Genomic DNA, 57,671 nt, shown 5'->3' on the forward strand with positions numbered 1-57,671 from the left:
GTCCGACGGACGTGAGGGGTTCGATGAGCCGGAAGCTGCGGGAACGCTCATGCGGCGTCGCCCTCCTTTGCGATGGTGCCTGCGCCGACGGTGTCCTTACGCGGAGAGGCCGTGTTCACCGGCCCCCAGTCCCACGGCGGATCGGGTATCTCCGCGCGGAGCACGGGCGCGACCTCGGACTGGAAACGCTCCAGCGACGTACGGTGCTCGGCCTCGCCGAGCCCGCTCGCGTCCGCGTGCAGATGCAGCACGGTGTGCCCGAACTCCTCGTGATAGCGGTGCACTTTCTCGATCACCTGCTGCGGGCTGCCGATCAGCGCCGAACTGCGCTCCACGAAGTCCTCCAGCGTCCCGAAGACCACCGGCAGGCCCACCTCCTTCTGGAACGCCAGATTGCTCTCGAAGATCGGCCGGTAGACCTCCAGCGCCTCCTGCGAGGTGCGGGCCACGTACAGCCCCGCGGAACCCGCGCCCACCGCGATGTCCGCCGGATCGTGCCCGTAGTGCTCCCAGCGCTCCCGGTAGTAGCGGATCAACTCGGCATACGGCTCGATGGGGTTGGTGACATTCGCCGAGAACAGCGGATCGCCGTAGCGGGCGGCGAGGTCCACGGACTCCTTGCTGGTCGCGCTGCCGTGCCAGACCCGGATCGGCCGCTGGTACGGCCGCGGCCAGACCTCCGCGTCCTTCAGCTCGGGGCGGAAGCGGGTCCGCGCGGTCACCTTGTCCTGCCGCCAGATCTGCCGGAACACCTCGTAGCTCTCGGCGTTGCGGTCCCACTGGTCCTCGGGTGTGACGTGGAACAGCTCGCGCTGCGCCGTGCCGTTGCCCTTGCCGATGATCAGGTCCAGGCGGCCTTCGGAGAGATGGTCGAGCGTCGCGTAGTCCTCGTACGCCCTGACCGGGTCCAGCAGGCTCAGCGTGGTGACCGCGGTGAAGAGCCGGATGCGCCGGGTGATCGCCGCGACATGGCTGAGCACCACCGTCGGCGAGGAGGAGATGAACGGCCGCTCGTGCCGCTCTCCCACCCCGAACCCGTCGAAGCCCAACTCCTCGGCGAGCACCGCGTTGTCGAGGACTTCCCTGAAGCGCTCATGAGTGGACTTCAGGACGCCGGTGACCGGGTCGGGCCGGTGCACGATCAGCGTGATGGCGAGGAACTTCATGCCACCGACTCCCGTACGTCCGCGATGTCGCCCCCGGCGTCCGGGTGGGCCAGGCCGAGGTGGTCCCGCAGCGTGCCGCCCTCGTACTCGGTACGGAACACACCGCGTTCCTGGAGCAGCGGCACGACGGTGTCGGCGAAGACGTCGAGACCGCCGGGGGTGATGTGCGGGACGAGGATGAAACCGTCGCTCGCGTCGGCCTGCACAAAGGAGTTGATGGTCTCCGCGACCGTCGTGGGGGAGCCGACGAACGACTGGCGGTTGCCGGTCTCGATGACCAGGTCGCGGATGGACCACTTGTTGGCCGCCGCCAGCTCCCGCCACTCGCGGGCGGTCGCCAACGGGTCGCGGTACATACGGACTTGAGCCCGGCCGCGGGCGATGGTGTGCTCGCCGAGATCCGGGTCGATCTCGGGCAGCGGGCCCTCCGGGTCGTACCCGGACAGGTCGCGGTTCCAGACGAATTCCAGGTGCTTGATCGCGGTGGCACCGCTGACCTGCGCGCGGCGCACCTCGCGGGACAGCTCCTCCGCCTCGGCGTCGGTGTCGCCGAGCACGAAGGTGGCGGCGGGCAGGATCAGCAACTGGTCCGCCCTGCGACCGTGCCGGGCCAGGCGCCCCTTGACGTCCGTGTAGAACGCCCGCCCCTCCTTGAGAGTGCTGTACCGGCTGAAGATCGCGTCCGCGCTCGACGCGGCGAATTCGCGTCCCTCTTCCGAGTCCCCCGCCTGGAAGATCACCGGGCGGCCCTGCGGGCTGCGCGGGACGTTGAACTGCCCCTGGATGTCGAAGTGCTGGCCCTTGTGGACGAACGCCCCGGCCCGCGCGTCCCGCAGGAACGTCCCGGTCTCCCGGTCGGCGACGATCTCGTCGCCGTGCCAGGAGTCGAACAGCTCATTGGCGGTGGCCAGGAACTCCCGCGCCCTGGAGTACCGCTCGTCCTGCGGAAGGAAGCCGCCGCGCCGGAAGTTCTCGCCCGTGAAGGCGTCCCAGGAGGTGACGACGTTCCACGCGGCGCGGCCCGCGGACAGGTGATCGAGGCTGGCGAACTGCCGGGCCACCTCGTACGGCTCGTTGAACGTCGAGTTGATCGTGCCGGTCAGGCCGATCCGCTCGGTCACCGCGGCCAGCGCGGCGAGCACGGTGAAGGTGTCCGGGCGGCCGACGACGTCCAAGTCGTAGATATGGCCGCCCTGTTCACGCAGCCGCAGGCCCTCGGCGAGGAAGAGGAAATCGAACTTGGCCCGCTCCGCGGTGCGCGCGAAGTGGGCGAAGGAGCTGAACTCGATGTGGCTGCCCGCGGCCGGGTCGCTCCACACGGTGGTGTTGTTGACGCCGGGGAAGTGGGCCGCGAGATGGATCTGCTTCAGGGGCTTGCTCATGACGGTCGGATCCTCCGGCTCAGGCGCTGGTGGTGGCGTAACGGTTCGCGGGGCGCGCGAGCCCCAGCAGGCCGCGGAGCGTGCCGGCCTCGTACGCGCGCCGGAAGGCGCCGCGCGCCTGCAACTCGGGTACCAGGCCGCGGGTGATCGCGGGCAGGTCGTGGCCGAGCGCCGCCGGCCGCAGCCGGTAACCGGTCAGCCCGGCGTCCTGCCACTCCAGCAGCAGGTCGGCCAGTTCGGCGGGCGTCCCGGCGAAGACGGTCGCGTCGCTGGTGTACGGCTGGTCGAGCAGCGCGTCCAGCCGGTCCCTGCGGGCCTCGGCCGCCGCGCGGTCGGTGTCGAGGAAGACCACCAGATCGCCGAAGACATGGACCGGTTCGGCCTCCCGGCCCGCGGCCCGCTGCTCGGCGCGGATCTCCGCGACGATCGCCGCCGCCTGCCCCGCGTCGTGCGGGGTCACATAGCCGACGTCCGCGGCGCGCCCCACCAGCCGGTACGGCACGGTCGCGTGCGCGAGCGCGGTCACCGGCGGCTGGCCCTGCGGCGGGCGCGGTGTGATCGAGGGGCCCTTGACGCCGAAGTGGCGGCCCTGGAAGTCGATGTAATGGAGCTTGTCGCGGTCCACGAAACGGCCGGTGGCCACGTCCCGGATCTCCGCGTCGTCCTCCCAGCTATCCCACAGCCGCCGCAGCACCTCGACGTAGTCCGCGGCCTCGTCGAAGAGGTCGGTGACCAGGTCCTGGACGTGCGGCTGGTCGTACTCCTCGATGCGGAACGGCGGGAATTCGCGGCGGCCGAAGTGCGCGGCCTCGTGCTGTCGGGCGGAGATCTGGATGCGCAGCCCGGCCCGGCCGCCGCTCACGTAGTCCAGGGTGGCGATGGCCTTGGACAGGTGGAACGGCTCGGTGTGCGTGGCGATCAGGGTCGGCACCAGACCGATGTGGCTGGTCAGCGGGGCGACCCTGGCCGCGATGAGCACGGCGTCCAGCCGGCCGCGCACCTGGTCGGTGCGCTCGTCGGGGTCGCCGTACCCGGTCGACTGGAGCCCGAGGGAGTCCTCGATGGTGACGAAGTCCAGCAGGCCGCGCTCGGCCTCGGTCACGGCGTCCGCCCAGTAGGCGGCGTCGAACAGTTCGCCGGGTCGCGCGTCCGGCTCCCGCCACGCGGCCGGGTGCCAGCCCGCGCCGTCCAGGGCGACCGCGAGGTGCAGCGGCGGACGGGCGGCGGACGCCGACGGAACGGACGAAGGTGATGAAGCGGGCTCGGGGGAGGCGGAGGAGGACAGGGATGACGGGTGTGCGGACACGGCGAAGTGCCTTCCTGATCGACCGGAGGAGGACACGGCCGCCCCATGGCGGTCGCGTCGGCGGGGTCAGATCAGGCGCAACAGAGCGCGCCGGCGACGCGCTGGAGATCGATGTGCTGGCGCCCGTACAGATGCACGACGGGTCCGCGCGGGACGAGGGTGCGCACGTCGGCGCGGTCGAAGTCCGCTCGCACTGTCGTCACCCCCGTCCGGGCGGTACGGCCGGGGGCCGTACCGGAGTCGCGCTTGCGGGTCCGGTCGGGACCCGCCTGGTTGTCACCTGGAGCACCCCGCCGCGAGGGAGGGTTGCCGGTCAGCCAGCCAGGGCTTGTCGCTGACACTCATCACCTGAATTCGACGCTATCTCGCGGATACCGTCCCGCGCAATGGCGTCCGTCACCGGTGTCCGTCACCGGCGTTCATTCGCCCGCGCCGCCGGTGCCTTCCGCGTCGCCGTCGCCGCCCGGCACCCGTACGCCCCGGAAGTGCGTGGTGCGGCGCAGCGCGAAGCCGATCGACTCGTAGAGCCGGATGGCGTTGACGTTGCTGCCCGCCGCGTGCAGGAACGGGCGGTCGCCCCGGCCGCGGATCCCGGCCGCCGTGTGCCGCACCAGCCGGGACGCCAGGCCCTGGCCGCGGAACGCGTCGTCGGTGCACACGGCGCTGATCTCGGTCCAGCCGTCGAGCCGCAGCCGCTCACCGGCCATGGCCACGAGCTTTCCGTCGCGGCGGATGCCGTAGTAGGCGCCCAGCTCGATGGTGCGCTGCCTGAACGGACCCGGCTTGGTCCGCTCGACCAGGTCCAGCATCTCCGGTACGTCCGCAGGGCCGAGCGGGCGCGCCTCCGGATCGGCCTCGTCCAGCAGCGCGTCGGTCCCGACGAGCTGCACGCCCTCGGCTCCCCACTCGCTGCGCCACCCCTCGGGCGTGGCCGGGACGCCGGCCAGCGCGAAGGTCGCGCCGGGACCCATGAGGGCGGCGAGGTCCGCCCACGCGGCCGGATCGGCGGGGTCGGCGAGCGCCACGAAGGGCGAGACGTCCTCCGGGTAGCGCGCGGCGGACCCGACGATCTGCGCGAGATGGCGGTGCGCCCCGGTCAGCGCGGCCCAGGCGGGGTTGTCCAGAGGGTGCGGCGACGCGGGAAAGACCTGGTCGCCGGCGGGTCCGGGGTTCTGGGGCTGCTGCTGCGGGTGCTGAAGGCTGGTCGACATGGTCGCCGTGACTCTCCGTTCTGCTGTCGTACGGCGCGTCGCCGTCACTGCGCTGTCGCCGGGCGGTACGGACGGCCGATCGCGAACCGTCCTGACCCCGGACGGCCATCCACGAGGTCGGCGGCGATTTCGCCGACCACTGATGCGAACTTGAATCCGTGCCCGGAAAATCCCGCGAGGACGGTGAAAGGTCCCACACGGTCGATCACGAAGTCATGATCGGGGGTCGTGGTGTACAAGCAGGTCACCGGGGTGGGCCGGGTGTGATCGACACCGGGCAGCCACCGGGCGGCGTACTCCTGGAGCCTGCCGAGGACCACGGGATCGGGCGTGCGGTCCCGGTCGTCCGGGTCCACGACCGGGCCGATCCCGTGGAATCCGGCCTTCACCCCGTCGGCGCTGCCGAGGCCGTACACGCCCGCGGCCTCGTCGATACCGGCCCCGCCGTGGTGGATGAAGGCGGGCCAGTCCGGCGCGTCGGGGGCGGGGAAGTGCACCGGCTGCTCCTGGGTGACGCGCAGCGGCGGCGGGCCCTCGGTGACCTGGCCGAGCGTGCGGGCCGCCCAGCCGCCGACGGCCACGACCACGGCGTCCGCGGCGATCACCTCGTCGCGCGCGGTGACCACCTCGGCGCCCGAGCCGCGCCGCCGCAGCGCGCCGACCTTGACGCCGTGCCGTACGGTCGCGCCCTTGGCCCGCGCGGCCTGCTGGAAGGCGGCCACCGCGTCGTCGGCGTGCAGCCGCCCGGCCTCGGGGTGGAACAGCGCGGTGGTGTCCGCGACGAGCCCCGGCCAGCGCTCGGCGGCGGCCCGCGCGGTCAGCTCCTGGCTGGGCCGCCCGGCCCCGCGCAGCGCGTCCCGCAGCGCCGCGACGGCTTGCGCGGGCCCGTGGTCGACGGCCCCGGTCAGGGTCAGTACGGTGCTGTCCGTCTCGTCCTGGAGCCGCCGCCACAGCGGAAGCGCCCGTACGGCGAGGCCGACGTAGAACGGATCGGCGTACGCGAGCCGGAAGATCCGGGAGCTGCCGTGCGAGCTGCCCCGGTCGTGGCCGGGCGCGAACTGTTCGAGCAGCGTGACCTCGGCGCCGCGCGAGGCGAGGTGCCAGGCCGCGGACGAGCCCATGGCCCCGCCTCCGACGACGACGACTTTCCTGCGTGTCATGGCGGTCGACTTCCTTTCGGTCGGTGCGGGGCCGTGCCGCGGCCGGTACGGGGTCAGGAGTTGGTCAGCGGCAGCCCCGGCGGGTTGACCAGCGAGGCGGGCACCGCTTCGTTGGCCAGATTCCACGCGGCGAGCCACTGCGCGTACTGACCATTCTTGATCAGGTGGTTGATCGCGTCGGCGAGGGGCTTGGCCAGGCCGCTGTCCTTCTTCGCCGTGGCGCAGATCAGCCCTTGCAGGGACGCCCCGGCGCCGGAGAACTTGCCCGCGCTGCGGGTGGCGTTCGGCGAGCCCGCGGTCTGCGTGCCGTGGTAGGCGATGCTCGGGTTGGGCGCGAAGTAGGCGTCGATCCGGCCGGAGTTGAGCGCCAGATAGGTGCTGTTGGAGTCCTGGAAGTACTTGATCGTGAGCTTCTTGCCGTCGGCCTTCAGCTCGCTCTGCCACTTCAGCAGGATCTTCTCCTGGTTGGTGCCCGCCCCGACCGCGACGGTCTTGCCCGCCAGGCTGCGGTAGGTGCCGTCGAAGTTCCAGGTGTCGCTCTTCTTCACCTCGAAGCCGAGGTTGTCCTGCCGGTAGCTGGCGAAGTCGTACTTCTCCTTGCGCTGCTCGGTGTCGGTGATGTTGGAGAAGCCGACATCGGTCTTGCCGCTGTCGATGCCGACGAAGAGGTTGTCCCAGGTGGCGTTGGACAGCACGGGCTTGAGGCCGAAGACGGCGGCGATCAGCCGGCCGAGGTCGGGCTCGGAGCCGGTGATGGTCTTCTGGTCCGCGCCGACGTAGCCGATCGGCGGCGAGCCGGCGGGCAGGAAGCCCAGGCCGATGACGAGTTGCTTGCTGTCGAGCACGGACTTGGGCAGCTCGGCGCGGATGGCGGCGACCTCCGGGACGGTGAGCGTGATCTCCTTGGCGGCGCCGTTGGACTGCGCGCCGACCACGACGGTGCCCTTGGCGTCCGCGGCGGCCGGTGCCGCGGCGTCCGAGCCGCTGTCGCTGCCGCAGGCGGCGAGGCCGAAGGTGAGGGCGGCGACGGCGATGCCCGCGGCGACGCGTCTGGTGGCGGTGGTACGGATGTCGGGCATGGTGAACCTCGCTGATGGTGAGCGGATGTGCGGGGGGTGACGTATCGGGCGCCCGCGGGCAGGCGGCCGTCGCTGTGGAAGGCGCCTGTGTCCGCGCCTTGGCCCGCGGCGTAAGGGGGTTCGGAGGAGGGTTCAGAGGACCTTGCTGAGGAATTCGCGGGTCCTGGGGTGCCGGGGGTTGTCCAACACCTGGTCGGGCGGGCCCTGTTCGACGATCCGGCCGCCGTCCAGGAAGACGACGGTGTCGGCGACCTCGCGGGCGAAGCCGATCTCGTGCGTGACGACGATCAGCGTCGTACCGCTGGTGGCGAGATCCCGTATGACGGCCAGTACCTCGCCGACGAGTTCGGGGTCGAGCGCCGAGGTCGGCTCGTCGAAGAGGATGACGCCGGGTTCGAGGGCCAGCGCGCGGGCGATGGCCACCCGCTGCTGCTGGCCGCCGGAGAGCTGCCGGGGATAGGCGTCGACCTTGTCGGCGAGCCCGACCCGGCCGAGCAGCGCGCGGGCCAGTTCCTCCGCCTCGGCCCTGGTCTTCTGCCGGGCCGCGACCGGCGCTGCGGCCACGTTGTCCAGCACGCTGAGGTGCGGGAAGAGGTTGAAGCCCTGGAAGACGAAGCCGATCCGGCGGCGCTGGGCGAGGATCGCCCGCTCGCTGATCTCCTTGAGCCGGCCGCGGTGGTGCCGTACGCCGATCGGCTCGCCGTTGAGGCTGACGTAGCCGATGTCCAGCTTCTCCAGGTGGTTGATCGCCCGCAGCAGCGTCGACTTGCCGGAGCCCGACGGGCCGAGGATCACCGTCACCTGTCCGGGCTGCACGGTCAGATCGACACCGGAGAGCACCTGGTGCGTGCCGTACCACTTGTGCGCGTCGTGGACGGTCACGGCGGCGGGGCGCGCGGTCACCGCGGTGACCAACGTGTCGGCGGGGACGCGGTCGGCGCTCATGCGATCGATCCGATCTCGGCGCGCGCCCGCAGATCGCGCACTGCCGTACGCAGCCGTTGCAACGGCGTCGGCGGTACGGTCCGCAGCGCGCCGCGGGAGAAGTACCGCTCGACGTAGAACTGGACCACCGAGACGACGCTGGTCAGGATCACATACCAGACGGTCGCCACCAGCAGCAGCGGGACGACGTCGCCCGGATACGTACTGCCCATGCTCTCCACCTTGCCGAAGAGGTCGAGCAGGGAGACGTAGAAGACCAGCGAGGTGCTCTTGATCAGCCCGATCAACTGGTTGACGTACGAGGGCACGATCGCCCGCAGCGCCTGCGGGAAGACGATCCGGGTGAACTGGTAGCCGCGCGGCAGGCCGAGCGCGGCGGCGGCCTCGTGCTGTCCCTGGTCCACCGAGAGCACTCCGGCGCGCACCACTTCGGCGGCGTAAGCGGCCTCGTTGAGGCTGATGCCGACCACGGCCACCACCATGTCGGTGGCCAGCCGCGACTCGTCGAAGTGCACGAAGCCGGGACCGAAGGGCACGCCCAGACTCAATGTGGCGTACAGCGAGGAGAAGTTGAACAGGAACAGGAGGATGACGATCAGCGGCACCGAGCGGAACAGCCAGATGTAGATCCAGCTCACCGAGCGCAGCACCGGGCTCCTGGACAGTCGGCACAGGGCGAGCAGGATGCCGCCGAGCAGTCCGAACAGGGCGCTCCAGGCGGCGACTTGGAGCGTGACCAGCAGCCCGTCCAGGATCACCGGCCGCAGGAACCAGTAGCGGAAGCGGTCCCACTGGAAGAAGGGGTTGGTGACCAGGCCGTGCGTGATCTGCGCGACGAGCACCAGGGCGACGGCGGTCAGCGCCCAGCGCCAGGGGTGCCGCAGCGGGACGACGCGCTGCGCCGACCGGCCGACGCGTCTGTCGTCGGCGGGCGGGGTGCGCGGCGGCGGTGGAGCAGGGGTGGTGACGGTGTCGGTCGTGTCTTCCGGCACGGCGGTGTCGGTCGCGCCCGCGGGCACGGCGGGGCGTGGTGGCTCGCTCATCGGGGAACTCCAGCGCGAAGGGAGACGTCGGCAGCCGCCCCATGAGAAGGGGCGGTGGAGTGCGCGGGGGCCCGATGTGACAACGCGTCAGAAGCGTGCGGCGGGCCCGGGATTCAGCGTCGACACAGAGCGCTGCTGACACGCAGCAGGTCGATGTGCCGGTTGCGGTACGCGTCGTCCCGGAGATGACGGCGCCAGGCGGCGGCCGTCCTCGTAGCTGCGTACACCCTGGTCACCTCCCCTTGTGCCGGCCCGTAGGGGCCTCGCGTCGTGAGTCCGGGCCGGACAGCGGTCCGGCCTGGGCGTAAGTCAGCCAGGTGGCGCGTGCCACGTCAATGAACGCGTTGTGAATTCCGCCAGGTGGGACGCGCGATCCGCCGACCGCCACGCACGGATCCCCGCGTCCCCCCGGCGGTCGGCCGGGACGGGACACGGGGATCGGCGGGGAGGGGGTCTTCCGCGGGACCGGAGGGGGACGCGGTCTTCTACGCGATCAGCGGGGACGGACCGGGGCTCGTGGGATCAGCGCGCGGGCACGCCGGTCATTCGGCGGTCAGCCAGACGCAGGTGTCGGAGGGCAGCAGGCCGTCCTCCAGCGGGCCGCTGGCCAGCAGCACCCGGAGCCCGGCGGGGAGCGCGACCGGCTCGGCGGACAGGTTGACCAGGCACTGGAAGCCGCCGTCCCGGCGGAAGGCCACCGTGCCGGGACCCGCGTCCACCCACTCCAGCGTCTCCGGCAGCCACCGGAGGTACTCCCCGCGCAGCGCGAGACCGGCCCGGTACAGGGCGAGCACGGAGTGCGGATCGCCCTGCTGGGCCGCGACGGACCGCCCCGACCATTCGGCGGGCTGCGGCAGCCACGGACCGGCGCTCGCGCCGTCCGGCGAGAAGCCCAGCGAGCCCGGCTCCGCCGACCACGGCAGCGGCACCCGGCAGCCGTCCCGGCCGCGGTCGCGGCCCCCGGAGCGGGCATACGTCGGGTCCTGGATCAGGTGGTCGGGTATGTCTTCGACCTCGGCGAGGCCCAGCTCGTCGCCCTGGTAGACGTACACACCGCCCGGCAGGGCCAGCGTGAGCAGCGCCGCGGCGCGGGCCCTGCGGCGTCCGAGGACGGTGTCGCTCGGCGAGCCGAGCCGCTTGTCGCCCATGTCGAAGGACGTGTCCTCACGGCCGTACCGCGTCACGTGCCGGATCGTGTCGTGGTTGGACAGCACCCAGGTGGGCGGCGCGCCCACCAGCCGGTGCGAGGCGAGCGTGGCGTCGACGACCTCGCGCAGCCCGGCCGCGTCCCAAGCGCAGCACAGGAACTCGAAGTTGAAGGCGGAGTGCAGCTCGTCGGGGCGCAGATAGCGGGCGAACTGCTCGGGCGTGGGCAGCCACACCTCGCCGACGAACACCCGCTCGCCGGGCGCCCCGCCGGGCCGGGGGCTGCGCGCGTAGCCGTCCGCGATCTTCCGCCAGTCGCGGTAGATCTCGTGCACCGCGTCGCAGTCCTGGTAGGGAAGGTCGGTGACGTCCGGGTCCCGGCCGACGTCGGGCAGCCCCGGCTTCTTGGCCAGGCCGTGCGCCACGTCGATCCGGAAGCCGTCCACGCCGCGCTCCAGCCAGAACCGCAGGATGCTCTCGAACTCCGCCCGCACCTGCGGGTGTTCCCAGTTCAGATCGGGCTGCTCGGGCGCGAACATGTGCAGGTACCAGGGGCCCGGCGTGCCGTCCGCCTCGGTGATCCGGGTCCAGGCGGCGCCGCCGAAGTACGACTGCCAGTCGTTGGGCGGGAGTTCGCCGTCCGCGCCCCGGCCCGGCAGGAACCAGAAACGCTCCCGCTCGGCCGCGTCCGGACCCGCCGCCAACGCGGCCCGGAACCAGGGGTGCTGGTCGGACGCGTGGTTGGGCACCAGATCCACGATGACCCGCAGGTCCTGCTCGTGCGCCTCGACGATGAGCCGCTCCGCCTCGGCGAGCGTCCCGAACATCGGGTCGATGTCACGGTAGTCGGCGACGTCGTAGCCGCCGTCGGCCATCGGGGAGACGTACCAGGGGTTGAACCAGAGCGCGTCGACCCCGAGATCCCGCAGGTAGGGGAGGCGCTCGCGGACCCCGGCGAGGTCTCCCATGCCGTCACCGTTGCCGTCGGCGAAGCTGCGCAGATAGATCTGGTAGATCGCGGCGGGCCGCCACCAGGCGGGTGCGGTGGGGGAGGCGGGCAGTGTCACGGGAGTCTCCTTGACGGTCGTGGAGAGCCAGGGCCCGGAGGGCCGCAGGGCATGCGCGGGGGCCGGTCCGCCCCGTCAGGGGTGCGGGGCGGACCGGGGTGTGCGGGGGCGTTACCAGCCGGTGTTGCCGGAGCCCCGGTTGATGGTGAAGGTCCCGGTGGTGCTGAGCCCGCCGGAGGCCGCGCCACTGACCGTGACGCCGCCGAAGGTGCCGGAGCCCTTCGAGTCGATCTCCAGGCCGTACGCACCGGCCGTCTGGATCTTGACGTTGTTCAACGTCAGCCCGGTGACGGTCTTCTGATACGAGATCAGGACCGCGCTGTAGGTGCTGTCGGTGATGTCGAGGTCCTTGACCACGACGGGCGCCGTGATGTCGGAGCCGTCGGCGTAGATCCACAGCGCGCCGAGCTTGCTCTGCCAGTTCGGCTCGTAGCCGCCGGTGCGCAGCAGGGTGTTGCGCGCGACGGTGGTGGTGCCGCTGAACGGGACCGGCGCGGGATTGAAGTTGCGGGTGCTGACCGCGATGCCGGAGGCCCCGGTCACCGTGTCGGCGACGACGCTGTCCACGATCCGGTTGCCGTTGCCGCCGTAGATCGCGGCGGCGTTCGCCAGCAGCGGCATCTGCACGGTGTCGAAGCGGAAGGCGCAGTTGGTGACCGCGCTCGCCTCGGAGTACATCGCGAGACCGTCGTCCCCAGTGTTGCGAACGCTGGTGTTCCACACCTCGGTGTTCGCGGTGCCCTTGTGCAGATTGACGCCGTCGGCGGCGGTGTCGCGGATTCGCAGGCCGCCCACGTACAGGCCGTTGGTCGGCGCGTCGATCCACAGGCCGACCTTGGTGTGCTCGATCCACACGTCCTGGATGGTCGAGCCGTTGCCGAAGTCGCCCTCGATCGCGGCGTCGAAATTCGCGTCGTCGCGGTACGACACGTCACCGGAGATCGTCAGGTCCTGGACGGTGTTGGTGCCGCCCTGCCCGAAGAGCCCGCCCTTGCCGTTGAGGCCCTGGAGCACGGTGGCCCACTCGCCCGCGCCGCGCAGCGCGACCCCGGTCAGATTGACGTGCCCGGAGATGTTGTACGTGCCCGCGGGCAGCCACAGGCCCTTGCCCTGCGACGTGGCCGTCGCCACCGCGTTGTTGAGCGCCGAGGTGTCGTCGCTCCCGTCGTTCGGGGTGACGCCGAGCGTCGTCGCGGAGACGAAGCCGGTCGCGGGCATGGCCTGGTCCGCGGCGACCTGCTCGGTCTCCATCAGGTCCAGGGTGTACGAGGCGGCGGTGCTGCCCGCGTCCTTCTGGAGCTTGAGCACCGTCCCGGCCGGGAAGTCCCCGATCTTGAACCGTGACTCGTCGAAGAAGTGGTGCGCCGAGCCCTGCGAGGGGTCGTTGTTGTACGGGTAACCGCCGTACACCCAGGCGTACTTCGACGACAGGTCCAGATCGCGGACCTTGCTGCCGTTGGCGTAGAGGCTGAGCTGCGCCGAGGTGCCGGTGCCCGCCGCGTTGTCCGGGATCGAGTAGCGCAGCGTCATCGCGTTGGCGGGCTTGGTCAGGGTGAACTGCACATACTGGCCGGTGCTGTTGAGCACCACCGCCTTGCGTCCCGACGCCTCGGACGCCACCGTCAGATAGGTGCGGTCGGGGCCGATCGTGCTCGCGTTGGTGGTGCCGCTCTCCGCCTCGTAGGACGTGTACGGCACCGTGGCGCCGCGCGTGGCGTTGGCGACCGAGCCGGTCACCGCGACGCCGTCGATGTCGGGCGCGCCCGAGTCACCGGATTCGGTGCGCAGCGTCAGCGTGTTGAGCCCGGCCCGCAGCGGCGCGCTGACCGTGGCCGTCGACCACGCCCCGCCCGTACCCGGCAGCGCGACCTGCGCCACCTTCAGCCCGTTGGCCGTCAGCGTGATCGACGCGGCGGAACCGCTCCCGGTCCGGTACGCGACCGCCACCGGATAGCTCGCCGCGCCGGGCGCGCTGACGGCGAAGACCACCCGCGCGCCCTGCGCGCCGAAGCCCGTCAGATACCCGCTGCCGCTGAACCCCGAGGCGGTCGTGGCCACGCTCGGCCCGCCCGAGAAGTACGCGTCCTCCGCCTGGTGCGTGAGCGAACCGGCCGGGGGTGTGGTGGGCGGCGTCGTGGGAGGTGTGGTCGGCGGCGTCGTGCCCGTCGGCGTCGTCACCACGACGTTGTCCAGGTTCACGTTGCCGCTGTCGGCGGTGGTGAAGGTCAGGGCGATGGTGTTGGTGCCCGCCGTGTAGGTGACGGCCTGGTCGGTGGTGGTCCAGGTGTCCCAGTTGGCGGTGGCGGGGAGGCTGATCTGGCGGATCTTGGCGCCGTTGACGTAGAGGCTGAGTGTCATGGTGGCGGTGGTGCCGTTGGCGTAGCGGATGGTGACGCTTCCGGTGCCCGCGACGGCCGAGTTGACCGTGAAGCCGGTCGAGGCCGTGCCCTTGTTGGCGTCGGTGTAGCCGCTGACGAATCCGCTGCCCGTGTAGCCGGTGTGGTCACTGCTGACGACGGCCCCGCCGCTCAACGACGCCGACTCCGCCTCCAGTTGACCGGTCGCGGCGGGCGGTGTTGTGCTGCCGCTGGGCGTCGTCGCGGTGATGTTGTCGACGTTCACGTTGCCGCTGTCGGCGGTGGTGAAGGTGAGCGCGATCGTGTTGGTGCCCGCCGTGTAGGTGACGGCCTGGTCGGTGGTGGTCCAGGTGTCCCAGTTGGCGGTGGCGGGGAGGCTGATCTGGCGGATCTTGGCGCCGTTGACGTAGAGGCTGAGTGTCATGGTGGCGCTGGTGCCGTTGGCGTAACGGATGGTGACGCTTCCGGCGCCCGCCGAGGTGGCGGTGACCCGGAAGGCGGTGGACGCGGTGCCCTTGTTGGCGTCGGTGTAGCCGCCGACGAAACCGCTGCCCGTATAGCCGGTGTGGTCGGTGGCGACGACCGCGCCGCCGGACAGCGTCGCGGACTCCGCCTCGACGACCGTGGTCGCGGCGTGCGCCGACGGCGACGCCTGCCAGACCAGCAGTGCGATCAGCACCGCGAGCACCGCGGGCAGCACCGCCGCGAGCGTTCTGGCGCGGTGGGTTGGGGCGCTTGGAGACATGGGTGATCCTTCCCTGAGCACCGCACGACGTCGTGCGGCGGGGGTTGCCATGCGTGGGGGGTGAGCGCGGGCCCGCGCCCGGTCAGCCCTTGAGGCTGCCCGCGGTGAGGCCGTTGATGATGCTGCGCTGGAAGATGAGGAAGAGGACGAGCAGCGGAATGCTCGCCATCACCATTCCGGCCAGCAACTGGTTGGCGGGCATGTCGTCCGCCAGCCGGTTCAGGGCGACCGTGATCGGCTGCTTCGCGGGATCGGGCAGCACGAGCATCGGCCAGAGGAAGTCCTTCCAGACGCCGACCACCGCGAAGATCGACACGACCGCGAGCACCGGCCGGGACAGCGGCAGCACCAGCGACACGAGGATCCGTACCGTGCCCGCGCCGTCGATCCGGGCGGAGTCCAGCAGTTCGGTGGGGATCTGGTCGAAGAACCGCTTGAGGATGAAGATGTTGAAGGCGTTGGCGCAGGCCGGCAGCCATACGGCCATTGGCGTGTTGATGAGATTGACGTGGATCAACGGCACGTCCACGACGGTCAGATACGTCGGCACCAGCAGCGCCGACACCGGCAGCATCAGCGTGGCCAGCATCATGGCGAGCACCACATTGCCCAGCACCGGCCGCAGCTTGGACAGCGAGTACGCGGCGGCCACGTCGACCACGAGCTGACAGGCCCACGCCCCGGCCGCCAGCAGCAGCGTGTTGAGGAAGTAGTGGCCGAGCCCGACCGACGACCAGGCTTCGGAGTACGCCTCCGGATGCCAGGAGTGCGGCACCATCGTCGGCCTCGGCTGGGCCAGTTCCGACGACGACTTGAGCGCGCCCGAGGCCATCCAGTACAGCGGGAAGAGGAAGGCGGCGGTGAAGCCGAGCAGCGTCGCGCCCAGCACGAACCGGTAGAGGAATCTCCCCGTGCGGCGGTTCATCTCGGTCGGCGCGATCAGCGTGCGGACAGCGGTCTGTGCGGCCATGGTCGTTCCCCTCTCAGCCCTTGCTGCGGGTCAGCCGCAGGTACACCCCGGCGAAGATCCCCAGCACCACGAAGAGCACCGTGCTCATCGCGCTGGCCAGGCCGAAGTCGTTGTAGACGAACGCGTAGCGGTACAGCAGGAGCAGTACGGTCACGGTCGCGTCGTCGGGTCCGCCGCCGGTCAGCACGAACGGCTCGATGAACACCTGCATGGTGCCGATCACCTGGAGCAGCAGCGTGATCATCAGGATGAACCGCATCTGAGGGATCGTCACGTGCCACAGCCGCTGCCGTACCGTCGCGCCGTCCAGCTCGGCGGCCTCGTACAGCTCGCCCGGCACACCGCCGAGCGCCGCGAGGTAGATCAGCGTGGTGGTGCCCATGTTGGCCCAGGTGGAGACCAGGACCAGCGAGATCATCGACAGATTCTGCGACTCCAGCCACGACTGCGCGGGCAGGTGCGCGATCCGCAGCACGTTGTTGAACAGGCCGGGCCCCGGATCGTAGAACCAGCGCCACAGCAGCATCGTGACGATCGGCGGCAGCATCACCGGCAGATAGACCGTCATCCGCAAGTACGCCTTGCCGTGCCGCAGTTCGTTGAGCACGATCGCGGTCACGAACGGCGCCGCGAAGCCGAAGACCAGGGCCAGCAGGCTGAAATACGCGGTGTTGCGCCACGCGGTGACGAACAGCGGGTCGGCGAACAGGCGGTGGAAGTTGTCCAGGCCCACCCACCGCGCGGGTTCCGCGTAGTTGACCTGCTGGAAGCTGAGCAGCACACCGCGGACGATCGGGTACCAGGAGAACACCGCGAAGGCGGCGACGCCCGCGACCAGGAAGAGATACGCCACCAGGTTGTCGACGACGGCCCGGCGCAGCCGGTCCCGCGAGGGGCGGGACCGGCCGGACCGCCCCGCCCCGGCAGGCGCCTTCGGCGTCCGCGCGGTGGCGGCGCGGGCCGACGTCAGCGGTTCGGCTGTCACTTGACCGTGGCCAGGATGGTGTTGACCTTCTTCTCGGCGTCGCTGAGAAGCTGGTCGATGTCCGCGTCCTTCTTGGTGAGCACCGCCTGCATGACACCGTCGAGCACGGTGTAGATCTGCTGGGCGTTCGGCGGCTCGACCTTCACCGCGACCTCGCCGCTGCGGTCCACGAACGGCTGGTAGTTCTTCTGCGGCACGTTCGCGTACTTCTTGTGCGCCGCGTCGACCTTCGCCTGGCCGGCCCCGCTCCACAGGTTCGGCTGCGGCAGGCCGATCGGTATGTCGGTGCCCGCCGACTTCTTGGTGATCTCCTCCTCGCGGTCCGGGTCGAGGTACTTCCACTGGATCCAGGTGAGACCGGCCTTGATCTTCGCCGGGCTGTCCTTCGGGTTGAACATGAAGCCGTCACCGCCGCCGAGCGTCGCGGTGCCGGGCAGCGCGGCCAGCCCGTAGTCGTCGTACTTCCGCTCGAACTGCTTGACGATCGTGGGGATGTTGTCCGGGCCCGCCATGTACATCCCGAGCTTGCCCGCGCCCATCATCTTCTGCACGTCGGGGATCTCCAGGAGCTGCCTGGTGCCCATCGACCGGTCGGTCCAGCGCATGTCGTGCAGCGTCTGGAGCGCCTTGCGGCCCGCGTCGCTGTTGAACGCGGCCTTCCAGGCGCCGCCGTCCTTCACCGCGATGTCGCCGCCCTCGGAGTAGATCCACGAGGTGAGGTGCCAGCCGCCCTGGTTGTTCTTGCTGAACTCGGCGTAGCCGGTGGTGCCGTCGCCGAGCGCGCTGATCTTCTTGGCGTCGGCGCGGACCTCGTCCCACGTGGTCGGCGGCTTGTCCGGGTCGAGCCCGGCCTTGGTGAACAGCGCCCGGTTGTAGACCAGTCCGAGCGAGTAGTTGCCGGTGGGCAGGCCGTAGACCTTGCCGCCCGCGTCCTTGAAGACGCTCTGCAATTCGGGCCGCACGTCGTTCAGGGCGGGGAAGTCCTTGAGCTGCGCGGTGATGTCGGCGGCCTGGTGGCGCTGGATGAGCCCCGCGGGATCGGTGAAGTAGACGTAGTAGACGTCCTCCAACTGCCCGCCCGCGAGCTTCGCGGCGAAGGTCTTCGGGTCCATCAGACCCTCACGGGCGTCGATCCTGATCTTCGGGTGGCTCGCTTCGAAGGCTTTGATGTCGTCCTCGAAGTTCTTCCGGTCGACGGTCTGGGTGGCCGGAGGCAGCCCGTTCACGCTGATCGTGACCACGCCGTTCTTGTCCGCCCCGGAGGAGTGGGACGAGCCGCCGCCGCATGCGGTGACGCCGAGGACCAGCGAGATGGCGATGGCGGTGACGCCGAGGGCGGGGCGGGTTCTGGAGCCGTCCATGGGGATCGGACCTTCCTGGGAAACGGCAGCGGACGTACCCGTCCCGAGGGGCGAGTGCGCTTGCGTCCGCTTGCGTAACGGCGGGGTTACCAGGACGTCCGGCCGCCTGGCGTTGGCGCCGACAGTAGGATCGGGTCACGCAAGATGTCAATCAATCTGCGCAAGAAAGTAATCCGGAGGATTTGTGTCCGTAACGCAGTGTCATCGACACGCGGGCCGGCCGGGGTGTCCGGACGGGCGGCGGTACGCGTCCGCCCGGCGCCGGACGCGGGCCGGCGCGGGACCGGCAGAGGGCGCGAGCGCATACGCGGAGGGCGGGGCTCCGGGACCGTGAACCGGTCCTGGCGCCCCGCCCTCGCGCGGAGTCGGAAAGCCGTCGCCCTACGGACGACGGTGCAGGTCAGCCGCTTTTCACGACCTTGCGCATCCGGGTGGAGCCGCGCACGATCAGCTCCGGTTCGAAGAGCATCACCTCGTCGGTGACCGCGTGGCCGTCGATCTGTGTGACGAGCGACGCGATGGCCGCGGCGGCCATCGCCTGCACCGGCTGGCGCGAGGTGGTCAGCGGCGGATCGGTCGCCACCATGTACAGCGAGTCGTCGAAACCGATCACCGACAGATCGTCCGGGACTTTCATCCCGTGCCGCCGGGCCGCCCGGATCGCGCCCAGCGCGAGCGCGTCACTCGCGCACACCACCGCGGTGACCCCCTCCGCGAACAGCCGGGGCATCGCCGTCGCCCCGCCCTCCATCGAGAACATCGCGTGCGCCACCAGGGGCCGCCAGTCCGCGGGCGACAGCCCCCGCTGCTCCCAGAAAGCCGCGTAACCTGCGAGTTTGCGGGCCGAGGGGACATGCCCCACCGGTCCGAGCACCAGGCCGATCCGCTCGTGGCCCAGCCCCGTCAGATGCGTCAGCGCCTGCTCGGAGGCCGCCGCGTCGTCCACCGAGACCTGGGATATCTGCCGGTTCTCGTCCGCCGCGTTGATCAGCACGATCGGCACCTGGCGCTCGCGCAGGTCCCGCCCGTGCTCCGGGCCTGCGTCCGCGTAGCTCGCGCCGACGAAGATGATCCCCTCGATGTTCTGCTCCAGCAGCATCTGGATGTAGTGCGCCTCCGAGACGCCGTCCGCGGTCCTGGTGCACAGCACCGGGATCAGGCCCCGCTTGTTCAGCGCCCCCGCCAGCGCCTCGGTGAACGCCGGGAAGATGGGATTTTGCAGGTCAGGGACGACAAGGCCGACCAGCGGCGCCCGCGCGCTGCGCATCCGCGCGGGCCGCTCGAACCCGAAGACGTCCAGTGCGGTGAGCACGGAGTCCCGCGTCGACTGCGCCACGTCAGGGCTGCCGTTCAGCACACGGCTGACCGTCGCCTCGCTGACACCCGCGAACCTGGCCACTTGGGAGAGTCGTTTCGTCACAGAGGCAATCTACAGGATGGTGCGCAAAAACAAAGATCAGTAACGCAAGAAAATGACGCGACTTGCGCAGAGGAAGATCATGCGGGGAGGGGAGTGAGGCCGTCCGGAGGCGCGCGGGGCCGTACGGAGGCGCGGGGCCGCGCGGGCTCGCGCGGGAGGCCGGGTCCGGGCGCGCCTTGCGGACGGACGGGCGGATCAGGGGTCTACCGGGGACGGGTTCGGGTCCCGGCGGCGGATCAGCCCGCCTTCCGCCGCGAGGCGGCCGTCTTCTTCGCGGCGGCGGTCTTCTTCGTGGCCGCGGTCTTCCGCGCGCCCGCCTTCGAGGTGCCGCCCTTCGCGGCGGCCGTCTTCGACGCCGTCGACTTCGTCCCCGCCGACTTGGCGCTCGCGGACTTCGCCCCGGCCGACCGCGTACCGCTCGACCCCGTGCCGCCCGACCCCGTGCCGCCCGATCGCGTACCGCTCGACTTCGAGGTGGTCGCCTTCTTCCCGGCCGCCGTCTTCTTCGCGCCGGACCTGCGGGACGACTTCAGCTCGGTGACGCTGGCGTGCCCGCTGCGGTCGTCGCCGTCCGCCGCCTCGTCCGTAGCGGAAGCGCCGGAAGCGCCGGACGCACCGGAGGCACCCGAGGTGCCCGACCCCGCGCCCTCGCCGCGCCCGCCCTTCGCCTGTTCCACCGACGCGCGCAGCGCGGCCATCAGGTCGACCACCTTGCCCGGTCCGGCCTGTTCGGCCGCCGGAAGCTCGGAACCCTCCAGCTTCGCGGTGACCAGCGCCTCCACGGCCTGCGCGTACTCGTCGTGATAGCTCGTCAGATCCGCCTCGCCGAGCGCCGAGATGAGGGTGTCGGCGAGCTTCAGCTCCGAATCGCTGATGCTGACACTGCCCTTGGGGGCGGCCTCCGCGGGCGAGTTCAACTCGTCGGGCCAGCGCAGGGTCTGGAGCAGCAGGACGTCGTCGTGGGCGCGGATCAGCGCCAGATGCTCGGAGTTGCGCATGGCGAATTTGCCGACCGCGGCCTTGCCCGCGCGCGCCAGCGCCTCCCGCATCAGCACATACGGCTTGTTCGCGGCGGGGGAGGCGGGGGCCAGGAAGTACGGGGTGTCGAGCTGCATCGCGTCGACGGAGGCCGCGTCGAGGAAACCGCTCACCTCGATGGTCTTCGCGGTCGGCAGCGGCAGCGCCCTGAGATCGGCGTCGGTGATCTCGACCAGCTCGTCCGGCGTCTCGTACGCGCGGCCGATGTCGGCGGCGGTCAGGACCTCCTCGTCCAGCTCACAGGTCTTCTGGTACCGCACCCGGCCCTGGTCGGTGAGGTGGACCTGCCGGAAGCTGATCTTGTGGCTGGACACGGCGGAACCGAGCTTCACGGGTATGGAAACCAGCCCGAAGGCCAGATTCCCTGACCAGACACTGCGCATAGCGAGTCCTTTTTGTCAGGCTATGGGACCTTTATGATATGCCGATCACGGAAGTCGAGGGTCGTCGGATCAAGGTCAGCCACCTCGAACGGGTGCTCTGGCCGGAGACCGGCACCACCAAGGGCGAGCTGCTGCACTACTACGCGAGCGTCGCCACCGGCCTGCTGCCGTACGTCAGCGGCCGTCCCGTCAGCTTCGTCCGCACCCCGGACGGTGTGGACGGCAAGCGTTTCTTCCAGAAACGACCGCCCGCCGGTACGCCCGACTGGGTGACCGTCTCGCAGTCCGTCAGGCGCAGCGGCGAATTCATGGAGCAGGTCCAGGTCAACGACCTGCCGACGCTGATGTGGGCGGCCAATCTGGCCTGCGTCGAACTGCACACCCCGCAGTGGCGCGCCGACGAACCCGGCGTCGCCGACCGGCTGGTCCTCGACCTCGACCCCGGCGACGGCTGCACGGTCGTGGACTGCTGCCGGGTGGCACTGCTGCTCAGGGAACGGCTGGCGGAGGACGGCATCGAGATCTGGGCCAAGACCAGCGGCTCCAAGGGCCTGCACCTGCTCGCCGCGCTGCGGGACGCGACCCCGGCGACGGCGACCGCCTACGCCAAACGGGTCGCGCAGGAACTGGAGGCCCGGCACCCGGACCGGGTGATCTCCCGGATGACGAAGGCCGCGCGCTCCGGCCGGGTCTTCATCGACTGGTCGCAGAATTCGGGGAACAAGACCACCGCGGCCCCGTACACCGTCCGCGCCCGCCCGACGCCGACCGTCTCCGCGCCGCTGTCCTGGCCGGAGATCGCCGCCGCGCACACCCCGGACGACCTCACCTTCACCCTGGCCGACCTGCCCGCGCGGCTCAGCGTCGAGGGCGACCTGCTCGCGCCGCTCCTCGACCCAGCCCGCGCGGCCCCGCTGCCGCCGCACTGAACGGAGGCGGGGCCGCGCGGGGCGGTGTCACTTCTGCTGGGCGCCCGCCAGGTGCTCCGACAGCTCCTCCTCGTCCTCGTCCGAGAGCGAGGTCTTGAGCAGCGTGCCGCCATAGGCCTGCATGGCGTCGGCGAACTTGTCCTCGGTGATCTTCGAGGCCATGATCACGACCGCGGTCGTGCCCGGCGTGAGCAGCGCCTGCACCTGGCCGCGGAACTGGTCGTCGATCCCGGACTTGCCCAGCTTGCCGAGCAGCCCGCCCATCGCGGCGCCCATGAGCAGGCCCAGGCCGGGGACGAGGAAGAGGATGCCGAAGACCATGCCCCACAGCGCGCCCGACGCGGCGGACACGCCGACGATCTTGCTCGGGGTGTCGACGTGCGTCTTGCCCTCCTCGTCCACCGAGACGATGGCCAGACCGGTCAGATTGACCACGTAGTCGTTCTGGAGATTCTGCACGGCGGTGTAGGCGTCTTTGGCGACGGTCGGGTCCTCGTAACCGATCACGATGAGTTCGGACATCACGGGCCTCCTAGTGGCGTGGGGCGACAGGATGCACGATATGTCCGTTTCGGGGTTCGGGCAGGGGGAGAGGCGCCGCCGGGTACGGGGCGGCGGGTTACGGCCGGGGCGCGCCGTACCAGCGCCAGGACGTGACGCGCGGGTGGTCGGGGAGGTCGATCCGGCCGGTGGCCCACAGCAGGGTGGACCAGGGGTCCGCGGTCAGCGGGACGTGCGGGAACAGCCGGGCCAGCGCCCTCGCGCACACATCGGCGGGCGGATTCCAGGCGAGGCCGAGCCCGGCCGCCAGGTCGTAGGTGTGGACCAGGGTCTCCACGATGCCCATCGCGGCGAAGCCCTCGGGGTCGGAGACGCCGTAGCTGTGGTGGGCGCGGACCTCGGGCGACGCCGTACGCGCCATGGCCACCAGCAGCGCGCCGGTCGCCTCCAGCACCTGCAACAGGCCCTCCGGGCCCGCCTTCCGGTCCGCGTGGATGGCGTTGGGCGGGCCGCCCGGCCGGCGCGGCGACCAGGAGAAGGGCACGTCCGTGCTCAACGGGGGCTGCCTCGGGCCCAGTTGGGCCGCGTACGCGAACAGGTCGTCGGCCAGGTGCTCCACCGTCTCCCAGCAGTCCCACTCCAGCGACCCGGCCTTGCGGTCCTCCCACGCCGACGCGGGCGCCTCGCGCAGCGCGGCGACGGCGAGCTGGACGGAGCGGTCGAGGTCGTCGGCCGTGACGGGCCCGGTCGTGTGGTCAGCGGTTTCCGGCATGCCAGGCACCGTACCGCGCGGACCCGGCCGCCCCGCGAGGCATTTTCCGCGCGCCGGATACGTGTCGTGGGCGGCTCACGAGGCGCGGTCGCACCCGGCGTCGAGGCGGTGGCGCGCTGAGCACCGAGGCGCTCACGCGCAGGCGGCGTCCTTGTCCTTGCCCGCCGCGCCCCGCGCGAGCTCCAGGGAGAGCGCGAGCCCCGTACCGTCGGTGCGCGCGCCGGTCAGCCGTACGCCGTCGGGCAGTTCGGGGAGCGCCACGGTGCGCGGGCCCAGGCGCCCGGCCAGATCGCCGCCGCCGGGCAGCGACGCCAGATCGGCGACGGCGACGTCCCGGCCGAGCACGCGGACGGTGGTCGGGGTGACCGTGAGACCGTCCTTCCCGGTCGTGACCCGGGTGTGCACGGTGATCGGCAGGCGCAGACCGCCGATGCTGCCGGTGAGTACGAGCCCGCCGCCGTCGCCGCCCACGGCCAGCCCCGCGACCTTGCCGTCCCGCGCGGCCAGCCGCTTCTGCAACTCGGCGTAGGCGATGGTCGCGGTCGCCGTGCCGCCGCTGGTCGTGCCGTCGGTCGACACGTCGTGCAGGTCGACCGCCACATTCACCTCGGTGTCGCCCCTGCGCACACCGTCGGCGGCGATGTGCGCGCTGCCGAGATTCCCCGTGAGCACCCGGAGCCCGGCGAAGGCGCTGGTCAGCTCGGCGGTCACCGGCCCCGTAGGCTTCAGGCGGCAGGCCACCGCCTCGGCGATACGGCCGCGCGCGGTGTGCTCGACGGCCAGGTCGACGGCGGTCGCGGCGCCGGCGAGCAGCGCGGCCACGACGGCCGTGACGACGAGCCGCCTGCGGCGCGGCGCCGACCGCCGGCCGGCGCCGGATTCCCCGCCGGGCTCCGCGCCGGACGCGCTGGCCGCCGCCGTACGGCCGGGCGGACGTGCCGACGCGCGGTCGGGCGTGGCGGTACGACGTGCCGGGCGGGGCTTCACGATGCGCGGTGTCCGATCCGATGGTGCGGGTGCGGGTGCGGGTGCGGGTGCGGGTGCGGGGCGGGCGGCGGCCGGGCCGGACCCGTGGCCGATCCACCGTGCCGCGCCTGCCGGTCGGCGGCTCCGCCGGACTCAGCCTACGGGCCCGCCCGAATCGTCGGCGCCGCCCGCCGGGCCGTCCCGAGCGCGCCCGCGGTCATGACCCGCCCGCCGTACCCGTCCCGCGCCCCGCCGTACCCGTCCCGCGCCTCGCCGCGCCCGGGACACGCCTCATGCCTCCTCCCGGCCCGCGCTCACCCGGCGCCGCACCTGCAACAGGTAGTCCTTGCGGTTCAGCGGGTCGAGGTCGGACCGGGGCCGCTCCGGCACCGCGCCGACCACCGGCTCGTAGTGGTCGAAGGCCGACTCCAGGACGCCCTCGCCGTGCGTGAGCGTCGGCAGCGACTGCTCCAGTTCATGCACCCGCGCGGCCGGCACCACGCCTTCCAGAACGTACGAGTCGCCGTGCGGCTCGGGTGCGCGCGGTACGGCGCGGAGCCGGGACAGGACGGGCAGCAGCGCGCCGAAGGTGTCGGCGGGGACGTCGAGCCGGAAGAGGTGCATCGGCTCGTGCACCCTGGTCCCGGCCCCGCGCAGTGCGTCCATCAGCACCAGCGGCGTCAGATTGCGGAAGTCGCCCGACGTACTGGACATGCTCTTGTCGAACACGGCGTGCGCGTGGCTCTGCCGGGGCGAGTAGCCGGAGTGCGTCATCGTCACGACGCAGTCGATCACCTCCCAGCCGTGGACGCCCTGGCGCAGCGTCTCGCGCACGGTCTCCTCGACGGCCTTGAAGAACGAATAGGGCATGGAGCCGAGTTCGACCCCGAGGCGGAACGCCACCCCTGACCCCGGCGGCGCGGGCTCGACGCGCAGCCCGACCGTCGCGAGGAACGGATTGGCGTCCTTCTTGTTGAACTCGACGGCCTCGCCGGAGCCCACCACGCGCTCGACGCAGATCGTCGTGGTCTCGCGGAAGGTGACATCGACCCCGAACTCGTCGGCCAGCGTGGCCTGGACGACCTCCTTCTGCACCTCGCCGTAGAGCGAGACCGAGATCTCCTGCCGCACTCCGTCCAGCCGCAGATTGATCAGCGGGTCCTGCTCGGCGAGTTGGGCGAGCGCCCCATGCAGCGTCCCCCTGTCGGCCGCGCGGGTGGGGACGACCACCGTCTCCAGCGTCGGCGGCGAGAAGTGCCGGCCGTCCGGGGGAGCGGCGCCCGGATCGCCGACCGTGTCACCGATCCTGATGTCGGCCAGGCCCTTGAGCAGCGCGATCCGCCCGGCCGAGACGGACGCGGCGGGCACGGCGGCGCCCCGCTCGAAGACGCTGATGCCGGTGACCTTGGCCTCGCCGGCCGACGCGGCCCCGTCGGGACCGTCGGCACCGTTGTCCCTGTGCCCCTTCTCGCTGCTCACCGCGGAGTCCGGGCCGAACGGCAGCCGGTCCCGTGTGCGTACCGTCCCGGAGAACAGCCGTACGTACGCGGTCCGTTCACCGGTCGGTCCGCGCTCGATCTTGAACACCCGCCCCGAGACCGGGCCGTGGACGTCACCGGCCGCCGCGGGCAGCAGTTCGGTGAGACCGGCCGTCAGCGCGGCGACGCCCGCGCCGGTGATCGCGGAACCGAAGAAGACCGGATGCACCTGTCCGCGCGCGGTCTGCGCCGCCAACTCGGCGCGCACCCGGCCGTACGAGACCGCGGACTCGTCGGCCACGTAGTCGGCGAGGAACGCGTCGTCGTGCTCGGCGAGCAGGCCGGCCAGACCGGCGACGAAGTCCGGGTCGGCGGCGGTGAACGGGACGCTGCGCGCGCCCCGCGTGCCGGATTCCTCAACCCGGCCCATCGGGAAGGCCGTTGGCGCGAGCTTGCCCCGGACGCTCCGCAGCACCTCGTCGCAGCGGGCGCCGCGGCGGTCGGTCTTGTTGACGAAGATCAGGACGGGGATGCGCAGTCGTCGCAGCGTCCGCATCAGGACGCGGGTCTGCGCCTGCACGCCCTCGACCGCGGAGATCACCAGCACCGCGCCGTCGAGCACGCTCAGCACGCGCTCCACCTCGGCGATGAAGTCCGGGTGGCCGGGGGTGTCGATGAGATTGACGGTGACGTCGTCGACCTCGAAGGAGACGACGGCCGATTTGATGGTGATGCCGCGTCGGCGCTCCAGCGCCAGGGTGTCGGTCCGCGTGCTGCCGTCGTCGACGCTGCCGACCTCGTCGATGACTCCGGCGGCGAACAGCAGCCGCTCGGTCAGGCTGGTCTTACCGGCGTCGACGTGCGCCAGGATGCCCAGGTTCAACGTACGCAAGAAGCTTCAAGTCCTCTAGATCGGTGGGAGTTGCCGTCTGGGTGGGGACTGAAGTTCCGCGCATGATCATCTCCTGGGTACGGTCGGCCGGTCCGGTCGTACGGGGGCCGTTGGACTGTCGTCGGGAGTACAGCAGAGCCGTACGCGACGGACAACCGGTTTTGTCCGCGTACGAGGGCGTCCGTGCCTCGTCCTCCGCCGTTTCTTCACGTACTGGTGGGGCTCAGGAGTCTCGATCACACCTCCGTTGTCAGTATCATCAGCGGGACGACTTTGGATGCAATTGCATCTGGAATTGCATCCGCAGTTGCGGTCGCGGGCATGCTTGTGACTGCGAGCGATCGAGTACAACTCACAGAGGAGTGGTGCCGGATGAAGCAGTTCGACAACGGAGTGCGGGCGGACGAGATCCCGGGTGTCGAGTGGGTCAAGAGCGGGCGGAGCAATCAGAGCGGCAACTGCGTCGAGGCGGCCAAACTGCCTGATGGCGGCGTTGCGTTCCGCAACTCCCGTGACCCGCACGGTCCCGCGCTCGTCTACACGCACGACGAGATGGTCGCCTTCATCGGTGGCGCCAAGGACGGGGACTTCGACTTCCTCACCGCGTGAGGCGGTTACGCTCAGGCGCGTCCGTCTGAGTGAATGACGACAAGAACAGTTGACGGCTGAGCGCGACGGCGTGAAGTCGGGAATTCGTGACTCCGGTAGGGGCGCGACAGCGCGCCTCGCAGTGCAATACTGGCGTGCGTCCAGTTTCTACCGGGAGCCCGCATGTCCGCTCAGCCGCAACTCGTATCACCGCTGCAACTGCTGGAGCGCCGCCCGGACATGGGCGCCAAGGCGTTGGCACGTGTGCTCGGCAACTATCTGCGTGCCCTGCGCGAGGCCGCCGGGGTCAGCCCGGCACAGGCCGGAGAGCGTATCCGTGGCCACGCCTCGAAGATCAGCCGCATGGAGACGGCGCACGTCTCCCTCAAGTTAAGGGACGTCGACGATCTCCTCGCGCTCTACGGCGTCGCGGAGCAGGAACGGGCGGAGATCGCCTTCCTGGTCCAGCGCTCGGCCAAGCCCGAATGGTGGCAGCCGTACGGCGAGGTCGTTCCCGACTGGCTCCAGGGCCTGATCGGTCTGGAGCGCGACGCCCACGTGATCCGTACCTACGAGACGCAGTTCGTGCCCGGCCTGCTCCAGACACCCTCGTACGCGCAGGCGGTCGTGCGCAGCGGCCACCGGCTCGCCTCGCCCGAAGAGGTCGAGCGGCGCGTGGAGTTGCGGCTGGAACGCCAGCGCAGGATGGCGGAGCCAGGCGCTCCCGTGCTGTGGGCCCTGATCGACGAGGGCGTGCTGCACCGCCCGGTCGGCGGTCCCGCGGTGATGCGCGAGCAGTTGGAGTATCTGCTGGTGGTGCTGCGCCAGCCCGGTGTGCGGCTCCAGAGCGCCTCCTGGTCGGCGAGCGCGGCGGCGACGCCCGGCTCCGCGGTCACGTATCTGCGGTTCGCCCAGGGCTTCCTGCCCGACGTGGTCTATCTGGAGCACATGACGAGCGCGATGTACCTGGACCGGCTGGAAGAGCTGGACAAGTACCGTGCCGCGCTCGATGAGTTGAGCGCGCTGGCGGCGACGCCGGTGGAGAGCCGCGTGCTGCTGGAAGAGGCGCTGAAGCGCTACAAGTAGAGCGGCCCCCGAGAACGACGCCGGCCCGCATCCCCCTCGCCGGGGGTGCGGGCCGAAGCTCTGCCGTGGGCGTTGCTACACGCGGGCCACGCCGCCGTACTCGATCCATTCCTTGCTGGGCTGCTTGAGGCCGAGGTCGCTGTCGGGGCGCCAGGTGGAGACCTCCACCAGGCCCGGCTCGATGATCTCGTAGCCTTCGAGGAAACCGGCGAGGTCGCTGGGCTTGCGCACCTCACCCCAGTGGCCGCCGGTGGACTGGTCCATGAACTCGGTGACGAAGCGGCGGGTCTCGGGGTCGTCGCTGACGAGCTGACAGACCACCAGGAAGCTTCCCTTGGGCAGCTTTTCGGCGACGCGCCGGACGACGCCCGCGGGGTCGTCGGTGTCGCGGATGCAGTGCAGCACCGACACGAAGAGCGCGGCGACCGGCTCGTTGAGGTCTATCAGCCGCGTCAGTTCTTCGTGCTGCCAGATGCTCTCGGTGTCGCGGAAGTCCGCCTGGATCACCGAGGTGTTCTCGTTCTGCTGGAGCAGCGCGCGGCCGTGGGCGAGCACGATCGGGTCGTTGTCGACGTACACCACGCGGGCGTCGGGGTTGATGCGCTGCACGATCTCGTGCACATTGTCCTGCGTCGGCAGACCGGAGCCGTGGTCCACGAACTGCTTGATGCCGTAGTCCTCCGCGAGCCTGCGCACCACCCGGCGCAGGAACTGACGGTTGTTCAGGGCCAGGATCTTCATGCTGGGGACCTGGAGGAGTAATTGCTCCGTGGCCTCGCGGTCGGCCGGGTAGTTGTCCTTCCCGTCCAGCAAGTAGTCGTACATGCGTGCCACAGCGGGCACCGTCACATCTATCTTGTCGGAAAGCGGTGCGTCCCGGTGCTCCATCGGGCCCCTCACGGTGGTTCGTTGATCGAAAGCTGCGGTGACGACTTCCATCCTAGGGAGACGTGATCGTCCGGTCGAGAGCGCAGACCAGGAGGTTGTGCCGGACGCGCGGCCCGGCTCCGGTCCGGCCGTCCTCGGGCCCGGCCCGGTTCCGGGGCCGGCCGGTCCTAGCCCGCGGTCTCGGTGCCCTCGGCGTCCACGGTGTTCCCGGTGGGCAGCGGCGGCTCGGCCTCCATCCGCTCGACCTCCTCGTCCGTCATCAGCCGGGAGCGCAGGAGGAAGCGGACGCCCTCGGGGGCCTCAAGCGAGAAGCCGCTGCCGCGGCCGGGCACGACGTCCACGGTGAGGTGGGTGTGGCTCCAGTACGCGTACTGGCTCGCGCTCATCCAGAACGGGGTGTCCCCGGCGACCCGGCCGAGCAGGACGTCCGCGCCGCCCACCCGGAACTCACCGCGCGGGTAGCACATCGGTGAGCTGCCGTCGCAGCAGCCGCCGGACTGATGGAACATCAGGGGGCCGTGCCGCCGGGCCAGTTGGTCGACCATCGCTTCGGCGGCCGGGGTCATTTCGACGCGCCCCACGGGACGTCCGGGCGAGGCGGGGCCGGGCAAGGCCGTGTCGGACCGTGCGGTATCGGACCTGGTGGCGTCCATCACGGGGGCTCCCATCCGCCGACCGCCGGATGCGTCGGCGTTCTCGTACCAGCCTCCCGCCCGCGACGGCTTTCGTCCAGGGACGGGACCGCGCCCGGCGCCGGGCGTCAGACGGGCTGGTGGTGGGCGAGGAGCGCGTGCGGGTCCCCGGCGCCGTGGACGTGGGCGTGGGCACCGGCCGGTGCGTGGTCGATGTGGACGGTCGCGGCCCGCAGTCGCGGCACGGCGTGCAGCAGCGCGTGCTCGGCCCGCACGGCGACGGCGTGCGCCGCGACGACGCTGATGCCGGGGTCGACCACGACCGCGGCCTCGGCCCGCAGCGCGTGGCCGACCCACCGCATCCTGACCGGCCCGACCCCCTCCACCCCCGGCACCGCGCCGAGCGCCCGCTCGGCCCGGTCGACCAGCTCGGGGTCGACGGCGTCCATCAGCCGCCGGAACACCCCGCGCGCCGCGTCCCGCAGCACCGCCAGGATCGCCACGGTGATCAGCAGCCCCACGACCGGGTCCGCGAGGCGCCACCCCAGGGCCGTACCGGCGGCGCCCAGCAGGACCGCGAGGGAGGCGAACCCGTCGGTACGGGCGTGCAGGCCGTCGGCGACCAGGGCCGCGGAGCCGATGTCGCGCCCGACGCGAATCCGGTATCCGGCCACCCACTCGTTGCCCACGCATCCGGCCAGCGCCGCACCGGACACCGCCCACAGGTGGGTGACCGTACGCGGATCGAGCAGCCGGTCCACCGCCGTCCAGGCCGCGAAGGCGCTCGACGCGGCGATGGCCAGCAGGACGGCGACCCCGGCCAGATCCTCGGCCCGCCCGTAGCCGTACGTATAGCGGCGGTTGGCGGCCCGGCGCCCGAGGACGAAGGCGATGCCCAGCGGCACCGCCGTCAGCGCGTCCGCCGCATTGTGCACGGTGTCGCCCAGCAGCGCCACCGACCCGGACACCGCGACGATCAGCGCCTGGACGAGCGCGGTCGCGCCCAGCACCGCGAGCGACACCCACAGCGCCCGCATCCCGCGCGCCGACGACTCCAGCGCCGCGTCCACGCTGCCCGCCGCCTCGTGCGAATGGGGCCGCAGGAGATGTCCGAGCCGGTGCCGCAGCCGCGATCCGGGGCGCGTACGACCGCCCGTCGCGTGTGCGTGGCCGTGCGCCCGGTCAGGGCCGTGGCCGTGGTCGTCGGCATGGTCGTGGTCGTGTGGGTGACCGGCGCCGTGCCCCTCGCCGTGGGTGTGCTCAGTCCCCGCCATGTCGGACACCGTGGCACACGGAACCCCTTGCGGCCACTCCCGAAATACCACCTGTGACCAGCTGCGATGCCCTCGCAACAGCCCCGGCTGGGCGACAGGGGCCGCTCACAGGCTCAGCCGGTACGGAATCGTGCACACCACGACGTCGGTACGGGCTCTGAGCGCGGAGGCCAGCAGCAGGCCCCGCTGATTCTGGAGGATCTGGTAGCGCCGGTGGCGCGGCACCACCTCGGGGATGAGGACGGAGACGTGCTGACCCTTGGCCACCTCGCGTTCGACGTAGGAGACGATCGGCTGCACCAGCGAACGGTGCGGGCTCTCCACGATGTCCAGCCGTACGCCCGGATTCCAGCGGTCCCAACTCTCCCGCAGGGCGCGGGCCTTGTCGGGGTCGCCCTGCACGGCGACGGCGACGACGGCGGTGCCGAGGTTGAGGGCCGCCGTCAGCGCCTGCTGGGTGAGCCTGCTGACCTCGCCGACCGGCACGATCACCAGGGACACGGTGCGCCGGACCGGCGGCGGGACCTCACCGAGCCCCAACTCCTTCCCGACCTCGGTGTAGTAGCGCTGGATACGGGCGAACAGCAGCATCAGCAGCGGCACGGTGACCACCACCACCCAGGCCCCGGCGAGGAATTTGTCGGCGAGCAGGACGACGGCGGCGATCGCCGTCAGCACCGCGCCGAAGCCGTTGAGCGTCGCGCGCTGGCGCCAGCCGCGGGGACGCTCCCCGCGCCAGTGCCGAACGAGGCCGATCTGGCTGATGGTGAAGCCGATGAACACGCCGATCGCGAACAGCGGCAGCATGCGGTGGGTGTCGGCGTCCACGGCGATCAGCAGCAGCGCGGCGAGCAGCGCGAGGGCGCCCACGCCCCAGCGGTACACCGGGCGCTCCGTGCGCAGACCGAACAGGTGGGGCAGCCGGTGGTCGCGGGCCAGCAGGCTCATCAGGACCGGCAGCCCGCCGAAGCTGGTGTTGGCGGCCAGCGCCAGTGCCAGGGTGACGACGAGATTCGTCGCGTCGTACGGCCAGCCGGTCCCGAACGAGCCCGCGGTGAGCTGCGCCAGGACGGTCACGTCGCCGCGCGGCGCCACATGGTCGCGGCGGATCAGCACCGCGAGCCCGACCAGCATCAGCGCGAGCAGGCCGCCCAGCATCAGCTCGGTGCGCTGCGCCCGCCTGACCCGCGGGTCGCGGAATGCGGGCACCCCGTTGGCGATGGCCTCCACGCCGGTCAGCGAGGAGCAGCCGGCCGAGAACGCCTTCAGGAGCAGCAGCAGCCCCAACGACTCGGTGATGTGCACGGGTTGGGGAGTGCCGACGACGGCCACGGGGTGCGAGCGCACCAGGCCGAAGACGATGATCCCGAGGACGCTCGCGATGAACAGCGCCGTCGGCAGCATCAGCACCCGGGCGCTCTCGGCCACACCCCGCAGATTCACGGCCGTGAGCACGGCGAGCCCGAGCAGACACACCGGCAGCAGATGCGGCGCGAGGGAGGGGTAGGAGGAGGCGAGGCTCGCGGCGCCCGCGGCGAGGCTGACGGCGACGGTGAGCACGTAGTCGACGACGAGGCTCGCGGCGGCGAGCAGACTGATGCCCTGTCCCAGGTCCTTCTTCGCCACCGCGTACGCGCCGCCGCCGTCCGGGTGCACGGCGATGACCTGCCCGTACGAGACCACCAGCACCGCGAGCAGCCCGGCGATCACCAGCGTCACCGGCAGTGTCGCGCTGAGCGCCCCGGAACCGGCGGCGATCAGGACCAGCACGATCGCCTCGGGGCCGTACGCGACCGAGCTGAGCGCGTCCAGCGACAGTGCCGCCAGCCCTTCGATGCTGGTCAAGTGCTGCTTGTCCCCCTCGCCCGGCCGCAGGGGGACTCTCGGCCGCAGTTCGCGGCGGGCCAGACCGAAGGTCATCGGTACCTCGGGGTGCAGGGGACGACACGCGGGGACGCGCCATGCCCAGTCTGACGGACCGTCACCGGAGGACGGCTGAGGCGCGGCCGTGGACCCCCGCCCGGCCGTGGACCCCCCGCGCGGCCGTTGCACCCCGGCCGGGCGTCGCCTCCCCGGCCGGGTGTCGCTCGCTCCCGTGCGGCCCGTCAGGCGTGCGGCGGCGGGGGTCAGCGCTCCATCATGCGCATCTGGGCCTCGTTGTGGGTGTCTCCCGCGGCCGGGGGGAGGCTGCTGAGCCTGTCGAGCTGTTCCGCGCTGAGCCGGACGGCGTCGGCGGCGGAATTCTCCTCGACGCGGGTGACGCGCCGGGTGCCGGGGATGGGAGCGATGTCGTCGCCCTGGGCCAGCAGCCAGGCCAGCGCGACCTGCGCCGGGGTGGCGTCGATCTCGGCGCCGACGGCGGCGACCTCGTCGGCCAGCCGCAGATTGTGCTGGAAGTTCTCCTTCGTGAACCGGGGGTTGTCAGCCCGGAAGTCGTCGGCGTCGAACTGGTCGGTGGAGCGGATCGCGCCGGTCAGGAAGCCGCGCCCGAGGGGTGAGAAGGGCACGAAGCCGATGTTCAGCTCGCGCAGCACCGGCAGCACGCGCGCCTCGGGGTCGCGGGTGAACAGGGAGTACTCCGACTGGACGGCCGTGACCGGGTGGACGGCGTGGGCGCGGCGGATGGTCTCCGGGCCGGCCTCGGACAGGCCGATGTGCCGGATCTTGCCCTCGGCGACCAGTTCGGCGAGCGCCCCGACGGTGTCCTCGATCGGGGTGCCGGGGTCGACCCGGTGCTGGTAGTACAGGTCGATGCGGTCGGTGCCCAGCCGGGTCAGCGAGCCCTCGACGGCGGCGCGGATGTTCGCGGGAGTGCTGTCCGCGCCCTGGCGGCCGGTGTGCGAGATCAGCCCGAACTTCGTGGCCAGCACGACCTCGTCGCGGCGGCCCCTCAGCGCGCGGCCGACGAGCGTTTCGTTGGTGTAGGGGCCGTAGACCTCGGCGGTGTCGATGAACGTGACGCCCAGTTCCAGGGCGCGGTGCAGTGTACGGATCGACTCCGTGTCGTCGGTTCCCGCGCCGGTGTAGGCGTGGGACATGCCCATCGCGCCCAGGCCGATCCGGGCAACGTCCAGGTCACGCAGGGTGATGTGCTTCATCGCTTCTTCTCTCCTGGCGGACGGCGGCGATCTTGTCCTGTCCGGCCAAGCCTGCCTCTTCCCGCCCGCCGACGACAGGCCGGGACAGGCGGAGGGCCGACAGCGGGGGTGTGACAGGGCCCCTGTCCGCCGTCCGGCCATCGCGGCGGCCGGGCGTCGGAGAGGGGCCGAGGTTCGGGTCAGGGCCGTTTGAAGGCTTCGGGGCCGCCCGCGCCGCAGGGGGCCAGACGGACGCCGGTGCCGTTGTCGACCTCGCTCAGGCACAGGGCCGCGTGAGCGGAGTAGACGGTGCTGCCGCGCAGCGAGAACTTCTGCGCGACGTTGCCGCTGCAATTCGCGACCTGGACGACCGTGCCGGGGGCGGTCCCGCCCCAGGCGGCGTCCATGCACAGGTCGTTGGCGCGGATGGTCCCGTCGGGGCTGATGTGCCACCGCTGGACGAGGCTGTCGTCGCACGCCGCGAGCGCCAGCGGGGTGCCGTCCGTACCCGCGCCCGCGGTGAGGCACTTGCCGGTCGCCGCGTTCTTCAGCGGAGCCCCCGGCGGCTTCGGCGCGTTGGCCGCCGACGCCGGTCCCGAGGCCGGCGCGGACGCGGGCGGTTCGGACGCGGGCGGCGCCGAGCCCGGCGCGGCACCGGACGGCGAGGCCGCCGACGGCGACGGACCGGCCGTGGTCGGCGCGGGCGCCGTCGTGGTGTCGGAGGCGTGCGCGACCGTGGTCGAGGGCGAGGAGGAGCCGTGCAGCGCGAGCCCGAGCCCGACCCCCGCGAGGCAGAGCACGGCGACCGACGCGACGACGACCCGGCCCCGGGTGACGACGGGTTTGGTCCGCGGGCCGGGCGCGGCGGGCCTCCCGGCCGTGCGGCCGACGGGAATGTCGTCGCCTTCCCGGGGCGGGGGCAACTCCGCGTCCGGGTCGAGCCGGTGCGCGACCCGCTCGTCCAGCAGCCCGGTGTCCACGACGCCGGCCGAGTCGATGGTGAAGCGCCAGCGGGGCTGATCGGTGCGGCCGACGACGACGACCGTCCACCGGCCGTCCGGGTCGTCGGCCAGCCGCTGGAAGCGTTCGCGGTCCCGGCCGCCGGGCGAGCCGCCCAGCAGCAGCACCCCGCCCGCCTCGTCCTCCAGCGCCGCGTCGGTGTCGGCCGGGTCCTGCGGCTCGGCCGGCGCCCCCGCGCCGGGGACCGGTTTGAAGCCGACGCGGACCACGCGCACCTCGCGGGACCAGGGGCTGGCGGCAAGTTCGCGGGCCCAGTCGTGGGCCAGGGCCCGCGCCTGCCGGGCGTCGCCCTCCAGACCGATGAGCCCGCCGACCTCGCCGAGGTTGAGCAGCACGAAGCCCTTGCCGGTGTTGCCGAGCGGGACCAGCCGCGGATACGGCTCCGGCAGCGACTCCGCCACGCTCGCGCTCTGGAGCCAGCGCAACTGGGCGTGCCAGGTCCGCCCATCCTGGTCCGCGGTCCACCCGGCCGGTGGCCGCTGATCGGGCGTCCTGAGGTGGAACCAGACGGTCTCGGGCCCGACGACCACCACATGGGCCACCGGAACGGCACGGTTCTCGCGGTCGCAGGCGGTGGCCAGGACGCGGATGACCCGGTCCACGGTCCACAGACCGTGATCGGCACGCGGCGCCGAACCCGGTCGCTGCCCGGACCTTCGCGACCGGCGCAGCCGGGCGCTCCAGTCGGTGCGGCGAGGAAGGCGATCGGCGGATCGGGACGGGGGTGTCACCTGTGTCTCCTTCACTCACGTCTTCACTCGCGTCCGCCCACGCCGTCAGCACGTTCACTCACGTCGTCACAGGGACGGTCGCGCCGCGCCCGCGGTGTGCCGCGCACGCTGTGTCCTGTGAACGGTGGTAGCCCGCCACGGGGGTGTCAACGCCGGGCGCGGGGCGGCGGCGCCCCCTTGGGCCCAGGGGCCCAAGGTCGCCCGCGAGCCCTGGACCAGGCATCGGAGCCGTTCCTAGCATCGACCGCGTCCGGGCCCGGCGTGCCGCCGCGTACCGGCAAGCCCGGCAACGTCAGAAGGGACGCACGATGACGAATCTGAACATCACGTATCAGGAGATGTCGGACAGCGCGAGCAAGATGCGCAACAACAAGGCCGACATCGACCAGAAGCTCACCGAGTGCAAGAACATCGTCGACAACCTCACCGGCTCGGGGTTCGTCACCGACCAGGCGTCCGGCAGGTTCGACGAGGTGCACACCGAATTCGTCACGTCGGCCAACCAGGCCATGGAGACGCTGGACCAGTTGTCGCAGTGGCTCGACAAGGCCGTGGACGCGATGCAGGACATGGACACCCAGCTCGCCAGCTCGCTCAACCAGAAGTAGCGGGCCGCGGCCGGTCCACCGGCGCCGCCCGCACCCCGCGCCGGGCGTGCGGGCGTCCGATCCACGAGGGGGGAACCATGCCCATGATGATCACCATCGCCCGATCCCCCGACTGGTCGGCCGACGTCGCGGTGGACGCCGATCCCACCACCCCGCTCCGCGATGTCGTCAAGAATCTGCTGGACAGTCTCGACGGGTCGCGGCCCCCGGCGCTCGGTGGCCCGGCGGAGGCGGCGGTCTACCTCGCCGACCAGCCGCTCGACCTCTCGCTGCCCCTGGCCGGCAGCGGCATCCACGACGGCACCGTGCTCTGGCTCGACCGGCCCGGACCCGCGGAGACCCCGCCCGTCGGCCTGGTGACCGTCCGGGCCGTCGCGGGCGCGGGCGCGGGACGGATCTGGTTCCTCGGCGCGGGCGAGTACCGCGTCGGATCGGGCGCCGACTGCCAGGTCGACGTGGGCGGCGGGCCGCCGGTGGCCGCCGTCGTCCGGATCTCCCTCGACGCCTCGGTACGGGTGCGCGCCGTCGGGCACTCCGCGCTGCTCGACCGCGTCGCCCTGCCCGACCACGACGTGGCCTGGCCGGAGACGGTCCAACTCCTGGTCGGGGAGACCTTCCTGGAGGCGCACCCCCTGCTGCGCCCCGACGCCGTCGTCGAGCCCTCGCCCGACGGCGAGTACCTCGATTACAACCGCCCTCCCCGGCTGCTTCCCCCCGTGCAGCACACCGTGTTCCGGCTGCCGTCCCAGCCCAGGCCGCCCTCCCTGAACGCGCTTCCGTGGCTGACCGCGGCCCTGCCCGCCGTCCTCGGCAGCCTCATCGCGGTGATGTTCCACAACCCGATGTTCCTGATGATGGCGGCGATGTCGCCGGTCATGATGCTCGGGAGCTGGTTCACCGGACGGCGGCAGGGCCGGATCAGCCACCGCCGCCAAGTGGCCGAGTACGGAGCCCAGTTGGAGGCGACCGAGGCCGAGATCGCGACGGCGCTCGAACAGGAGCGCCGCGACCGCCGCGCCGCGAGCCCCGACCCCGCCGAACTGCTCGTCATCGCCACCGGCCCGCGGTCGCGGCTCTGGGAACGCCGCCGCACCGACCCCGACCACCTGCTGGTCAGGGTCGGCATCGCCGACCTGCCCACGGCCATCGCCGTCGAGCAGGGCGACGGCACGCGGCGCGGCCGGGACCTGCGCGCGGCCCCCGACGTACCGGCCGCCTTCTCCATCGCGGAGGCCGGAGTCGTCGGCGTCGTGGGACCCGAGGGCTGGCCGCGGCACATGGCGCGCTGGCTGACCGGACAGCTCGCCGTCCTCCAGAGCCCCCGCGACGTGCAGTTGTACATCCTGACCGACCCGGCGGGCGAGTCCCTGTGGGAGTGGGCCGCCTGGCTGCCGCACTCCCGGCCGCTGCTGGGCCAGCAGGCCCTGTCCCTGATGGGCGCCGACGCCGAGACCCTCGGCCGCCGGGTCGCGGAACTGAGCGAACTCATCCACGTACGCCAGCAGGCCCGGCTCAACGCCGGGGTCGGCGCCGCGTTCGCGGACCCCGACGTCGTCGTGCTGATGGACGGCGCCCGGCGGCTGCGGGCGCTGCCCGGAGTGGTGGCGATCCTCCAGGAAGGCCCTGCGGTCGGCGTCTACAGCATCTGCGTGGACGCCGACGAGCGGACACTGCCCGAGGAGTGCGCGACCGTCGTCATCGGCGGCGGCTCGCGGCCGGCCACCCTGCGCAGACAGCGCGCCGCGCAGGTCGACGGCATCGTCTCCGACGAGGTCCCGGAGAGCTGGTACGCCTCGGCCGGACGCCGACTGGCGCCGCTGCGCGACGTCAGCGAGAACCAGGGCGACGCCGCCCTGCCCGCCTCCGCGCGGCTGCTGGAGATCCTGGGCCTCGAAGAGCCGACCCCCGCGGCGATCGCCGCCCGCTGGCGTTCCTCCGGCCGTGGCACCAAGGCCGTCGTCGGCTACTCGCTCAACGGGCCGTTCGCCCTGGACCTGGTCAACCACGGCCCGCACGGACTCGTCGCGGGCACCACGGGCTCGGGCAAGTCCGAGTTCCTGCAGAGCCTGGTGGCCTCGCTGGCCGTCGCCAACCGCCCGGACGCCATGACCTTCGTCCTGGTCGACTACAAGGGCGGCGCCGCGTTCAAGGACTGCGTCGACCTGCCCCACACCGTCGGCCTGGTGACCGACCTCGACCCGCACCTCGTCGAGCGGGCCCTGACCTCGCTGAGCGCCGAACTCACCCACCGCGAGCACCAGTTGGCGGCGGCGGGCGCCAAGGACCTGGAGGACTACCTCGATTACGCGGGCCGCAGGCCGGAACTGCCCCCCATTCCCCGACTGGTCATCGTCATCGACGAGTTCGCCTCGATGGCGCGGGAACTGCCCGACTTCGTCACCGGCCTGGTCAACATCGCCCAGCGCGGGCGCTCCCTCGGCATCCACCTGATCCTGGCGACGCAGCGCCCGTCCGGCGTGGTGTCGGCGGAGATCCGCGCCAACACCAACCTGCGGGTCGCCCTGCGGGTGACCGACGCGGGGGAGAGCACCGACGTCATCGACGCCCGGGAGGCCGCGGCCATCACGACGGCCACGCCCGGACGGGCGTACGCGCGGCTCGGGCACAGCTCGCTGATCCCGTTCCAGACCGGCCGGGTCGGCGGCCGCCGTCCCATGGCCGACAGGACCGCCGCGACGGCCGCGCCCTTCCTGCGCCCGGTCTCCTGGCTCGACCTCGGCCTGCCCGCGCCCCAGCGTCCGCGCACCGTCGCCGAGACCGACGAGGTGACCGACCTGTCGGTCCTGGTGTCGGCCATCGGCCAGGCCAACGCCATGCTGGGTATCGCCGCGCAGCGCCGCCCGTGGCTGCCGCCGCTGCCGCTGTCCGCGGTGGTCGACCTGACGGCCGACCCGGTCCGCGGCTCCCGGCAGGACCCGTCCTTCTCGTGGGCCATCCAGGACCTGCCGATGCGGCAGCGCCAGGAGACGGTGACGGTGGACCTGGCCACCTTCGGCCACCTGCACATCGTCGGCGCGCCCCGCTCGGGCCGCTCCATGGCGCTGCGCACCTTCGCCGCCGCGGCGGCCAGCCAGTCCACCGTCGCCGACCTGCACCTGTACGGGCTCGACTGCGGCAACGGCGCCCTGCTGCCGCTCACCCGGCTGCCGCACTGCGGCGCGGTGGTGCAGCGCTCGGAGACCGACCGCGCCGCCCGACTGCTCAGGCGGCTGCACGCCGAGGTGCAGAACCGTCAACGACTCCTCGGCGAGGGCGGGTTCGCCGATGTGACCGAGCAGCGCGCGGCCCGGCCCGAGGCCGAACGGCTGCCGCACATCGTGCTGCTGCTCGACCGCTGGGAGGGGTTCATGGGCACCCTCAGCGAGTACGACAGCGGGTCGCTGACCAATCTGATCCAGACCCTGCACCGGGAAGGCGCGAGCGCCGGGGTGCACCTGGTCATCGCGGGCGACCACATGCTGCTGAGCGGCCGGATGAGTTCGCTGTGCGACGACAAGCTGGTGCTGCGGCTCTCCGACCGCAGCGACATGGGCCTGGCGGGGCTGAACTCGCGGAAGATCCCGGAGAATCTGCCGCCGGGCCGCGGCTACCGCGCGCCCAGCGCGATCGAGACCCAGGTCGGGCTGGTGGCGGACGACCCGGCGGGCCCCGCGCAGGCCGCCGCCGTGCACGCGCTGGCGGCCCGGCTCACCGAGCGCGAGGCGGGAGTCCCCAAATCGGCCCGCCCCAACCGGATCGCGGTGCTGCCCACCCAGCTCTCCTTCGACCAGGCGTGGGAGATGGTGGAGGAGACGCCGAAGCCCATGTGGGCGCTGGTGGGCGTCGCGGGCGACGACCTCGAACCCGTCGGCGCCGACCTGATGGGCGATCAGCCGACCTTCCTGGTCGCGGGACCGTCCAGGTCGGGGCGGAGCACCGCGCTGACCGTCATGACCGAGTCGCTGCTGCGCGGCGGCGTCGAGATCGTCATCGGCGCACCCATGAACTCACCGCTGCGGGCCTTCGAGGGCAGGACCGGGGTGCGCGGTGTCATCACCGCGGACGCCCCCACCGAGCAGCAGTTCTCCGATCTGCTGAACCCCGGTGACGGGCCCGTCGTCCTCGTGGTCGACGACGCCGAGACCTGGCGCGACCTGCCGTGCCGCGACTGGCTGAAGGCGTTCGTGAAGAAGGCGTCGGGAAGCAGGCGGGGCGTGGTCCTCGGCGGGGACGTCGCCTCGGTGGCGATGGGCTTCTCCGGCTGGCAGTCCGAGGTCAAGCGCAACCGGCGCGGCGTCCTGCTGTCGCCGCCCACCTTGAACGACGGCGACCTGGTGGGGGTGCGGCTGTCCCGTTCCCAGCTCGCCGCCAGGGTCGTACCGGGCGCCGCCCTGGTGCACCTGGGCAGCGGCAGCCTGCTGCCCGCCCAGATCCCGCTGCCGCCGGCCGCCGGCGAGCCCGCACGCGACAACTCCGCACACGACAACAGGGAGCAGTGATGGCGGACCTCGTGGTGAAGGACCTCCAGAGCCTCGCGAGCGACCTCAGCGAGCTGATCGGTCAGTTCGAGGGAGCGCTGGACTTCCAGAACGACGACAAGGGCCTGTGGGGTCAGCTCAACGCCAACCTGTCGATGGGCGACTTCGCCGACAACTGGACCGTGCACCGTGACGCGATGGTCAAGTCCATGAAGAGCCTGCGCGACAAGGTCAACAAGGTCGACGAGGCGTGGGCGCAGGCGGACCAGCAGTTGCTGGACTCGTTCGAGGACGGCTGAGCCGATGACTGGGTCCATGGCCGGGCCCACGGCTGGGTTTACGGCTGAGCGCCAGGACGGCTGACGAGCGTCACAAGGAGAACCGCATGTCCATCAGAAACCTCGACTGGTCGCCACTGGACCGGCACTCGGACCCGATCCACACCGACCTCGACGTGGTGAGCGGCGCGCAGACGCGCTACCAGCACATCGCCGACACCATCGACGACGCGATCACCAAGCTCCAGCGGATCGTCGACACCGACAGCGACAGCCTGGCGGGCCAGTACGTGGAGGGCCTGAGGTCCGAGGCGACCAGCGTCAAGGACAGTCTCACCAAGGCCGCGGTGCGCTACCACGACGTCGCCGCGGAGATCAAGAAGTACGAGCCCGACCTCGAACAGGGGCTGAACGAGACGGCCGCCGCGCGCACCGACGCCGAAGAGGCCAAGAACGACCAGACCAAGGCGCACGCCATGCCCGACCCGCAGAAGCAGTCGGACGGCACCACCACCCCCGAGGAGCAGCAGAAGGGCTCCGACAAGGACAAGGCGAACGCCGACGCGGACGGGAAGCTGGCGGCGGCCAAGACGCGGCTGACCAACGCGATGGACGCGCTGAACGTCGCGGGCAAGCGCTTCGGCGACGCGGTCAACTGCAAGAAGTACGACGACGGCCTGACCGACTCCTGGAAGGACAAGCTCGACGCCGTCATGGCCAAGATCAGCCAGATCTTCGCCATCATCGGCATGATCCTCGGAGTCCTCGCGATCCTCATCCCCGGCGTGAACGCGCTGATCATCGCCGGAGTGGTGGCAGGCGCGATCACCCTGGTCGCCAACATCGTGCTGTACGCGCACGGCAAGGGCAGCCTGGTCGACGTGATCCTCGGGGCGGTCGGTCTCGGCCTCGCGGGCATCGGCGCCATCGCCTCGCTGGCCGCCAAGGGCCTGGCCAACGCGGCCAAGACGCTCGGCCAGCTGGCCGGCCGGCCCCGCCCGGTGACGACCAACCCCCCGCAACTGCACTGGGGCCCCGGTGCGCCGATCGAGCTGACCCCGATGGGGCCCGCGGCGGGCGCGGGCACCCGCACCGGGCCGAGCGTGATCGGCGGGGTGAACACCGTGCCCGGCGACTTCGTCATGCCGATCAACCCGGCCACCGGCTGGACGAACATGTCGGACTGGTTCAACAACCCCGCCACCAATTGGCTGTTGGGCAAATTCGGGGCCATCACCCCCGAACTGGGCTTCTGGGAGTCGGCGGGACTTCAGTTCAAGGGCGCCGGCGCGATGTGGGGAAAGCTGTTCACCGATCCGCTGAACTTCGCCAAGGACTGGGCGGGTGTCATCGGCGGTCTGAGCGGCTTCCGCGACCTGTCGGCCGTCATGGCGGCCATCGGCGGCAAGATCTCCCCGCTCTGGTACGTCTGGGGCGGCCTCAACGGCGCCTTCGGCATGGGCGGTCTGATCTACACCGGCGGACGCCTGGTCGGCTGGATTCCCGCGGTCAACCCGCCCGGTGTGGCCGCCTCATGACCAGGGGAGACGACATGAGCGACGATCTGGCCGCGCCGGACGGACTGCCCTGGCACTGGGAATGGGTGCCCGACATCCGGCCGGACGACGAGGAGTACGCGGCCTGGACCGCGCACATCGTGGCGCTGTTCGCCGACTGGACGTCCGAGGGCCTGGACTCGGCGCGGCTGGCCTGGCCCGCCGAGGCGGGCGTCGAATTCCCCTTCACGTCCGACATGGTGGGGCAGGGCGCCGCCGCATGGCTGCTGCACCGGGCGGGCCAACTGCCCGCGTGGTCCCGGCTCGCCTGGGGCGCGGCGTTCGTTCAGGGCAGCGCGCGCTGGGCGCCGGTCCCGGTGGTGGTGGAATTCCGCCGCCCCCGGGAGGAGGACCCCAACTACCTGATGGAGGTCGTCGGCGCCTCCGGCCGCGACGGCGACGCCCGGCAGCCGACGATCGACTACGTGACGACCCCGATCGGCGACGGAGTGCAGGTCTTCGCCCTCGGACGGACCCCGGAGGGCGCGGCGTTCGGACGCGCCGAAGCCGCGATGCGCCTGGACGTGCCGCCGGTCGGCGGCGCCGCGAGCGTCAGCTCCGACGTCGTACTGACCACGGTCGTCTTCGAGATGGGGCTGATGGCGCTGATCAGCGCGGGCGTGGAGCAGTTGATGCAGCAGATCGCCCACGACTGCGCGCCTCCGGCCGACGGGGGCCCGGCCAGGCTCGGGTTCGCCACCACCACCGAGGGGAGCCAGCGGTGATCGACTTCGAACTCGTCCTGCCCGACGGCTGGGTGCAGATTCCCACCACGCCCGACACGACCGCGCTGCGCCGCAGGACCGTCGACGCGGTGATCCGCCACCATGTGCCGGACTCGCTGCCGCGCGACTCGGCGGGCCCGTGGCGGCGGATGCTGCGCAAGGAGCTGACGGAGGCGACGGAGGAGGCCGCGCGGCAGAACGCCCGCTCGGTGCTGCTCCCGCTCCAGGAGTTCAGTGGCGTCCGGCTGCCCGGATCGATGCTGGTGACGGTCCTGGAGAGCCAGGACGAGACCGAGGACCCGGAGAAGCTGCTGGCCTCCCTCCTCGCCGACGCCGGGGCCGACGGCACCTATCTGGAGATCGGCGGAGCCCCGGCGGTACGGGTCGCCTCGGTGGTGGACAGCAGCCGGGTCGGCCGCAAGGCGCCGTCCTGGCGGGTCTCGTACTACGTCTCGAACCCCGACGCGCCCGGCACCTGGGGGCTGCTGACCTTCACCGTGCTGACCGACGGCGACATCGACGCGGAACCCGTGCAGGCCGTCGTGCTGCTCTTCGACATGATCGTCACGACTCTGCGCTGGGCGAACCGCGTCGACGTCCCCACCCAGGACGAGGTGCTGGCCCAACTGGCCGAGATGGACCGGCCCGCGCCGGATCAGCAGCCGACCGGCTCGTCGGCCTCCGCGCGGAGCGAGCCGTCGGCCGACGCCTCCGGCGCGTGAACCGAACGCGAAGAAAGTATGAAGCGGCCCCGGCCACGCTGGTCGTATGACAGTCGTCGCCACTTCCGCGCCGATCAGCCCGACCCGGGTGCGGATCGCCATCGTGAGCCCGGACATCCTCGCCCAGATCCGCCAGGTCTTCGCCCGTAAGAATCTCGACGTGGAATTCCTGCGGATGCCCTACGTCGAGGTCGCCGTCGCCCCCGCCGCCGCGCCCGCGGTCCCTCAGGTTGGGCAGGACCCGCGCCGGCTGTGCGCGGAGTACCGGCTGAGCGCGGTCGCGGTGGAGAGCCTGCCGCCTGCGGGGCAACCGGCCCTGGAGGTACGGCCGCACGCGCCCGCGGCCCCCGAGGACACCGCCCCCGAGGACCCGGCCCCGGCCCTGTCCCGCCGTCAGCACGAAGTGATGGCCCTGGTCTCCCGAGGCGCGCGCAACGCCGAGATCGCCGCGCGCCTGCACGTGAGCGAGAAGACTGTGAAGAACCACATCAACCGGATCTTCAGGTCGCTGGGTGCCGAGAGCCGGGTCGAGGCGGTGCTGATCTGGCAGCGGGGACAGCGCGGACCGTGGGACGGTACCGACCGGCGCGCGGTCCTGGCTGCTCGGCCGGAGCTTCCTGCGGTCCCGCGTCCAGAGCGCGCAGGAACTCCGTGACGTCGCCGACCTCCTCCGCGCCCAGCTCCCTCAGGCGCGACAGCGCCCGGTCCGCGAGGGCGCGGGCGGAGTCCGGTTCCGCCCTGGCCCGCTTCACCTTGGCGAGACCGAACAGCGTCAGCGCCTCGTGGTAGTGGTCGCCGCTCGACTCGCACAGCGTCAACGCCTCCTGGAAGTACCGCAGCGCCTTCTCGTCGTGGGCGAGCCCGTACTCGGCGCCGCCCAGATTGATCAGGATGTTGGCCTCCAGCAGGACGTTCCCGCAGCGCCGTGACACCGCGAGGCCGAAGGTGCCGTACCAGAGCGAGTCCTCGAACTCGCCCAGCTCGGCGTGGAGTTCGCACAGCACGTCCAGGCAGCCCGCCTCGTAGTACTCGTGGCCGCTGTGGCGCGCCAGGTCCAGGGCCTGACTGGCGTAGGACAGCGCGGCCCGGTACTCCTTGGCCTCACGGAGCGTGGACGCCAGATTCCCCAGCAGGCTGGTGCGCAGGACGTCGTCGCCCAGGTCCTCCAACAGCCGCAGACCGCGCCGCTGTTCGTGCACCGCGGCCTCGTTGTCCCCCAACCGGGAGTAGGCCACGCCCAGATGGTTGAGCAGCACCGCCTGGGCCCGCCGGTCCTCGACCATCTCGGTGCTGCGCACCCCGAGCCGCAGCACCTCGACCCAGTCCTTGGTCTGCCCGGCCGCGTAGAAGTAGTCGAAGAGCAGATAGGCCAACTGCCACGCCTCGTCGTGGCAGCCGATGCGCTGCGCCATGCGCAGGAGCGGGGAGATGTTGTCCCACTCCTGCACGCACCAGGTCACCAACTCCTTCTGGTCCGCGAAGCGCAGCGGCGCGTGCGGGGCCACCGGGTCGAGGGTGAAGGGGAGTTTGACCGCGTTGGACTTGTAGTCCTGCGTGAGGGTCCGCACATACCAGTGCAGCACCCTGCGCAGCGCCCCCTTGCGGGCCTCGGCGCTCTCGCCGTCGCCGGAGACCTCCTCGGCGTAGATACGGGTCAGGTCGTGCATCCAGTAGCCGTTGCCGGTGGTCTCCATCAGGTGCTGCGCGGCGAGATTGCGCAGCGCGGCGGCGGCCACCGGCGCCGGGACGTCCAGCAGCGCGGTGGCCGCCTCCGCGCGGATGCTCACCCCGGGGAACAGCCCCAGTGTGCGGAAGGCGTGCGCCGCCCGCGCGTCCAGCCGGGCGTAGGACCAGGAGAGCACGCCGCGCACCGAGTACAGCTCGTCGTCCGGGATCTGGAGCGCGTCGAGCCGGTACCGCACGTCCTCCAACTCGGCCGCCAGGTCGGCGATCCGCACCTGGGACGAACCGGAGGTCACCTGCTCCGAGGCGATCCGCAGGGCCAGCGGCAGGCGGTCGCACAGCTCGGCCAGCCGCCGGGCCGCGGGCAGTTCGGCGCCGACCCGCGCGTCCCCGATCGAGGTGCGCAGCATGCTCAGCGACTCGTCGGCGGTGAGCGGGGAGAGCGTCTCGCGGTGCGCCGAGTACCGCACCGCGAGGCCGCTGAGCCGGTTGCGGCTGGTCACGACGACGAAGGAGGGGCCGTCGCCCGGCAGCAGGTCCTCGACCTGGTCGGCCGACTCGGCGTTGTCCAGCACGATGAGCATGCGCTTGTCCCGGACGATGCTGCGCCACAGCGCGACCCGCTCCTCCTGGTCGGTCGGGACCGTCCCCGCGTGCGAGGAGGCGAGTAGGTGGTGCAGGGCGTCGGCGGGGGAGCGGGCCGGGCGCTTGGGGTCGAAGCCGCGCAGGTTCACATACAACTGGCCGTCCGGGTACGCGTCGGCCAGCAGGTGGGCGCACCGCACCGCCAGCGCGGTCTTGCCCACGCCCCCGACCCCGACGACCATCACGATCCGCGGCGGCGCGGCCTCGCCCCCGCCGTCGGGCGCGGCGTCCCGCGCCGCGTCCAGCACCCGGCGCACCGCGTCCTCCCGGCCGATGAAGTCGGCGACCTCGCGCGGCAGTTGCGCGGGGCGCACCGGGGCCGCGGCGGCAGCGGGGGCGGCGGGCGCGGTGTCCGCACCGGCGCTGTCGGCCAGCAACGACGCGTACAGCGCCCGCAGTTCGGCCGACGGGTCGATGCCCAGATCCTCGGCGAGGAGCTTGCGCAGATCGTGATAGCGGGCGAGCGCGTCGGCGGTCCTGCCGCTGCGGCTCAGGGCCGTGATCAGCAGGGCGCGCAGGCGCTCGTCGTAGGGATGGTCGGCCACGTGGAGCGCCAACCGGTCGGCCGCGGCGGCGGGTTGGGCCAGTTCCAGGAGCAGTTCGGCGTGCTCCACCACCAGCCGTAACCGAAGGTCGGCCGCCCAGGCGCGGTGCTCCGCGCCGAACGGTCCCGGCAGACCGCCGAGCGCCGTGCCCGAGCGCCACAGGGCCAGCGCCTCCTCGAAGACGGTGACCGCGGCGGCCGGTTCCCGCCCGGCGGCCAGGGACCTGGCCCGCGCCGCCAGCCGCTCGGCCACCGTGACGTCGAGGCCGTCGGGGTCGAGCAGCAGCGAGTAGCCCGCCGCCGAACTGGTCAGCGGCTCACCGAGACCGTCCAGCGCCCGGCGCAGACCGGACACGTAGGTGTGCAGGCTGCCGACGGCCGTGGTCGGGGGCGACTCGCCCCACACCCCGTCGATCAGACGGTCGCGCGAGACGACCGCGTTGCCGCTCAGCGCGAGGACGGCGAAGACCGCGCGCTGCTTCGGCGGGCCGAGAGCGAGTTCCCGTCCCGCCGCGTACGCGCGCAGCGGCCCGAGCGTCTCAACCCTCAGACGACCGTTGTCCATCACGGAACTCCCAGGAGGCGGTGCCCCGGCCCCGCACGGCACGCGCGCGGTTCCACGACTGCGATTCACGTCGTGGTTTCCTCCGCGTCGCATTGTCGCAACCGCACTATAGGCCGCGCCAACACCGTCCGACAGCCCGCACTCCGGCAGCACTGACGCCCCAGGCGTCCCACCGGGCGCGCCGGTGCGCGGGCCGCGGCGGACGTGCGCCCGGCGGTGGCCGAAACGTCATGGAAACCGGGGGTTGACGTGGTCGTGAGCCCGCTCTAACGTTCAGGCAGTTTATTTATCCAGTAAAGAAAGAGTGCGAATGAACGGGTCGTCGGGCGAGGATCTCACCAGCACCGCCGTGCTGGCACTGCTGGGCAGGGCAGGGCCGATGTCGCGGGCCGCGCTCGCGCGGGACCTCGGGATGAGTCCGGCGACGTTGACCCAGGTGACGCGGCGGCTGCTGACGCAAGGAGTGATCGAAGAGCTCGACCGGCAGGAGCCCTCCCGGGGCGGCCGTCGCGGTCGGCTGATCGGTCTGGTCGGCAGCGCCGGCCGGGCGCTGGGCGTCAAGGTGGCCGTCGACCACGTCGCGCTGGTCGACATGCGGCTGGACGGACGGGTCACCGAGACCATGACGGTCCCCTTCGACGCCACGGCGCTGGAGGCGGTGCCCGCGATCGCCGAACTCCTGCGGCCGTTCACCGAGTCCGCGCAGGGGGTGCCCCCGCTGCTGGGGATAGGAGTGGGCGTGCCCGGCACCGTCGACCGCCCGGACAGCGGGGTCGTGGACGCGGCGATGCTGAACTGGGAGAACGTGCCGCTCGGCACCATGCTCGGCGCCTCCTTGGGGCTCGCCGTCCTGGTGGAGAACGACGTCAACGCCCTGGGCAGCGGTGAGCGCCTGTACGGGCGGGGACGCAGCCTCAACGACTTCCTGGTGGTCACCATCGGCCGCGGCATCGGCCTGGCCGTCGTCGCGGGCGGCCATGTCTACCGGGGCGCCCACGGGGGCGCCGGAGACTTCGGCCACGTCCCGGTCGATCCGGACGGGCCGCCGTGCACCTGCGGGAATCGCGGCTGCCTGGAAGCCCTGATCAGCGACGACGCCCTGCTCCGTACGGCGCGCTCGGCCGGCATCCTCGGCGAGGGCGCCACGCCCGCCGACCTCGCGGACCTCGCGAACGGCTCGGACGGCGCCAACGGTGCGGACGGCTCGGACGGTGCGGACGGCGCCAACGACTCGGGCGGCGCCGATGACCGTACGGCGACGGCACGTCGCATCCTGCGCGAGGCCGGACAGCTCCTGGGCCGCCAACTGGCGGGACTCGCCACGCTCCTGGACCCGCAGGAGATCGTGGTCATGGGGGAGGGGACCCGCTCTTGGCCCTGGTGGGAACCGGGTGTCCGGGAGGCGTTCGAACGCCACGCCCCCCGCCGCGCCCGGGAACTGGCGATCACCGTCGAGCCGTACACGGACACCATCTGGGCGCAGGGCGCCGCCGCCCTGGTGCTCGCCGCGTCCCTGGACGGCGGCGTCGGCAGCGTCGATCCGCGCCGACGGATCCACGGGCTCGGCGGCGCGGCGGTCGAACGGAGCGCCAGATGACCATCGGCCCCCTTTCCGTACGCCCTGGCCGGGGACCGGTGTCCGCCCCGGCGTCCGTCCCGGCAGCCGCCGCCGCCCGACGGCGGAAGTGGCGCAACCGCGGCGCGGTGCTGTTCTTCCTGGCACCGAGCGCCGTCCCGCTGCTGCTGTTCACCTTCGCGCCGATGGTCTCCTCGCTGTGGATCAGCCTCCACTCCTGGGACCTGATCTCCCCGATGCGCTGGGTCGGATTCGCCAACTACCGCCACCTGCTGGGCGACGGCGACACCCGGGTCGCGTTCCTGCACACCGTGTACTTCATCGCCGGCTACCTCCCGCTGGTGTACGTGGGCGGCCTGGTCCTGGCGCTCGCCCTCAACCGCCGCATGCGGGGCCGCGGCGTCCTGCGGTCGGTCTACTTCCTGCCGGTCATCACCAGTTGGGTGATGGTCTCGCTGACCTGGAAGTGGATCCTCAGCCCCGACGGGGGACTGCTCAACCGGGTCCTGGGCGGCGTGGGCCTGCCCACCCCCGACTGGTGGGCCTCACCGACCTGGGCGCTGCCTTCGGTGATCCTCGCCTCGGCGTGGAAGGACCTCGGCTTCGTCATGGTCATCCTGCTGGCAGGGCTCCAGGCGATCCCGCGGGAGCTGTACGAAGCGGCCACCATCGACGGAGCGAACGCCTGGCAGCGGTTCCGGCGCATCACGCTTCCGCTGCTCTCGCCCTCCACCTACTTCGTCGTCCTCATCTCCCTGATCAACGGCTTCCAGGTGTTCGACCAGGTCTTCGTGATGACCGGCGGCGGCCCCGCCGGGTCCTCGCGCACCGTCGTCGAGGAGGTCTACGACCTGTCCTTCCGGTACGGGCAGGTCGGCGGCGGCTCGGCCCTGTCCTGGCTGCTCTTCGCCGTGATGATGGCCGTCACCGCGGTCATGACCCGAGTCCAGCGGCGGTGGGTGACCCATGCCTGAACTGACCACGACCCCCGCCCGACAGCCCGTGCCCGCAGCGGACCTCCCTCGCGTCCCGCCGTCCCGTACCGCGGACCGGGGCCCGCGCACGAGCACCCGCCGACGGCTGCGGGCCGCCGGCGTCACCGCCCTGGTCGTCCTCGGGGCGGCCGGAATGCTCTTCCCGTTCCTGTGGGTGCTGATCACCTCGCTGCAACCGCACGGCAGCGGGATCTCCGCCCCTTCCCTGATACCCGACACCGTCAGCGCGGACGGCTACCGCAGCCTCTTCCGCGCGATGCCCTTCACCCGGGTCGCCGTCAACAGCCTCTGCCTGGCCCTGGTCTCGACGGTCGTGCAGCTGATCACCAGCTCCATGGCCGCGTACGCCTTCTCCCGGCTGCGCTTCCGCGGCAGGGGCCTGGTCTTCGCCCTCTACCTCGCCACCATGATGATCCCGCTCCAGGTCCTGATCGTCCCGCTCTTCGCGGAGATGAAGGCCCTGAATCTGGTCGACACCTACTTCGCCCTGCTCGCCCCGACCCTCGCCTCGGGCTTCGGAGTCTTCCTGCTGCGCCAGGCCATGGACGCCGTACCCCGGGAACTGGACGAGGCGGCCCGGCTGGACGGCGCGGGCCACCTGCGGATCTTCGGCTCTGTGGTGCTGCCGCTGGTACGCCCGTCGCTCGCGACCTTCTCCGTCTTCGCCTTCATGGCCAGCTGGAACAGCCTCCTGTGGCCGCTGGTCATCATCCGCTCGCCGGAGTTCAAGACCCTCCCGCTGGCACTGGCCGACCTCCTGGGCCAGTTCGGCACCCAGTGGAACGTGGTGATGGCCGGATCGGTCCTCAGCACCCTCCCGATCATGGCCATCTACCTCTTCGCCCAGAAGCACGTGGTCCAGAGCGTCGCCCAGTCGGGCCTGAAGTAGCCGGCCGCCCGAGCGGCCCCGCCCCCCGGCGCACCTCCCGAACACCCTCCCACTCGCCACCACCCCGAGGAATCCGCCATGCGCACCCGCCACATCACCCTCGCCACCGGTCTCGCGGCACTGGCCTTGACCAGCGCCTGCTCCCAGGGCTCCGCCACCAGAACGACCTCGGACAACGGCGTGACCACCGTCCGCTACATGACGTTCTCCTCCGCCCCCGACCACACCAAGGACCTCGACACGATCGTCGCCGCGTTCGAGAAGCAGAACCCCACCGTCAAGATCCAGGTCCAGGCCGTCCCCTACGCCAACTACGCCACGACGCTCCAGACCTCGATCGCCGGCGGCACCGCGCCCGACACCTTCGAACTCGACCAGCAGAGCCTGGTCACCTACGCCTCCTCCGGCGCCCTGCTCGACCTGACGGACCCCGCCGCCGAGGAACCGGCCTACAAGGCGTCGGCGTACGCCCCGGCCAACCTCGAAGCGGCACAGTACAAGGGCAAGCAGTACGCGCTGCCGGAGTCCTTCTCCACCGTGGTCCTCATCTACAACAAGGACCTCTTCGCCAAGGCCGGCGTCCCCGTCCCCACCGCGGACTGGACCTGGAAGGACGAGCAGGCCGCCGCGCTCAAGCTCACCGACCGCGCCAAGGGCGTATGGGGCGACTACCAGCCCATCAGCTTCAACGAGTTCACCAAGGCCCTCGACCAGGCGGGCGGCTCCTTCTTCTCCGCCGACGGCGCGAGAGCGACCTTCGACAGCCCACAGGGCGTCACCGCCGCGAGATGGCTGATCGGCAAGAACAACCGGACGATGCCCGACGCCGCGAAGAGCGCGAGCACCCCCGACTTCGACACCAACCTCTTCAAGGCCGGCAAGCTCGCCATGTGGCACAACGGCAACTGGCAGTTCAGCGCCCTGAAGGACGTCCCCTTCGACTGGGACGTGGCCGTCGAACCCGGTGACACCCACAAGGCCAGCGCGGTCTTCCAGAACTCCGTCGCCGTCTCCAAGGCCACCGCGCACTCCGGCGCGGCCTTCAAGTGGCTGAACTACCTGACCACATCCGACATCACCGCGAAGACCCGCGTCGACTCCTCCTGGGAGCTCCCGCCGCTGTCCGACACCGGCAAGGTCGCCGGATACCTCACCGCGGGCAAGCCGGCCAACCGCCAGGCCGTCTTCGACTCCCTGAAGAACCAGGCCGCCTCGCCCGTCATCGCCAAGCAGCAGCAGATGCAGGACATCATCAACAACGCCCTCACCAACGCCGCCGCCGGCCGGACGGACGTCGCCAAGGCGCTGTCGCAGGCGGCCGCGCAGGTCACCGCCCTGCTGAAGTGAGACTTCGGGCGCCCGCGGGAGACCTGACACTCACGCGGGCGCCCGAACCCCCCGCTCCCCTCCGCCACACCCGGCGACACCCGTATCGCCCGCTTAGGAGACACCAGCCTTGTCCACCTCCACGACGCAGTCACCCGGCCACGCGCGCCTCGCCCGCCGCAGCCTGGAGGTGATCACCGCCCACCAGGCCGCCTCCGGGGCGTACCCGGCCTGCCCCGGCTACGAGGTCTACCGCTACTCGTGGTTCCGCGACGGCTCGTTCGTCGCGGAGGCCGCATCGCGGTACGGCGCGACCGGTTCCGCCGACGCCTTCCACCGGTGGTGCGCCAAGGTCATCACGGACCGCGCCTCCCGTATCGAGCGGATCATCGCCGTACGGGCGGCGGGAGGACAGCCCGCCGAGGCCGATCTGCTGCCCACCCGGTACACCCTGGACGGCGCGGACACCGGGGACGTCGGCTGGTGGGACTTCCAGACCGACGGCTACGGCACCTGGCTGTGGGCGCTCACCGAGCACCTGCGCCGGCACGGCGGCGACCCCGCCCCCTACCGCGAGGCGATCCGCCTCATCGTCGGCTACCTCGCCGCGACCTGGGACCTGCCCTGCTACGACTGGTGGGAGGAGTCCAAGGAGCACCGGCACGGGGCCACGCTCGGCGCCATCCGCGGCGGCCTCGCGGCAGTCGGCGCGGCAGGACTCGACACGGCGGGGCGCTGCGGACCCACGGTCACCCGGATCGACACCCTCGTCCGCGAACAGGGCCTGTACGGCGGCGGCCTGGCGAAGTGGCTGGGCGGCGCGGCGGTGGACGCGAGCCTGCTGGCCTGCCTGACCCCGTTCGGCTCTGTGGACCCGGCGGGACCGGTCGCGCGCGCGACGCTCGCCGCGATCGAGCGCGACCTGGTGGAGCCCGAAGGCGGCGTGCACCGCTACCTCCAGGACGTCTTCTACGGCGGCGGCCAGTGGCCCGTGCTCGCCGGGCTGCTCGGGTGGCACTACGCACGCGTCGGCCGTACCGGCGACGCCCTGCGCGAGCTGGAGTGGATCGCCTCGCGGTCCACCGCCGACGGACTGCTGCCGGAACAGGCCCCGGGCGTACGCCTGCTGGCGCCGGAACACCTCGCGGAGTGGGAGGAGCGGTGGGGGCCGAACGCCACCCCGCTGCTCTGGTCCCACGCCATGTACCTCATCCTCGCCCATGAACTCGGAGTCTCCGTATGATCCGCCACCGTCCGCACGGCTCGGGCCACCCCTACGAGCCGACCGACGACCAGCGCGTGCCCGTGATCCCGTCGGCGGGTGAGCCGTTCGAGGTACGCGCCTCCACCGGAGCCGATGTCGAGGCCGTGGTGTGCGAGTGGGACGCCGGTGACGGCGTCACCGCGCTGACCGCCGCCGTCGAAGGCGGCACCGACCCGGCCGGTGACAACGGCGGAGACTCGGACAGTCACCTCGCGGCGGCCGCGAGCGGGCGCGGCGACCGTACCCGCTGGGTCGTCCGCCCCGCCCCGCTCGCCGAGGGCACGGCCGCCCGCTACCGTTTCGTGGCCAGGCACCGCGACGGCCGCACCCGTGCCACGTCCTGGCACACCGTCGCCCCCGCGGTGTGGCGCGAGGGGGCCGCGCTGCTGCGGGTCACCGCGGACACCGGCCGACTGGTCGAGGGGTCCGCCTCCCGCCTGGTGGCCGCCGACGGTGCGGTGCTACGGGTCCGCTTCGCGCTGCGGCTGGCGCCCGACGCGCATGTGGTCGGCTTCGGCGAGCGCTACAACGCCGTCGACCAACGCGGACACATCCTGGACGCCCAGGTCTTCGAGCAGTACAAGGGGCAGGGCTTCACCACCCGTACGTACCTGCCCATGCCGTTCGCGATGGTGCTCGGCGGGGACGGCGCGGACAACTGGGCCTTCCACGTCCGCACTTCGCGGCGCACCTGGTACGACATCGCGGCGAGCGACCCGGACCTGCTGTGGATCGAGGCGCAGACCCCGCCGGACGGCGCGGTCGAGACGGTCTGCTTCGGCGGCGCGCCCCACGAGTTGCTGTCCGCCTTCCTCGACGAGGCCGGACGCCCCGAGGAACTGCCCGACTGGGTCTTCCGCCTGTGGGCCAGCGGCAACGAATGGAACACCCAGCAAAGGGTGATGGCCGAGATGGACCGCCACCGCGACGAGGACATCCCGGTCGGAGCGCTGGTCATCGAGGCGTGGAGCGACGAGGCGACCTTCACCGCCTTCCGGGACGCGCGGTACCCGGTCACGGAGGACGGCGCTCCGCACCGCCTGGCCGACTTCACCTTCCCGCCGGACGGCGCCTGGCCCGACCCCAAGGGCATGGTCGACGAGCTGCACAGCCGCGACATCAAGGTGCTGCTCTGGCAGATCCCGCTGATGAAGACGCGCCCGGCGCCGCGCGGCCAGGCCGCCGCCGACGCCCGCGCGATGATCGAGCACGGGTACACCGTCATGGAGGAGGGCGGCACGCGACCCTACCGCAACAGGGGCTGGTGGTTCCCCCAGGCGCTGATGCCGGACCTGACCCACCCCAAGGCACGCCAGTGGTGGCTCGCCAAGCGCCGCTATCTGGTGGAGGAGGTCGGCGTCGACGGCTTCAAGACCGACGGCGGCGAACACGCCTGGGGCGACGACCTGCGGTACGACGACGGCACGACGGGCGCGCTGACCAACAATCTGTTCACCGTCGAATACCCGCGCGCGTACGGCGAGTTGCTGCGGGAGTGCGGCAAGGCGCCGGTCACCTTCAGCCGTGCCGGGTTCACCGGCTCGCAGAACGCGGGCGTCTTCTGGGCGGGCGACGAGGACTCCACCTGGGACGCCTACCGGCACTCCCTCACCGCCGGCATCACCGCCTCGGCCTGCGGCATCGTCTACTGGGGCTGGGACATCGCCGGGTTCTCCGGGGACGTCCCGGACGCCGAGCTGTACGTCAGGGCCCTCGCGGCGTCCTGCTTCATGCCGATCATGCAGTACCACTCGGAGTACAACCACCATCGGCTGCCGCTGCGCGACCGTACGCCGTGGAACATCGCGGACCGCTCCGGCGACCCGCGCGTGCTGGAGATCTCCCGGACGTACACCCACCTGCGCGAGCGGCTGGTGCCGTACCTGGCGCAGGAGACCCGCACCGGTCTGGTACAGGGGAAGCCGCTGATGCGCGGGCTGTTCTTCGACGATCCCCGGGACCGGCGCATCTGGGACTTCCCCGACCAGTTCCGGCTCGGCTCCGCGCTCCTGGTCGCCCCGGTCACCGAGCCGGGCGCCACCGGCCGTGAGGTCTATCTGCCGCACGGCGACTGGGTCGACGTCTGGACCGGGCGGACCCACACCGGCGGCCGGGTCGTCGAACGGGCCGCGCCGCTGGACCTCATCCCCGTGTACGCGACCGCCGACCGGTGGGCCGATCTGGAACCGGTCTTCACGACCGGCGGCTGACCGACGCCGCAGAACGGTGGCGCACCCGACGCCTGACCCGGCTCCGGCCGAGCGGCGTCCGGGCAGGCGTCAGGGCGGCGCCCTCCGTCTCATCCGAGCGTCCGCGGCCGTCCCACGATCGCGCGCACCGTCTCCGTCGGCACCTTCGGCTCGCGGTCCGCCGTGAGCAGGCCGTTGGTCTCCTGGAGGGTGTCGGTCAACTGGGTGTAGCAGAAGCCGGCCAGGCCGGAGTCGACGGCGGCGGTCACCAGGGCGTCGAGGCGCGCGGTGAAGTCCTCCTCGGTGGCCACCGTGTCGTACCCGAACCAGTTCTCGCCGTCGGCCGGTTCGAAGGTGGCGCCGCCGAATTCGCTCAGCACCACCGGCTGGCCCTGGTGGCGTACGCCCTCCAGGGTGAGCCGTTTGCCCGCGGGCCACCGCTCGGTGAACGCGCCCTGGCGCAGGGCCGCGTGGCCGTAGCGGTCGGCCAGGACCGAGGCGTGCTGGGTGTAGTCGTGGACGCCCCAGATGTCGGCCGCCGACAGCTCCCAGCCGTCGTTGGAGACGGCGGGCCGGGTCGGGTCGAGCGCCTTCGTCAGGTGGTACAGCGCGTCCATGAAGTGCCGCTGCTCCGGCACCAGCGCCGGATTCGGCACCGACCAGGACTCGTTGACCGGAACCCAGGCGACGATCGCGGGATGGCTGAGGTCCCGGCGGATCGCCTCGGTCCACTCGTGCGCCACCCGCTCCACGGTCGGCGCGCCGAACACGTAGGCCGACGGCATCTCCTCCCAGAGCAGCAGGCCGAGCCGGTCGGCCCAGTACAGGAACCGCGGATCCTCGATCTTCTGGTGGATCCGCAGCCCGTTGAGCCCCAGTTCCTTGGCGAGTTCCACGTCCCGGCGCAGCGCCTCCCCGGGCGCGGCGAGGTGGGACTCGGGCCAGTAGCCCTGCTGGAGCGCCATGCGCAGGAAGTACGGCCGGTGGTTGAGCAAAAAGACGCCGTCGTCCCAGCCGAGGTCGCGCAGGCCCAGGTAGGAGGAGACCTGGTCGAGGCGGGTCCCGTCGGCGGGGTCGGTGACCGTCACGGCGGCGTCCACCAGGTGCGGCTTCTCCGGGCGCCACAGCAGGTCGTCGAGGTCCTGGCCGTGCCGCAGCGCGGGGACGGAGATGTCGAAGGCGGTCTCCTGGCCCTCGGTACGGATCCGCTGCTCGGCCAGCACCCGCTCGCCGACGGTGAGGCGGACCGTGAGGTCGCGCGGGCCGCGCGGCCAGCGGCTGAGGCGGACCCGGCAGCCGACCCGGGCGTGGGCGACGTCGGGCAGCCAGTGCAGGACGGTGACGTGCTCCTCGGGGACCTCTTCGAGCCACACCGGCTGCCAGATCCCGGTGGTGCGCTCGTACCAGATGACGTGCGGGTCGCGCCGCCAGTCCTGCTTGCCCCGTGGCTGCGCCGCGTCCAGCGGCTGGTCCTCCGCGCGGACCACGAGCACATGCTCGCCGTCGCCGTCGAGAACGTCCGTCAGGTCGCAGGTGAACCCGGTGTGCCCGCCCTCGTGCCGCCCTGCCGGCCGCCCGTCCAGCCACACCTCGGCGCGGTAGTCCACCGCGCCGAAGTGCAGCAGCAGGCGGCCGGAGGCGGGCCGGCGCAGATCGAGGGAGCGGCGGTACCAGACCACCGGGTGGTGGCCGGTGTCGTGGACGCCGGACGCCTTGGACTCGGGCGGGTACGGGACGGTGATCGTCGTGGTGAAGGGCTCGGTGACCGCCGGGTCCATCCAGCGCTCGGCGCGCCCGGTGTCGGCGTCGTCGTGGGCGAAGAGCCAGGGGCCGCACAGGTCGTGCCAGTCGGGGTCGCGGACCAGTTGCGGCCGGGGGTGACCGGCCGCGTCGAGGTGTGTGTGGGGCATGGGGGAGTGCTCCGGAGGTGAGTCTTGACGGATGGCGGGACGCGGGCGGCGGCCGGGTGCGCCGGTCAGCGGTCGTACGGGTCGGCGGGGCGCCGCAGGTCCACGGCGGTCGCGGCGAAC

44 protein-coding genes, 1 pseudogene and 1 riboswitch (1 of these 46 running past the window's edge) are annotated in these 57,671 nt (G+C 71.8%); of the genes and pseudogenes, 16 read left to right on the forward strand and 29 right to left on the reverse strand.

What is annotated here, in order from left to right; translation table 11 throughout:
* Positions 1 to 47 precede the first annotated feature (47 nt).
* From ACZ4EF_RS23075 to ku, 16 genes are all read right to left on the reverse strand, one after another.
* Positions 48 to 1,166, reverse strand: coding sequence for an LLM class flavin-dependent oxidoreductase (locus ACZ4EF_RS23075; protein ID WP_391051183.1), 1,119 nt, complete (start codon positions 1,164 to 1,166; stop codon positions 48 to 50).
* Entirely contained in the window at positions 1,163 to 2,548 is a 1,386-nt protein-coding gene (locus ACZ4EF_RS23080; protein ID WP_401719852.1) for an NtaA/DmoA family FMN-dependent monooxygenase, read from the reverse strand. The genes ACZ4EF_RS23075 and ACZ4EF_RS23080 overlap by 4 nt, the downstream gene beginning before the upstream one ends.
* Before the next feature lie 19 nt (positions 2,549 to 2,567).
* Complete coding sequence (locus tag ACZ4EF_RS23085) at positions 2,568 to 3,758, reverse strand: LLM class flavin-dependent oxidoreductase (RefSeq protein WP_467506330.1); 1,191 nt, start codon at positions 3,756 to 3,758, stop codon at positions 2,568 to 2,570.
* A 167-nt stretch (positions 3,759 to 3,925) separates the two neighbouring features.
* A complete protein-coding gene (locus ACZ4EF_RS23090) occupies positions 3,926 to 4,057 on the reverse strand; it encodes a putative leader peptide (protein ID WP_355335606.1) in 132 nt (43 codons plus the stop codon).
* Between the two features lie 34 nt (positions 4,058 to 4,091).
* Positions 4,092 to 4,203, reverse strand: a riboswitch (SAM riboswitch).
* Positions 4,204 to 4,273: 70 nt separating this feature from the next.
* A complete protein-coding gene (locus ACZ4EF_RS23095; RefSeq protein ID WP_467506292.1) occupies positions 4,274 to 5,065 on the reverse strand; it encodes a GNAT family N-acetyltransferase in 792 nt (263 codons plus the stop codon).
* 44 nt (positions 5,066 to 5,109) lie between these two features.
* On the reverse strand, positions 5,110 to 6,225 hold the full coding sequence (locus ACZ4EF_RS23100; protein WP_467506293.1) for an FAD-dependent oxidoreductase: 1,116 nt from the start codon (positions 6,223 to 6,225) through the stop codon (positions 5,110 to 5,112).
* 53 nt (positions 6,226 to 6,278) lie between these two features.
* Complete coding sequence (locus tag ACZ4EF_RS23105; RefSeq protein WP_355335599.1) at positions 6,279 to 7,304, reverse strand: transporter substrate-binding domain-containing protein; 1,026 nt, start codon at positions 7,302 to 7,304, stop codon at positions 6,279 to 6,281.
* A gap of 132 nt (positions 7,305 to 7,436) precedes the next feature.
* Complete coding sequence (locus tag ACZ4EF_RS23110; RefSeq protein WP_391051191.1) at positions 7,437 to 8,249, reverse strand: amino acid ABC transporter ATP-binding protein; 813 nt, start codon at positions 8,247 to 8,249, stop codon at positions 7,437 to 7,439.
* Positions 8,246 to 9,292 carry an amino acid ABC transporter permease gene (locus tag ACZ4EF_RS23115; protein WP_391162900.1) on the reverse strand — a complete coding sequence of 349 codons (1,047 nt, stop codon included), beginning with the start codon at positions 9,290 to 9,292 and terminating at the stop codon, positions 8,246 to 8,248. The genes ACZ4EF_RS23110 and ACZ4EF_RS23115 overlap by 4 nt, the downstream gene beginning before the upstream one ends.
* 542 nt (positions 9,293 to 9,834) lie before the next feature.
* A complete protein-coding gene (locus ACZ4EF_RS23120; RefSeq protein ID WP_467506294.1) occupies positions 9,835 to 11,505 on the reverse strand; it encodes a glycoside hydrolase family 13 protein in 1,671 nt (556 codons plus the stop codon).
* Positions 11,506 to 11,616: 111 nt separating this feature from the next.
* Complete coding sequence (locus ACZ4EF_RS23125) at positions 11,617 to 14,607, reverse strand: carbohydrate-binding protein (RefSeq protein ID WP_467506295.1); 2,991 nt, start codon at positions 14,605 to 14,607, stop codon at positions 11,617 to 11,619.
* Positions 14,608 to 14,689: 82 nt separating this feature from the next.
* Positions 14,690 to 15,577 (reverse strand): carbohydrate ABC transporter permease, encoded by an 888-nt coding sequence (locus ACZ4EF_RS23130; protein ID WP_355335587.1) that lies wholly within the window; start codon positions 15,575 to 15,577, stop codon positions 14,690 to 14,692.
* A gap of 13 nt (positions 15,578 to 15,590) precedes the next feature.
* Positions 15,591 to 16,562: a carbohydrate ABC transporter permease gene (locus ACZ4EF_RS23135; RefSeq protein ID WP_391051199.1), complete on the reverse strand. Its 972-nt coding sequence runs from the start codon at positions 16,560 to 16,562 to the stop codon at positions 15,591 to 15,593.
* Positions 16,559 to 17,923 (reverse strand): extracellular solute-binding protein, encoded by a 1,365-nt coding sequence (locus ACZ4EF_RS23140; RefSeq protein WP_467506296.1) that lies wholly within the window; start codon positions 17,921 to 17,923, stop codon positions 16,559 to 16,561. Before ACZ4EF_RS23140 ends, ACZ4EF_RS23135 begins: the two co-directional genes overlap by 4 nt.
* Before the next feature lie 400 nt (positions 17,924 to 18,323).
* On the reverse strand, positions 18,324 to 19,343 hold the full coding sequence (locus ACZ4EF_RS23145) for a LacI family DNA-binding transcriptional regulator (protein ID WP_355335582.1): 1,020 nt from the start codon (positions 19,341 to 19,343) through the stop codon (positions 18,324 to 18,326).
* 236 nt (positions 19,344 to 19,579) lie between these two features.
* On the reverse strand, positions 19,580 to 20,764 hold the full coding sequence (gene ku, locus ACZ4EF_RS23150) for a non-homologous end joining protein Ku (RefSeq protein WP_467506297.1): 1,185 nt from the start codon (positions 20,762 to 20,764) through the stop codon (positions 19,580 to 19,582).
* 38 nt (positions 20,765 to 20,802) lie between these two features.
* Here ku and ligD point away from each other — a divergent pair, with 38 nt between their 5' ends.
* Entirely contained in the window at positions 20,803 to 21,693 is an 891-nt protein-coding gene (ligD, locus tag ACZ4EF_RS23155; protein ID WP_355335577.1) for a non-homologous end-joining DNA ligase, read from the forward strand.
* Between the two features lie 27 nt (positions 21,694 to 21,720).
* Here ligD and ACZ4EF_RS23160 read toward each other — a convergent pair whose 3' ends face one another.
* From ACZ4EF_RS23160 to ACZ4EF_RS23175, 4 genes are all read right to left on the reverse strand, one after another.
* A complete protein-coding gene (locus tag ACZ4EF_RS23160; RefSeq protein ID WP_355335575.1) occupies positions 21,721 to 22,215 on the reverse strand; it encodes a DUF1269 domain-containing protein in 495 nt (164 codons plus the stop codon).
* 97 nt (positions 22,216 to 22,312) lie between these two features.
* Positions 22,313 to 22,966 (reverse strand): DinB family protein, encoded by a 654-nt coding sequence (locus ACZ4EF_RS23165; protein WP_401308015.1) that lies wholly within the window; start codon positions 22,964 to 22,966, stop codon positions 22,313 to 22,315.
* A gap of 132 nt (positions 22,967 to 23,098) precedes the next feature.
* The gene (locus ACZ4EF_RS23170; protein WP_467506298.1) at positions 23,099 to 23,953 is read right to left on the reverse strand and encodes an LmeA family phospholipid-binding protein; all 855 of its coding nucleotides are present in this window, start codon (positions 23,951 to 23,953) and stop codon (positions 23,099 to 23,101) included.
* 270 nt (positions 23,954 to 24,223) lie between these two features.
* The gene (locus ACZ4EF_RS23175) at positions 24,224 to 26,302 is read right to left on the reverse strand and encodes a GTP-binding protein (protein WP_467506299.1); all 2,079 of its coding nucleotides are present in this window, start codon (positions 26,300 to 26,302) and stop codon (positions 24,224 to 24,226) included.
* Positions 26,303 to 26,674: 372 nt separating this feature from the next.
* Between ACZ4EF_RS23175 and ACZ4EF_RS23180 the strand changes: the two genes are divergently transcribed.
* Positions 26,675 to 26,911 carry a DUF397 domain-containing protein gene (locus ACZ4EF_RS23180; RefSeq protein WP_355335565.1) on the forward strand — a complete coding sequence of 79 codons (237 nt, stop codon included), beginning with the start codon at positions 26,675 to 26,677 and terminating at the stop codon, positions 26,909 to 26,911.
* Positions 26,912 to 27,073: 162 nt separating this feature from the next.
* Positions 27,074 to 27,976 (forward strand): helix-turn-helix domain-containing protein, encoded by a 903-nt coding sequence (locus ACZ4EF_RS23185; protein ID WP_467506300.1) that lies wholly within the window; start codon positions 27,074 to 27,076, stop codon positions 27,974 to 27,976.
* Between the two features lie 75 nt (positions 27,977 to 28,051).
* Here the strand turns inward: ACZ4EF_RS23185 and ACZ4EF_RS23190 are convergent, their stop codons facing one another.
* The 6 genes from ACZ4EF_RS23190 to ACZ4EF_RS23215 all read right to left on the reverse strand — a co-directional run bounded on the left by ACZ4EF_RS23190 (position 28,052) and on the right by ACZ4EF_RS23215 (position 35,469).
* Positions 28,052 to 28,864 carry an SAM-dependent methyltransferase gene (locus ACZ4EF_RS23190; protein WP_355335559.1) on the reverse strand — a complete coding sequence of 271 codons (813 nt, stop codon included), beginning with the start codon at positions 28,862 to 28,864 and terminating at the stop codon, positions 28,052 to 28,054.
* A 167-nt stretch (positions 28,865 to 29,031) separates the two neighbouring features.
* On the reverse strand, positions 29,032 to 29,430 hold the full coding sequence (locus ACZ4EF_RS23195) for a DUF779 domain-containing protein (RefSeq protein ID WP_467506331.1): 399 nt from the start codon (positions 29,428 to 29,430) through the stop codon (positions 29,032 to 29,034).
* A 194-nt stretch (positions 29,431 to 29,624) separates the two neighbouring features.
* Positions 29,625 to 30,770, reverse strand: coding sequence for a cation diffusion facilitator family transporter (locus tag ACZ4EF_RS23200; RefSeq protein ID WP_467506301.1), 1,146 nt, complete (start codon positions 30,768 to 30,770; stop codon positions 29,625 to 29,627).
* Positions 30,771 to 30,875: 105 nt separating this feature from the next.
* On the reverse strand, positions 30,876 to 32,690 hold the full coding sequence (locus ACZ4EF_RS23205; RefSeq protein WP_355335555.1) for an APC family permease: 1,815 nt from the start codon (positions 32,688 to 32,690) through the stop codon (positions 30,876 to 30,878).
* Between the two features lie 206 nt (positions 32,691 to 32,896).
* The gene (locus tag ACZ4EF_RS23210; protein ID WP_467506302.1) at positions 32,897 to 33,868 is read right to left on the reverse strand and encodes an aldo/keto reductase; all 972 of its coding nucleotides are present in this window, start codon (positions 33,866 to 33,868) and stop codon (positions 32,897 to 32,899) included.
* Between the two features lie 179 nt (positions 33,869 to 34,047).
* Positions 34,048 to 35,469: a ricin-type beta-trefoil lectin domain protein gene (locus tag ACZ4EF_RS23215; protein ID WP_467506303.1), complete on the reverse strand. Its 1,422-nt coding sequence runs from the start codon at positions 35,467 to 35,469 to the stop codon at positions 34,048 to 34,050.
* Positions 35,470 to 35,906: 437 nt separating this feature from the next.
* Between ACZ4EF_RS23215 and ACZ4EF_RS23220 the strand changes: the two genes are divergently transcribed.
* The 7 genes from ACZ4EF_RS23220 (at position 35,907) to ACZ4EF_RS23250 (ending at position 44,620) form a co-directional block, all read left to right on the forward strand.
* Positions 35,907 to 36,206, forward strand: coding sequence for a WXG100 family type VII secretion target (locus ACZ4EF_RS23220; RefSeq protein ID WP_188285763.1), 300 nt, complete (start codon positions 35,907 to 35,909; stop codon positions 36,204 to 36,206).
* Positions 36,207 to 36,283: 77 nt separating this feature from the next.
* The gene (locus ACZ4EF_RS23225) at positions 36,284 to 40,705 is read left to right on the forward strand and encodes an FtsK/SpoIIIE domain-containing protein (protein ID WP_401307995.1); all 4,422 of its coding nucleotides are present in this window, start codon (positions 36,284 to 36,286) and stop codon (positions 40,703 to 40,705) included.
* Entirely contained in the window at positions 40,705 to 40,983 is a 279-nt protein-coding gene (locus ACZ4EF_RS23230) for a hypothetical protein (protein WP_355335544.1), read from the forward strand. The genes ACZ4EF_RS23225 and ACZ4EF_RS23230 overlap by 1 nt, the downstream gene beginning before the upstream one ends.
* An 86-nt stretch (positions 40,984 to 41,069) precedes the next feature.
* Positions 41,070 to 42,500: a hypothetical protein gene (locus tag ACZ4EF_RS23235; RefSeq protein ID WP_391125461.1), complete on the forward strand. Its 1,431-nt coding sequence runs from the start codon at positions 41,070 to 41,072 to the stop codon at positions 42,498 to 42,500.
* A gap of 14 nt (positions 42,501 to 42,514) precedes the next feature.
* A complete protein-coding gene (locus tag ACZ4EF_RS23240; protein ID WP_355335539.1) occupies positions 42,515 to 43,243 on the forward strand; it encodes a hypothetical protein in 729 nt (242 codons plus the stop codon).
* Complete coding sequence (locus tag ACZ4EF_RS23245) at positions 43,240 to 43,965, forward strand: hypothetical protein (protein WP_391051227.1); 726 nt, start codon at positions 43,240 to 43,242, stop codon at positions 43,963 to 43,965. The genes ACZ4EF_RS23240 and ACZ4EF_RS23245 overlap by 4 nt, the downstream gene beginning before the upstream one ends.
* Positions 43,966 to 44,011: 46 nt before the next feature.
* Entirely contained in the window at positions 44,012 to 44,620 is a 609-nt protein-coding gene (locus tag ACZ4EF_RS23250) for a helix-turn-helix transcriptional regulator (protein ID WP_467506304.1), read from the forward strand.
* Positions 44,621 to 44,660: 40 nt separating this feature from the next.
* Here the strand turns inward: ACZ4EF_RS23250 and ACZ4EF_RS23255 are convergent.
* Positions 44,661 to 47,495: pseudogene (locus tag ACZ4EF_RS23255) on the reverse strand (AfsR/SARP family transcriptional regulator); the annotation flags it as partial.
* Between the two features lie 217 nt (positions 47,496 to 47,712).
* Between ACZ4EF_RS23255 and ACZ4EF_RS23260 the strand changes: the two are divergent.
* The 6 genes from ACZ4EF_RS23260 (at position 47,713) to ACZ4EF_RS23285 (ending at position 55,662) form a co-directional block, all read left to right on the forward strand.
* Positions 47,713 to 48,999 (forward strand): ROK family protein, encoded by a 1,287-nt coding sequence (locus ACZ4EF_RS23260; RefSeq protein WP_467506305.1) that lies wholly within the window; start codon positions 47,713 to 47,715, stop codon positions 48,997 to 48,999.
* Positions 48,996 to 49,952: a carbohydrate ABC transporter permease gene (locus tag ACZ4EF_RS23265; protein WP_355335531.1), complete on the forward strand. Its 957-nt coding sequence runs from the start codon at positions 48,996 to 48,998 to the stop codon at positions 49,950 to 49,952. The genes ACZ4EF_RS23260 and ACZ4EF_RS23265 overlap by 4 nt, the downstream gene beginning before the upstream one ends.
* Complete coding sequence (locus tag ACZ4EF_RS23270; RefSeq protein ID WP_467506306.1) at positions 49,945 to 50,862, forward strand: carbohydrate ABC transporter permease; 918 nt, start codon at positions 49,945 to 49,947, stop codon at positions 50,860 to 50,862. The genes ACZ4EF_RS23265 and ACZ4EF_RS23270 overlap by 8 nt, the downstream gene beginning before the upstream one ends.
* A gap of 78 nt (positions 50,863 to 50,940) precedes the next feature.
* Positions 50,941 to 52,209: an ABC transporter substrate-binding protein gene (locus ACZ4EF_RS23275; protein WP_467506307.1), complete on the forward strand. Its 1,269-nt coding sequence runs from the start codon at positions 50,941 to 50,943 to the stop codon at positions 52,207 to 52,209.
* Positions 52,210 to 52,318: 109 nt separating this feature from the next.
* Entirely contained in the window at positions 52,319 to 53,431 is a 1,113-nt protein-coding gene (locus ACZ4EF_RS23280) for a glycoside hydrolase family 15 protein (protein ID WP_467506308.1), read from the forward strand.
* Positions 53,428 to 55,662: a glycoside hydrolase family 31 protein gene (locus ACZ4EF_RS23285; RefSeq protein WP_467506309.1), complete on the forward strand. Its 2,235-nt coding sequence runs from the start codon at positions 53,428 to 53,430 to the stop codon at positions 55,660 to 55,662. The genes ACZ4EF_RS23280 and ACZ4EF_RS23285 overlap by 4 nt, the downstream gene beginning before the upstream one ends.
* 89 nt (positions 55,663 to 55,751) lie before the next feature.
* On the opposite strand, the gene ACZ4EF_RS23290 is transcribed toward ACZ4EF_RS23285, so the two are convergent.
* A complete protein-coding gene (locus ACZ4EF_RS23290; protein ID WP_401854760.1) occupies positions 55,752 to 57,551 on the reverse strand; it encodes a glycoside hydrolase family 2 protein in 1,800 nt (599 codons plus the stop codon).
* Between the two features lie 65 nt (positions 57,552 to 57,616).
* A protein-coding gene (locus ACZ4EF_RS23295; protein ID WP_355335517.1) for a hypothetical protein crosses the window boundary here: on the reverse strand, positions 57,617 to 57,671 show its end. Its footprint extends 560 nt past the window's final position; 55 of the gene's 615 nt are visible here — the last part of the coding sequence; the start codon falls outside the window, past its right edge — the gene reads right to left on this strand; it ends in the stop codon at positions 57,617 to 57,619.

The sequence above is a fragment of the Streptomyces sp. NPDC025721 genome (genome assembly GCF_055558595.1).

Excerpts from the sequence above, each read along its gene's own strand:
- ACZ4EF_RS23075 (WP_391051183.1), bottom strand. The coding sequence starts at position 1,166 with ATGAAGTTCCTCGCCATCACGCTGATCGTGCACCGGCCCGACCCGGTC.
- ACZ4EF_RS23080 (WP_401719852.1), bottom strand. The coding sequence starts at position 2,548 with ATGAGCAAGCCCCTGAAGCAGATCCATCTCGCGGCCCACTTCCCCGGC.
- ACZ4EF_RS23095 (WP_467506292.1), bottom strand. The coding sequence starts at position 5,065 with ATGTCGACCAGCCTTCAGCACCCGCAGCAGCAGCCCCAGAACCCCGGA.
- ACZ4EF_RS23100 (WP_467506293.1), bottom strand. The coding sequence starts at position 6,225 with ATGACACGCAGGAAAGTCGTCGTCGTCGGAGGCGGGGCCATGGGCTCG.
- ACZ4EF_RS23105 (WP_355335599.1), bottom strand. The coding sequence starts at position 7,304 with ATGCCCGACATCCGTACCACCGCCACCAGACGCGTCGCCGCGGGCATC.
- ACZ4EF_RS23110 (WP_391051191.1), bottom strand. The coding sequence starts at position 8,249 with ATGAGCGCCGACCGCGTCCCCGCCGACACGTTGGTCACCGCGGTGACC.
- ACZ4EF_RS23115 (WP_391162900.1), bottom strand. The coding sequence starts at position 9,292 with ATGAGCGAGCCACCACGCCCCGCCGTGCCCGCGGGCGCGACCGACACC.
- ACZ4EF_RS23125 (WP_467506295.1), bottom strand. The coding sequence starts at position 14,607 with ATGTCTCCAAGCGCCCCAACCCACCGCGCCAGAACGCTCGCGGCGGTG.
- ACZ4EF_RS23130 (WP_355335587.1), bottom strand. The coding sequence starts at position 15,577 with ATGGCCGCACAGACCGCTGTCCGCACGCTGATCGCGCCGACCGAGATG.
- ACZ4EF_RS23140 (WP_467506296.1), bottom strand. The coding sequence starts at position 17,923 with ATGGACGGCTCCAGAACCCGCCCCGCCCTCGGCGTCACCGCCATCGCC.
- ku (WP_467506297.1), bottom strand. The coding sequence starts at position 20,764 with ATGCGCAGTGTCTGGTCAGGGAATCTGGCCTTCGGGCTGGTTTCCATA.
- ligD (WP_355335577.1), top strand. The coding sequence starts at position 20,803 with ATGCCGATCACGGAAGTCGAGGGTCGTCGGATCAAGGTCAGCCACCTC.
- ACZ4EF_RS23160 (WP_355335575.1), bottom strand. The coding sequence starts at position 22,215 with ATGTCCGAACTCATCGTGATCGGTTACGAGGACCCGACCGTCGCCAAA.
- ACZ4EF_RS23165 (WP_401308015.1), bottom strand. The coding sequence starts at position 22,966 with ATGCCGGAAACCGCTGACCACACGACCGGGCCCGTCACGGCCGACGAC.
- ACZ4EF_RS23180 (WP_355335565.1), top strand. The coding sequence starts at position 26,675 with ATGAAGCAGTTCGACAACGGAGTGCGGGCGGACGAGATCCCGGGTGTC.
- ACZ4EF_RS23185 (WP_467506300.1), top strand. The coding sequence starts at position 27,074 with ATGTCCGCTCAGCCGCAACTCGTATCACCGCTGCAACTGCTGGAGCGC.
- ACZ4EF_RS23190 (WP_355335559.1), bottom strand. The coding sequence starts at position 28,864 with ATGGAGCACCGGGACGCACCGCTTTCCGACAAGATAGATGTGACGGTG.
- ACZ4EF_RS23195 (WP_467506331.1), bottom strand. The coding sequence starts at position 29,430 with ATGACCCCGGCCGCCGAAGCGATGGTCGACCAACTGGCCCGGCGGCAC.
- ACZ4EF_RS23200 (WP_467506301.1), bottom strand. The coding sequence starts at position 30,770 with ATGGCGGGGACTGAGCACACCCACGGCGAGGGGCACGGCGCCGGTCAC.
- ACZ4EF_RS23205 (WP_355335555.1), bottom strand. The coding sequence starts at position 32,690 with ATGACCTTCGGTCTGGCCCGCCGCGAACTGCGGCCGAGAGTCCCCCTG.
- ACZ4EF_RS23210 (WP_467506302.1), bottom strand. The coding sequence starts at position 33,868 with ATGAAGCACATCACCCTGCGTGACCTGGACGTTGCCCGGATCGGCCTG.
- ACZ4EF_RS23220 (WP_188285763.1), top strand. The coding sequence starts at position 35,907 with ATGACGAATCTGAACATCACGTATCAGGAGATGTCGGACAGCGCGAGC.
- ACZ4EF_RS23225 (WP_401307995.1), top strand. The coding sequence starts at position 36,284 with ATGCCCATGATGATCACCATCGCCCGATCCCCCGACTGGTCGGCCGAC.
- ACZ4EF_RS23230 (WP_355335544.1), top strand. The coding sequence starts at position 40,705 with ATGGCGGACCTCGTGGTGAAGGACCTCCAGAGCCTCGCGAGCGACCTC.
- ACZ4EF_RS23235 (WP_391125461.1), top strand. The coding sequence starts at position 41,070 with ATGTCCATCAGAAACCTCGACTGGTCGCCACTGGACCGGCACTCGGAC.
- ACZ4EF_RS23240 (WP_355335539.1), top strand. The coding sequence starts at position 42,515 with ATGAGCGACGATCTGGCCGCGCCGGACGGACTGCCCTGGCACTGGGAA.
- ACZ4EF_RS23250 (WP_467506304.1), top strand. The coding sequence starts at position 44,012 with ATGACAGTCGTCGCCACTTCCGCGCCGATCAGCCCGACCCGGGTGCGG.
- ACZ4EF_RS23260 (WP_467506305.1), top strand. The coding sequence starts at position 47,713 with ATGAACGGGTCGTCGGGCGAGGATCTCACCAGCACCGCCGTGCTGGCA.
- ACZ4EF_RS23265 (WP_355335531.1), top strand. The coding sequence starts at position 48,996 with ATGACCATCGGCCCCCTTTCCGTACGCCCTGGCCGGGGACCGGTGTCC.
- ACZ4EF_RS23270 (WP_467506306.1), top strand. The coding sequence starts at position 49,945 with ATGCCTGAACTGACCACGACCCCCGCCCGACAGCCCGTGCCCGCAGCG.
- ACZ4EF_RS23275 (WP_467506307.1), top strand. The coding sequence starts at position 50,941 with ATGCGCACCCGCCACATCACCCTCGCCACCGGTCTCGCGGCACTGGCC.
- ACZ4EF_RS23285 (WP_467506309.1), top strand. The coding sequence starts at position 53,428 with ATGATCCGCCACCGTCCGCACGGCTCGGGCCACCCCTACGAGCCGACC.
- ACZ4EF_RS23290 (WP_401854760.1), bottom strand. The coding sequence starts at position 57,551 with ATGCCCCACACACACCTCGACGCGGCCGGTCACCCCCGGCCGCAACTG.